This is a genomic window from Streptomyces sp. NPDC097107 (assembly GCF_044762405.1).
Taxonomy (GTDB): Bacteria; Actinomycetota; Actinomycetes; order Streptomycetales; family Streptomycetaceae; genus Streptomyces; species Streptomyces thinghirensis.
In genome coordinates, this window is the sequence record NZ_JBIWEF010000006.1 from 277,146 (window position 1) to 331,955 (window position 54,810).

The window sequence follows — 54,810 nt, forward strand, 5'->3', positions numbered from 1 at the left end:
TACGCCTGGGACAGCATGGTCAGGAAGTGGCCGGTGTAGTGACCGCGCAGGTTGCCGTTGGCCTCGCCGTCCAGCCCCTCCCAGCCGCCGGGAGCGACGGCGCCGAGGGTGGACAGGCCGGCGTTGGCGCGGAAGACCTGGAGCAGCCGGTTCACGTCGTAGCCGCGGGCGTGGTCCAGCATCAGCCGCCGCTTGTCGGCGAAGACGCCCCGGCCGAGCGTCACCTCCTCCAGCCCGAACGGTCGTACGGACCAGGTCGCCGGTACCCCGGGGCCCGCGAGTGCGGCTGGTGCCCGGGGCGCGGCGCCGGGCCGGCCGCTCGCCGCGTACGAGAGCGCGGGCGTGCCCGCGGCGATCGCCGTGGCCGGCAGAAGGGTCCGCCGGGAGAGGGGCGCTGCCATGTGCTCCTCGATTCTATTCGATATATCGAACGGCGTTCGGAAGATCGCCCAGAAGATAGGCAGCGGGTGGGGGAGCGTCAACGTTACCGGCGAGTATGGTCACGGGGCTCCGGCTGGGCGGGCCGCACCGCGCGCACGAGCCAGGTGTACGCGGCCCGCGCGGTGAACTCGCCCTGCCCGCCGCGCAGCAGCAGCCCGGCGGTGGCGAACTCCGGAGCGTCGGCCTGCGCCGCGACGTACGGGATCGCGATGCAGCGCATCCCCGCCGCGTGTGCCGCGGCGGCCCCGGGGGCGGCGTCCTCCAGCACCACGCAGTCGGCCGGGTCCGCACCGAGCCGGCGTGCCGCCTCCAGGAAGACGTCGGGTGCGGGCTTGCCCCGCGCGACCTCGTCGGCGGAGACGACCGTGCGCAGGTGCGCGTCCAGACCGGTGCGGGTCAGGATCGCCTCGATGGCCTCGGGGGAGGAACCCGACGCGACCGCCAGCGGCACGCCCTCGCCCGCCAGCAGTTCGACGAACTTCCGCATCTCCGGGTACGCGCGGGCGGAGGCGCGGGCCAGCTCCAGGTAATGGCGGTTCTTGACGGCGAGCAGTTCCTCCACCGGGGCGCGCAGCCCGTAGCGCCGCTTCCAGTCGGCGACCGTCTCCTGGGTGCTGATGCCCACGTACCCCTCGTGGTCCGTCCACGTGAAGTCCGGTACGCCGTACTCGGCGAGGGTCTGCCGTCCCGCCTCGTAGTAGTTCGGCTCGCTGTCCACGAGCGTGCCGTCGAGATCGAAGATGACCGAGATGCCGCCGAGAGTGCTCACGGACCCAGGATGCCAAGGACCAGGCGATCACTTCCGCGCCGTGCGCCCGATCGACTCCACCAGGGGCAGCAGCCGGTGCGGGACGCGCTCGCGCAGCGCCACCTCGCTGCGGGTGCGGACCACCCCCGGCAGGCTGATCAGCTTCTGGACCACGTCCTCCAGGTGTGCGTTGTCACGGGCCACGACCCGGGTCAGCAGGTCCCCGCCACCCGTGATGGAGAAGGCCTCGACGATCTCCGGAACGGCCGCCAGCGCCTCGCCCACCTCGTCCAGGTGGCCCTGGGTCACCTCGATGTGCACGAACGCGAGCACCGGGTGGCCCAGCGCGGCAGGGGAGAGGGACGGCGCTGTGCCGGTGATCACGCCGTCCCGCTCCAGCCGGTCGAGCCGGGCCTGGAGCGTGCCGCGGGCGACGCCGAGGAGACGGGCGTACTCGCGCACGCTGGTGCGCGGCTGCTCGAGCAGTAGCCGCAGGATGCGGGTGTCGAGTTCGTCGACGGCCATGGCGCGCTGCTCTCCTCGTCGGCCATTGGCTCTTCGGTGGCCGTGGAAATGCCGTGACCACTGTACCAATGGACCACTTCAGCACGAGCCTGTTGAGCCAGTGGTGGCAGAGATGCTCCTATAGGAGGGTCGATGGCGCTGCGGATCCCGCGGCGCCTTTTTCATGCCGGTGACATGGCCGGTGACGTGCCAGTGACTTCGGGGTCAGTGTGCGCCAGTGTGCGAGGGGGCGGTAGTCAGTGCTGAAGAAGGTGTTCGTGAGCCCGGACCCGGGTCGGTCCCGGCTGCGTTTCGCCGCGCGGGCCGTCCTCGGCATCGGGCTGGCCGTCGTCGTCTGCGGCCTCGCCGGTACCTCTCTGGTGGGCGCCGTCATCGGCGGGCTCGCCGCACTGCTCGCGCTGTTCACCGTCACCGACGCCACCGTGCGCGGGCAGGCGGTCACCACCGTGCTGCTGCCGGTCGCCGGACTGCCCGTGCTGACCGCCGCGGCCGCCCTGCACGACCTCCCGGTGGCCAGGGACCTCACCTTCCTCGCCGTCGTCGGCGCGGGCGTGTACGCCCGGCGCTGGGGCCCGCGCGGCCACAGCCTCGGCGTGTTCGCCTTCATGACCTTCTTCATCGCCCAGTTCCTGCACGCGACCACGGACCGGCTGCCCGAGATGTTCGCCGCCGTCCTGCTGTCCGTGGCCGCCGCAGCGGCGGTGCGCTTCGGCCTGTGGTGCTACGAGCGCCGCCTGCCCCCGCCCGCGGTCCCCGCACCGCCGGCCGGCACCGGACTCGCCCGGATCACCACCCGCCAGGCCGTCCAGGCCACCGTGGGTGCCGGCTTCGCCCTGGTCGTGGGCCAGCTGGTCTCCGACGAACGCTGGTACTGGGCCGTCGGCGCCACCTGGTGGGTGTTCGTCAACACCACCTCGCGCGGCGAGACCCTGGTCCGCGGCTTCCGCCGGGTCCTCGGCACCGTCGTCGGTATCGGCCTCGGCTTCCTGATCGCGGTCCCGCTGGCCGGATCCGCGGTGCCCACGGCCGTGCTCGTCGCCGCCTGCGTCTTCGGCATCTTCTACACCGCCGCGGTCTCCTACACCTGGATGATGCTCTGCGTGACCCTGCTCGCCGAGCTGCTCTACGGCCTCCTGGACTTCCTCAGCCCCGGCCTGCTCGCCCTGCGGCTCGTCGAGACCGGCGTGGGCGCGCTCGGCGCCGTACTCGCGGTGCTCCTCGTCCTGCCCGTCACCACGCACGCCGTCACCGACGCCTGGATCCAGCGCGCCCTGCGCTGCGTCCACGCCTGCACCGCCGAGGCCGCCGCCCGGCTCGCCGGCACCGAGGGCGCCGACCCGGCTCCGCGCGTGGCCGAACTGGAGCAGCTGCTCGGCCGGGTACGGATGTCGGTCGCCCCGCTCGTGCACCCGCTGAACCCGATGTACGGCCGCAAGCGGCGCGCCCGCCGCGTACTCGCCCTGCTCGACGACTGCGCCCGGGAGGTCCGCGGCCTGGTCGCCGTCGCCGCCGACCCCGAGGCCTCGCACGACGCCCGGCTGGCCGCCGCCTGCTGGCGTGTCGAGACCTCGGTCGAGGCACTCACCGGCGGGCGGGCCGTTCCCGTCCACGCGGACGGTCCGCGCGCCACCGAACCCGCGTTGGCCCATCTCCACGGCCTGGAACGCGCCCTGGCCGAACTCGCCGCACCTCTGCGTACCCCCTCCGGCTCGCCGCTCGTCGGCGCCTGAGCCGTCCGGCGCCGCGCCACCCGTTTGGTCTAGACCGCAGGTGATCGACTGCTACCGTCGCCCCGGGGCAGACGATCGGTCGGCACTCGCCGAGGCGCGGGACGACGCCGGACGACACGGGACGACGCGGGACGAGAGGGAGCAACGGTGGCGGACGTTGACAGGCGGCAGCGGCGGGCATACATCGGGTCGTTCACGGCGGCCGGCGGCCCCGGCATCCTGACCGCGGCCGTCACCCCCGACAGTGGCGCGCTCACGGTCCTGAGCGGCACGGCCCGCGTGCCCGACCCCTCCTACCTGGCCCTGGCACCCGACGGGGACACGCTCTACGCCGTCAGTGAGACGGCCGAGGGCGCGGTGGCCGCCTACCGCGTGGCCGGGGACAAGCCCGAGCCCGCCGGGCGGCCGGTACCGGTGGGAGGTGACGGACCCACCCACCTCAGCCTGTACGACGGACACGTCCTGACCGCCAACTACGGCTCCGGCAGCGTCACCGCCGTGCCGGTCCGCCCCGACGGCGCCCTCGCCCGGGCCGCGTCCGGCGTTCTCCAGCACACCGGTTCGGGACCGCACGCCCAGCGCCAGCAGGGACCGCACGCCCACCAGGTGCGGCCCGACCCGAGCGGGCGGTGGGCCGTCAGCGTGGACCTCGGCACCGACTCGGTGCGGGTCTGCACCCTGACGGACGGCGCCCTCGCCGTGCACCGGGAGATCGCGCTGCGCCCCGGCTCCGGCCCGCGCCACCTGGCCTTTCACCCGGACGGCACCCGCGCCTACGTGGTCAACGAACTGGCGCCCACCGTCACCGTCTGCCGCTGGGACGCCGCCGACGGCGTGCTGCAGCCCCTCACCGAGGTGCCGGTGCTGGCCGGGGCGCCGGCCGGCGACGCCTTCCCGTCCGGCATCGTGGTCTCGTCCGACGGCCGTTTCGTGTGGACCGCGACCCGCGGCGAGGATGTCCTGTCCGTGTTCGTCGTGGAGCCGGACGGGCTCCGGCTGTTCGGCACCGTGCCCTGCGGCGGGCACTGGCCGAGGGAGATCGCCGAGTCGGACGGCTTCCTGTACGCGGCCAACGAGCGCTCCGGAGACGTGACCTGGTTCGCCCTCGACGCGGAGACCGGCGTGCCGCGGCGCGCCGGCTCGCTAGCGGTACCGGCGGCGTCCTGCGTCGTCTTCGGCTGACCCGGCGTCTTCGGCTGACCCGGCGGCGGCCCACGCACGTGCGCCGCAGCCGGGACGACCACCGGACGAGCGTGCGGTCGAGCACCGGACGAAGCACCGGAGGGGCGCGCAGACGGGCGCAGGGCGAGGCGGACATGACGAAGGGCCCGCTCCTCCACCGGAGCGGGCCCTTTCAGTCGTACGTGCTCGCGCGGCCGCCGCGCACCCCGCGCCGTGCGTGTCAGCGGACCGGCGTGCCCTGCGGCTGCTGCGGCGAGATGCCCAGGGCCGTCGTGTACTTGGCCAGCGCCAGCTTGCCGATCGCGGGGTAGGGGCCGAGCGGCTCGGCGGTGGAGCAGCCCACCTCCGTGGCCGCCCCCTGCAGCAGGGACGCCTCGATCTCCGGGCCGATCAGGTACGGCGCGAGCGCCAGCTGCTGCGAACCCGAGGAACGCAGCTGCTCGGCCACGGAGGCGATCGATCCCTCCTCGTCCAGGGCAGCCGCCATCACCGGCACGGCGAGGCGCGCGGCGAGCAGCATCCCGGTGATCCCGGCCGCCTGGACGGCCTCGTCACCGCCCACGGAGGCCAGGATGATGCCGTCCGCGGCGGTGGCCACGGTGAACAGACGGGCACGGTCGGCGCGGGCCAGACCGGCCTCGGAGAGCCGCACGTGCAGCGCCTCGGCCAGCAGCGGGTGCGGGCCGAGTACGTCGGTCAGCTCGGCCGCGATCCGGCTGTCCATGACGGCCTGCCGGATCCGGCGCAGCAGCGCGTTGTCCGGGCCGGCGAGCAGCGGCACGACGACGGCGACGGGGCCGTCGGGCTCCTTCACCTCCATGCCGGCGGCGCGCGCCTGCTCATAGCGGGCGGTGCGTTCCTCGGCGGCACGCACGAGGACGGTCGACAGGGAGAGGAACTCCTCGTCGTCCCCGTCGAGGTGGCCGATCCGGGCGTCGAGGCCGGGCAGCTCGGAGCGGGCGATGCTGATGACCTCGTCGGCGAGGCCTCGGGTGGCGCTGCTGGGCGTCCCCGGCACCGCGAGGACGAGCGCCGGCGCGCCCTCGGGAGCCACCAGGGGTTCGGGACGGCGGTGCCGTCCGGGCTGGCGGGGGCGCGGCATTCGTACTGGCAGGCCGGACGCGGGCCCAGTGGGGGAGCTCATGGCGCCGCATGTTACTGGTTTCCTGGGTTTCCCTGTTCGGGGAGGGTGCAGGTGAGCGGTATCCGTCCGGTTTTGTCTGATGAGTGATGTACGGATCGGCCGACATCGGCACGATTCACCTCACCGGCGCACCGATTATCGGCCGTCCGGCATGGTCGTCACCCACAGCATCCCGCCGTCACTCGGGAGGGTGAGTGACCCGGTCGCCAGGGCGGCCGCGATCCGCGCCGAACCGTGCAGCGGATCACCCTCGGCAGCGGTCCGCCGCGCATGCGGCAGCCGCTTCGCCAGCTCCTCCTCCAGCGGTACGACGAGGGCGTCGCCCATCTTCAGCAGGCCACCGGTGACCGCGACGCGGGGCTCGCCCCCGGGCGGGCAGACCGCGGCGGCCGAGTCGGCCAGGTGCCGGGCGGCGGCCCGCAGGACGTCCGCGGCCACGGGGTCGTCGGCGGCGCAGGCGGCGACGTCGGGCGCGAAGGAGGCGAGGACGGCGGGGCGGTCCGTACGCGGGTACAGCTGACCGGGCAGCCCCGCCACCGGCCCGAACCGTTCCTCGGCCCGGGCCAGCAGCAGCGCGGAGCCGCCCTCGCGCCCGTCGTGGGCGCGCAGCGCGGCCTCCAGCCCTGCGCGTCCGATCCAGGCGCCGCCTCCGCAGTCGCCCAGCAGATGGCCCCAGCCGTCCGCCCGGCGCCAGCGGGTCAGGTCCGTGCCGGTGGCGATCAGGCCGGTGCCGGCGGCGACCACCGCTCCGGCCCGGGGGCCGATCGCGCCGACGTACGCGGTGACGGCGTCGGCGACCAGCGCGACCGTCCGCGCACCCAGCTCCCGGGCCAGCGCGCCCGGCAGTTCGGCGCGGAGGGCGTCGCCCAGGGTGGCCAGGCCGGCGGCCCCGACGACCACGGTGCCGAGCCCGGTCACACCGGTCTCGGCGGTCAGCGCCCTGGCCATGGGGACGAGTTGCGCCATCAGATGCCCGGGGTCGATGCCGCGCGCACCGGTGCGGACGGGCTCCCGCGACGCACGCCGCCCGAGCCCGTCCGGGCCGCCTCCGTCACCCCCCGCGCCGTTCCCGGCCGTGCCCACGACGACACGCAGACCCGAGCCGCCGGAGTCCACGGCCAGGAAGCCGCCGCTCACGGCAGGCGCCAGTCGACCGGCTGGCCTCCGAGTCGGACCAGCTGGTCGTTGGCCCGGCTGAACGGACGGGAGCCGAAGAAACCCCGGTCGGCGGACATCGGGGACGGGTGCGCGGACTCCACGGACGGCAGGTCGTCGAGCAGCGGTCGCAGATTGCGGGCGTCGCGGCCCCACAGGATGGACACCATCGGCTTGCCGCGCGCCGCCAGGGCGCGGATCGCCTGTTCGGTGACCTCCTCCCAGCCCTTGCCGCGGTGGGCGGCGGGCTTGCGCGGGGCCGTGGTGAGCGCCCTGTTGAGCAGCAGCACCCCCTGCCTGGTCCACGGGGTCAGGTCCCCGTTGGAGGGCTGCGGCAGACCGAGGTCGGTGTTCAGCTCCCGGAAGATGTTGACGAGGCTGCCGGGCAGCGGACGCACCTCGGGCGCGACCGAGAACGACAACCCCACCGCGTTCCCCGGCGTCGGATACGGGTCCTGTCCGACGATCAGGACCCGGACGTCGTCGAAGGGCTGCTGGAAGGCCCGTAGGACATTCGCTCCGGACGGGAGATAGGTGCGTCCGGCGGCGATCTCCGCGCGCAGGAACTCACCCATCGAGGTGATCCGCCCGGCGACGGGTTCCAGGGCCTGCGCCCAGCCCGCTTCGACGATTTCATGCAAGGGTCGTGGTGCCACGGGCGTCACCCTACTGCCGTACGGGTGACGCCGATCAACCGGTGGCCAAGGCCCGTCCCCCCGGTCGGGTTCATCCGACGACCGCGGCCCGCACGCAGAGCACGTCCGGCAGGTGCGAGGCCAACTGCCGCCAGTTGTCGCCGTCGTCGGCCGACGCGAACACCTCGCCGTTGCGGTTGCCGAAGTACACGCCCGCCTGTTCCTCGTCGTCGGTGCACAGCGCGTCGCGCAGCACCGTGCCGTAGTGGTCCTCCTGGGGCAGGCCGGCCGTGAGCGGTTCCCAGCTCTTGCCCGCGTCCGCCGTCCGGAAGACCCGGCAGCGGTGGTCCGCCGGTACCCGGTCCGCGTCGGCGTTGATCGGGAAGACGTACGCCGTGCCGCCGCGGTGCGGATGGGCCGCCACGGCGAAACCGAACGTGGAGGGCAGCCCCTCGCCGATGTCCGTCCAGTGCGCGCCGGCGTCGTCGCTGCGGTACACGCCCCAGTGGTTCTGCAGATACAGCCGGTCCGGGGCCGCCGCGTCCCGCGCGACCTTGTGCACGCACTGGCCGAACTCCGGGTTCGGGTCCGGCAGGAAGACCGCGGAGACACCGGAGTTGGACGGCGCCCAGCTCGCGCCGCCGTCCGCGGTGCGGAACACGCCGGCGGTCGAGACGGCCACTGTCACCGACTTCGGGTCCCGCTGGTCGGTGAGCACGGTGTGCAGCCCCTCGCCGCCGCCGCCCGGCACCCACTGGGACCGCGTGGGGTGCTCCCACAGGGGCCGGACCAGCTCGAAGCTCTCGCCGCGGTCCTCCGAACGGTACAGCGCGGCCGGTTCCGTGCCCGCGTAGACCACGTCCGGTTCCGCGGCGGCCGGGTGCAGCTGCCACACCCGCTCCAGCGAAGCGCCGGTCTCCTTGGGGAACTTGACGGCCGGCTGCGCCGGTTCCGTCCAGGTCCGGCCCAGGTCGTCGGAGTGGAACACCGACGGACCCCAGTGCGCGCTGTCCCCGCCGGCCAGCAGCCGCGGGGTGTCGCCGCGGGTGTCGAGGGCGACCGAGTAGACGGCCTGTGCGTTGAAGTAGGGGCTCTCGTCGAACTCCCAGGTGCCACCCCGCCGGCGCCCGATGAACAGGCCTTTGCGGGTGCCCACGGCGAGCAGTACCTCGGTCATGCCGATCACCTCCGCGGCGTCGTCGTCGACGCCTTTGTCTCGGACACGGGCCAGTCTGCACCCCGGCACTGACAGTCACCTCTGGAAAGGCTGTCGCCGCAGGTCAGAACGGTGGCGTCGGGTCCGGCGAGAGGCCCGCGCGCGAGCCGGTCAGCTCTCGCCGGGCAGCGCCCGCGCCAGGATGCCGCCCAGGTCGGCCCCGGCCGGCAGCGTGCCGAAGGCGTGCCCCCAGTCGCCGCCGAGCCGGCTCGCGCAGAACGCGTCCGCGACGGCGGGCGGGGCGTGCCGGACCAGGAGGGAGGCCTGGAGGGTGAGGGCCATCAGCTCCACCAGGCGACGGGCGCCGGTCTCGGACGCCTCCGTCAGCCCCGACTCCAGCCGGGCCACGGCGGTGTCCAGCCGGGCGTCCGCCCCGCGCGCGAGGGCGAGTTCGCCGAAGAGGGCGTGGCCGGCGGCGGGGGAGCGGCCGAGCGCCCGCAGCACGTCGAGGGCGTTGACGTTCCCCGAGCCCTCCCAGATCGACAGCAGCGGCGCCTCGCGGTAGTGCCGGGGCATGCCCGACTCCTCCACGTAGCCGTTGCCGCCCAGGCACTCCAGGGCCTCCGCGGTGAACGCCGGGCCCCGCTTGGTCACCCAGTACTTGCCGACGGCGGTGGCGATCCGCCGGAACGCGGCCTCCCCGGCGTCCCCGCGCACCGCCCGGTCCGCCGCACCCGCCAGCCGCAGGGTGAGCGTCGTCGCGGCCTCGGACTCCAGCGCCAGGTCGGCCAGGACGTTGCGCATCAGCGGCTGGTCGATCAGCCGGGCGCCGAACGCGCTGCGGTGCCGTACGTGATGCCCGGCCTCGACGAGCGTCTTGCGCATCAGCGTCGCCGAGCCCGTCACACAGTCCAGCCGCGTGCAGTTGACCATCTCGATGATCGTCTTGACGCCCTGCCCCTCGGGCCCGACCAGCCAGGCGACCGTGCCGTCGAACTCGGGCTCGGACGAGGCGTTGGACCGGTTGCCGAGCTTGTCCTTCAGCCGCTGGACGCGGAACGTGTTGCGGCTGCCGTCGGGCAGCACGCGCGGCACCAGGAAGCAGGACAGGCCCCCTGGAGCCTGCGCCAGCACCAGGAACACGTCGCACATCGGCGCCGACGTGAACCACTTGTGCCCGCGCAGCGTGTAGACGCCGGGCTCCGCGGTCGGGGTGGCCGCCGTGGTGTTCGTACGGACGTCGGAGCCGCCCTGCTTCTCGGTCATCCCCATGCCGGCCAGCAGGCCCCGCTTCTCCGTGGGCGTGCGCAGCCCCGGCTCGTACTCCCGGCCGGTCAGCAGCGGCTCGTAGACCTTCGCCAGCTCGGGCTGTGCGCGCAGCGCGGGGACGGCCGCGTAGGTCATCGAGGTCGGGCACCCGTGGCCGGCCTCGGTGTGCCCCCACACCAGCCCGCCGGCGGTCCGCGCGACATGGGCGCCCGGCCGGTCGTCGGCCCAGGGCGCACCCGCCAGCCCCTCGCCGACCGCCACGCGCATCAGGTGGTGCCAGCTCGGGTGGTACTCGACCTCGTCGACCCGGTTGCCGAACCGGTCGTGCGTGCGCAGCACCGGCTCGTGGCGGTTGGCCAGGTCGCCCCACTCCTGCGCCTCCGCGCTCCCCGCCCGCCCGCCGAGCCGCCGCAGGTCCTCCTCGGCCCACCCGGCGCCCTCCCGCCGCAACCCCTCCAGCAGGGCCGTGTCGTCGGAGGCGTCGTAAGGGGCCAGGGACGGGGGCTGATTGGTGACGTCGTGCGTGGCGTACCCCTCGTGAGGGCCCGCGGAATCGTCGTACGGCTCCTGCGCGAGTGTCGTCATGACAGGGATGTTGCACTACTTCTGCGACCGCAGCAATAGTGCAACACGCAAGGCGCACGTACAGTACGTGCTCATGCGGAAGGACGACACGTGCCCACGCGGATGAACGACTCCGTGCCCTCCGGCGAGCTCACGCTGCGTCCGCTGTCCGCGCGGTCGGTCGTCCTGAGTCTGCTGCTCGGCACCCATCGCCCCGAACTGCCGGTGCGGGAGCTGGTGCGGCTCGTCGAGGGGTTCGACGTCGGCGGTTCCACCGTGCGCGCGGCACTGAGCCGGATGGTCGCCGCCGGTGACCTGCGGCGCACGGACACCGGCTACCGCCTCAGCGAACGGCTGCTGGAGCGCCAGCGGCGCCAGGACGAGGCCGTCCGCCCGCACACGCGCGCGTGGGAGGGCGACTGGGAGATGGTCCTGATCACCGCGACGGGACGCGCTCCCGCCGAACGCGCCGACCTACGCGCCCGGCTGACCGCCCTGCGCCTCGCCGAACTCCGCGAGGGCGTCTGGCTGCGCCCCGCCAACCTGTGCCGCCCACTTCCCGCCGAACTCGACCTGGTGGCCGAGCGCTGGGCCTCGCGCCCCGGCCGTCCGGCATCCGAACTGGCCGCGGGCCTGTGGCCGCTGGACGGCTGGTCCGCCACGGCCCGGGCGCTGCTCGCCCAGGTCGACCGGGCCAGGCGGCCGGCCGACCGGCTCACCGCCTTCGCGGCCGTCGTGCGCCACCTGCTCGCCGACCCGGTCCTGCCCCCGGAGCTCCTCCCGGCGCACTGGCCCGGCACGGCCCTGCGCGACGCCTGCACGGACTACCAGCGGGAGCAGGCCGGACAGGTCCGGGTGCGGAACACCCGGACCTGAACCGGCGGGATCAATTCACCCTCGTTCGCCGCGTCACCTGTAGGTGATGTCGGACGACGAGTACTTGCAGTGCGTGCCGTCGGGGCCCGAGCCGTTCGAGTCCGGCTCGTCGCCTTCGTCGTTGCCGATGTACTTCTGGCACGGGACGATCTTCTTGCCGCTGTCCCCGACGATCGTGATGTTGCGCAGGGTCGCGCTGTCGCCGTAGTTGGTGTTGATGCCGGCGATCCGGCTGCCCTTCCAGCCCACCTCGATGGTGTTGAGGTTGATCGTCCGCTTGTACTGCGTCGAGCAGTTGCCGCAGGAGCGGACGAAGGTGCCGAAGTTCTTGACCGCGAAGTTCGACACGTTCAGCGAACCGGCGCCGTTGAACTGGAACACCTTGTCGCCGGCTTCTTTGGCACCGCCGCCCGAGACGGTGTAGACATTCGACGACGAGGAGCCCCGGAAGGTGGCCGCGTCCTCGCCGACGTCCTCCCACCAGACGTTCTGCAGGGTGCAACTGCCCTTGCAGTGGATGCCGTCCGCGGCGGGGGCGCCGATGATCACGTTCTTGAGGACGGCGCCGGGGGCCAGTTCCAGGATCGGACCCTGGTCCTCGTCCTGGCCGCCGGAACCGAGGTCGCCGGTGCCGTAGAGGCGCTTCATCCCGTAGTCCTTGGTGCCGGAGACCGGGATGGTCGACGAGACTCCCTCGCTGCCGTTGGGGGTCGGCCAGGTGGCGGCCTGCGCCGGAGAGGCTCCGGAGGTCATGAGCATGCCAACCGAGAGGCCGAATGCGGCCAGCGCGCCGGTCGCGGCGCGTCGCCGCCCGCGGGGGCGTGTCACAGCAGTCATGTTCTGGTCCCTTCTGTAAGGGGTGGGGGTGAATGAACATGTACGTGAACGATGTGCTTCAGGCTGAAGCCGCCGCGAACGCGGAGGGCGCACGGGTGGGATCTTGGCGACCCCGCACGTTCGCGGCGGTCATGCTGATGAACGGACGGTAAAGGGCAAGCGCTTTCTAGTCAACGCTTCGCGCGCGGATGGGCGCGTCACATGCCCCAGCCGTACTGGTCCGGCATGCGGACGCCCTGGCCCAGCTCGCGCGCCGCGTGCTGGGCCCAGGACGGGTCGCGCAGCAGCTCGCGTCCCAGCAGCACCGCGTCGGCCTCGCCGTTGGCCAGGATCTTCTCGGCCTGCTCGACGTCCGTGATCAGGCCCACCGCGGCGACCCGCAGCGGGGCGTCCGCCTTCAGGCGCGCGGCGAAGGGGACCTGGTAGCCGGGCCCGGTCGGGATCCGGACGCGCGGGACGTTGCCGCCGGTGGAGACGTCGAGGAGGTCGATGCCGTGCGCCCGGAGGTCGTGGGCGAAGCGGACGGTGTCGTCCGGCGTCCAGCCGCCCTCCTCCAGCCAGTCGGTCGCGGAGACGCGGAAGAACAGCGGCTTGTCGTCGGGCCACACCTCACGCACGGCGTCGACGACCTCCAGGGCGAACCGGGTGCGGTTCTCGTACGAGCCGCCGTAGGCGTCGGTGCGGTGGTTGGAGTGGGGTGACAGGAACTCGTGGATCAGGTAGCCGTGGGCGCCGTGGATCTCGACGATCTCGAAACCGGCCGCGAGGGCCCGGCGCGCGGCGTCCGCGAACTGACCGACGATCTCCTGGATCCGCGTGGTCGTCAGCTCGGTCGGCACCGGGTGCCGCTCGTCGAACGCGAGCGCGCTCGGGGCCACCGGCTGCCAGCCGTGCGTGTCCGGGCCCACCGGTGCCCCGCCCTTCCAGGGCTGCGCGGTCGACGCCTTGCGGCCCGCGTGGGCCAGCTGGATCGCCGGGACCGTGCCCTGGGACCGCAGGAAGTCCGTGATCCGGCGGAACGCCTCGACCTGGGTGTCGTTCCACAGGCCGAGGTCCTGCGGAGAGATGCGGCCCTCCGGTGACACGCCGGTGGCCTCGGTGACGATCAGACCGGTGCCGCCCACGGCGCGTGCGCCGTAGTGCGCCAAGTGCCAGTCGCCGGGGGCGCCCGCCAGCGGGCCCTCCGGTGCGGCGGAGTACTGGCACATCGGCGGCATCCAGACCCGGTTCGGGATGGTGGTGTCACGCAGCTGGAGGGGCTGGAAGAGGGCGCTCATGAGCGGGTACTCCCTTGGTCGCGGCAGGAGGGGCAGGCGGAAACGGCTCGTACGATAACCCTCGTAGTACGGCGAATGTCAAACTACGGTGGTCTTCGTACAATGAGGCTCCCTCCTGAACGGTGGGACCCTCCCGGACCAACTGGAGCCGCTGTGCCCCCCGCCACCACCGCCGCCGGCACCACCGCCGCCGGCACCCGCGACCTGCCGCACCCGGCGCGCGAGGAGATCCGGCTGGAGTCGGTGCTGCACGCGCTCTCCGACCCGGTGCGGCTGCGCATCGTGCGGGAACTCGCCGCCGCCAGTGACGAGCTCCTCTCCTGCTCGCACTTCGACCTGCCGGTCACCAAGTCCACCACCACGCATCACTTCCGGGTGCTGCGCGAGAGCGGGCTGGTCTGCCAGACCTACCGGGGGACGGCCAAGATGAACGGCCTGCGCAGGGACGACCTGGACGCCCTCTTCCCCGGGCTGTTCGACGCCCTCCTGGCCGCCGCGGCCCGCCAGGACGCCTGCCTCGGCACTGACTGACCGCGGCAGGGGCCCGCTACTGAGGCCGTCGCCGTCCGCGCTCCCGGGCCGCGGTCGTCCGTGCCGCGGTCAGCAGCGACTCCCAGTCGGGCAGCTTGACCACGTGCCGCCCCAGCGAGGCGCCGAGTTCCGCCTCGGCCCGCTCGATGGCCCGCCACCCGGCCCACTCGACCGGCTCGATCCCCTCGGCGCGCAGGAGTGCGAGAGGGTCCGCGGAAAGGTCCCGCTCCGCGAGCGTGGCGGCGTCCGCCAGCAGGGACGTCACCGTCTCCTTCGCGCACGGGCGGTTGGTGCCGATGACACCGGTGGGGCCCCGTTTGATCCAGCCGGCCACGTACTCCCCGGGGGCGACCGTGCCCTCCCGCAGGACACGCCCCGCCCGATGCGGCACCGTGCCGCTCGCCGCGTCGAACGGCAGCCCCTCCAGTGGCACTCCGCGATAGCCCACCGACCGCAGCACCAGCTGGGCCGCGATCTCCTCGTACCGCCCGGTGCCCGTCACGCCACCGCGCCCGTCCGGTGCCGTCCGCTCGAAGCGCACACCGCGGACGTGGCCGTCGCCGTCCGCCGTCAGTTCCACCGGGCGCAGGAAGAAGCGCGGACGGATCCTGCGTGCGGCGTCCGGCGCGGGCTGCCCGGCCCAGCCGCGCAGCACCTCAACGTTGCGGCGCTGCGGACCGGGCAGCCCGGAGGGATCCCGGTAAGCCGGGTCCAGCGCGAGCTCCGCCGGATCCACCAGGACGGCCGTGCCCGGGAGGGCGCCCAGCTCACGCAGCTCCTTGGTGGTGAAGCGGCCCTGCGAGGGGCCCCGCCGGCCCACCATGTGCACCTCGGCCACCCGCCCGGCGGCGAGCGTGTCGAGCGCCGCCTGCGGGATGTCGGTGCCGCTCAGCTCGGCGACGCCGCGTACCAGCATCCGCGTCACGTCGACGGCGACGTTGCCCACCCCGATCACGACCGCCGACCGCACGTCGCGCAGGAAGCCGTCGTCCACGGCGTCCGGATGGGCGCTGTACCAGGACACGAACTCGGTCGCCGACCAGCTGCCCGGCAGGTCCTCGCCGGGGACGCCGAGGCGCCGGTCGGTGGCGGCGCCCACGCAGTACACCACCGCGTGGTACAGCTCGCGCAGCCGCGCGGCCGGCACGCCCCCGGGGCCGACCGGGACGCCGCCGAGGAACCGCACCCGCTCGTGCTCCAGGACCGTGCGCAGGGTGTTCTGCAGCGACTTGATCTTCTCGTGGTCCGGCGCCACGCCGTACCGCACCAGTCCGTACGGGCACGGCAGACGGTCCAGGACGTCCACATGCACTTCGCGGCCGAGCTGGACGAGGCTCTGGGCGGTGTAGCACCCGCTCGGTCCCGAGCCGACGACGGCGACACGCAGCACGGCGGAACTCCTTGTCCGGGAGGCGGATGGTCCGGAAGTCGGAGGGGGTCGCTGGTGCTCCAAGCATCCCACCGCTTCCGCTCCGCTGACAGGGTGCCGCGCCCGGTGAACGGCGTATGTTCGCGCGTGTTCCGTTCGTATGGAATGTGATCATGCGGTTACGTTGCGTGTGTGCTTGAGGCATCCTTCGTTGATCGTTCTCTTCAGCTTTCCGACCGCTGTCCGGGTGACGGTGAGATGTCCGTGCGGCACACCTGGGTGGTGCGCGAGGGGGCCACCGCGACCTCGTGGTTCGACGTCCGGCTGACGTTTCCCGACGGCGCCCGGGTGGAGGCACTCGCCGTGTTGTCCGGTCAGGGCGTGCGGGTCGAGGACGTACGGGCCGAACCACCGCTGTCCCTCGACGACCTGGCCGTGCTCGCCGAGTGGCTGGAGAACCCGCTTTTCGAGGCCTGCGTGCCGGCCTCCGCCGGCGCCGCACCTGCCGCGCCCCGGCGGGCCCGGCCCGCGTGGCCGCGCGGCAGGGAGGGGTGCCGGCTCGCCGCACAGGAGTACCGGGCGGCCCGGGACCTGGGCGGCGACCCGGTCCTCGCGGTGATGCGCGCGACCGGGTACAGCCGGCGGAAGTCACTCAGGCTGATCGGCCAGGCGCGCGACGAGGGCTTTCTGGCCCCGCGCCGCGCACGGCGCTGAAGCGCCGCCGGCGGCCCGTCACAGCATCCCGCGCATCCGGGAGATCTCACTCGTCTGCTGGGCGACCACGTCGTCGGCCATCTCCTCGACCTGAACGTTGTTGCCCTGCGACTTCACGTCCGTGGCCATGGTGATCGCACCCTCGTGGTGAGTGATCATCAGCTTCAGGAAGAGCTGGTCGAACGCCTTGCCCTTCGCCGCGCGCAACTTCTCCAGCTGGGCCTCGGTCGCCATCCCCGGCATCGCGGCGTGGTCGTGCCCGCCTCCTGACTCCTTCTCGCCGTGGTTCTTCAGCCAGCCCTTCATCGCCGCGATCTCCGGTCCCTGCGCGGCGGAGATCCGTTCGGCGAGCTTCTCGACCTGGCCGGACTCGGCCTGCTCCGGCACGAGCTCGGTCATCTCCAGTGCCTGGGCGTGGTGCTGGATCATCATCCGCGCGTAGGAGACGTCCGCCGAGTTGGGGGAGTCGTCGTCGGCACGCTGCTTCTCGGCCTCTTCGGCGGACAGCGTGCGGTTGCCCTCACCCGGCTCGCCCGGAGCGATCACCGAAGGCCCGGCCGCGGCCGCCGACCCGGTGTCCGAACCGGAGTCGCAGGCCCCCAGCCCGAGCACGGCCAGTGAGGTCAGCGAGGCCGTGACGAGCGACGCTCGGGACAAGGCGGGACGAGAGGGCACGACAACCTCCTGTGGCAGGCGAGATGGGAGGCACCTGGGTGCGATGACCGTCCTAGCACGCTTCCGCGCGTCACTGATCAAAAAACTTCATTGCGAGTTCGTTGCCCCCTGTTGATATGTGCATGGTGAAGACGATACTGCGGGGGTGCGTGAACCGTTCCGAAGGGAACGGACGTAGGGAGGAAACAGTGACCCTGTTCAACGACCCGCGAACGCGGCGCAGACGCCTGGGAGTCGCGGCTGCCGCCGCCGGACTCCTTTCCGCGCTGCTCACCGCCGGCCCGGCCGTGGCGACCCCCGACCCCGGGGACAGCCCGGACGCGTCGAAGGAGGTGTCCAAGAGCGCGCGCGCCGAGGTGCGCGAGGCCATCGAGAGCGGCGAGATACCCGGCCAGGACGAGACAGTCCACTCGGACAACATCGAGCACCTGGCCAACATCCCCAAGGACGCGCTGTCCGGCACCAATTCGGACCTGGCCTTCCAGGGCCGGTACGCCTTCGCCGGCAATTACGACGGCTTCCGCATCTTCGACATCAAGAACCCGAAGAAGCCGAAGACCGTGGCCCAGGTGCTGTGTCCCGGCTCGCAGAACGACATCTCCGTCTCCGGCGACCTGCTGTTCCTGTCGACCGACTCCTCGCGCAGCGACAGCAGTTGCAACAGCACCACGCAGCCCGCGACCGAGAAGTCCTCCTGGGAGGGCATGAAGGTCTTCGACATCAGCGACAAACGGAACCCGAAGTACGTCGCCGCCGTCGAGACCGCCTGCGGCTCGCACACCCACACGCTGGTGCCCGAGCGCAAGAACGTCTACGTATACGTCTCCTCGTACTCGCCGAACGCCGCCTACCCCGACTGCCGGCCGCCGCACGACGGCATCTCCGTCATCAAGGTGCCGCGCAAGGCCCCCGAGCGGGCGGCCGTCGTGGACTTCCCGGTGCTGTTCCCCGGTGAGGGCCCCGACGGCGGCGGCAACCCGGGCGGGCCCACCAACCCGGGCGTCTCCAAGACCACCGGCTGCCACGACATCACCGTCCTGCCCTCGAAGGACCTCGCGGCGGGCGCCTGCATGGGCGACGGCATCCTGCTCTCCATCGAGGACCCCGAGCGCCCGAAGGTCATCGACCGGGTCCAGGACAACGTCAACTTCGCGTTCTGGCACTCGGCGACCTTCAACCAGAAGGCCGACAAGGTCGTGTTCACCGACGAACTGGGCGGTGGCGGAGCCGCCACCTGCAACGCGGAGATCGGCCCGAACCGCGGCGCCGACGGCATCTACGACATCGTCGGCCGGGGTGACCACCGCGAGCTGGTCTTCCGCAGCTACTTCAAGATCCCCCGCCACCAGGCGGACACCGAGAACTGCGTGGCCCACAACGGCTCACTGATCCCGGTCAAGGGCCGCGACATCATGGTCCAGGCCTGGTACCAGGGTGGCGTCTCCGTCTGGGAGTTCACCGACTCCAAGCGTCCGAAGGAGATCGCCTACTTCGAGCGTGGCCCGCTGACCACGGACGGCATCACCACCGGCGGTTCCTGGTCCGCGTACTACTACAACGGCTACATCTACTCGAACGACATCGCCAAGGGCTTCGACGTCCTCAAGCTCAGCGACCGGCGCACCGACCCGGCCAAGCGGGTCCACCTGCGCGAGCTCAACACGCAGACCCAGCCGGACTACTTCGACTGAGTCGGCCGGTCGGTCCGGTCGGTCCCGGCCGGCCGACCGGGCACTCCGGTCGAGAAGAACCGCGACAGATCCGTGTCGCACGTCGTCCCGTCGGGCGCTTCGGCGTCCGGCGGGACACCCATCTCCCACTCCAGCCGGTAGCGCTTGAACAACTCGGCGCGCAGCACCGGCACGGGCATCGGCACCCCCGGCACCAGGGCGGCGAAGACGCCGCCCATCAGCAGCGCGCGCAGCATGGGGTAGTCGCGGTCGATGTCCGGTGAGCCGTGCCGGGCCACGGTGTCCCGGAGCAGCTCCGCCAGCCGCCGCTGCTCCGGACAGGGCACGAAACCCACCTCGGCCTGGAGCAGGCCCGCCATGTGCTGGCGCATGAGCACCGGCCGGTCCCGGGCGAGGCCCAGGATCGCGTCGATGGCCCGCGCCATCCGCTCCGGTCCCTCGGCGGTGCGCGGCTCCCGCTCCAGCGCCTCCTCCAGGGTGCGGTGCATCAGCCGGTGCACGGCGGACTGCACCAGCTGGCGCTTGCCGGGGAAGTAGTACGAGACCAGACCGCGCGCCGAGCCCGCCCGGTCGGCGATGTCGCCCAGCGTGGTCGTGTCGTACCCGTGCTCGCCCACCAGCTCCACCGCGGCCTGCAGGAGCCGCTCCTTCGAACGCCTCCGCAACTCTTCATTGACCGAGGCGCTGCGCGGGGACATGCTGTACTCCTGCGTTGACTGGCTGGCAGCCAACTATACTCAGCGCAGACGGGCGGGCCCCAGTGGGCCAGGTCCGGTTACGTCTGCCTCGGACGACACGGGGGATCGTCCGAGGCGGGCGGACGCCCGGCTGGTTGCCCCGGGCTACGAGCCCGGCCGGAGCGGGCGTTCACCGCGCGGGCCCGGTCGGCGCACCAGATCGAGTACGGGCAGCAGCCCGGCCGGCCGCTCGGTCACCGGGAGATGGTCCACGAAGTGCACCCCGCACCCCAGGGCCACCGCACCGCCGTCCGCCGGCCGGCTGTCACCGACCATCAGGGTCTGCTCCGGTTCGGCCCCGAGCGCCGCGCAGGCGGTGGCGAACAGCCGGGGGTCGGGTTTGCGGATGCCGTGCTCGTACGACAGGACGTACGTGTCCACGTACCGGTCCAGGCCGTGCGCGCGGAAGACCGGACGCAGGTCCCAGCCGATGTTGCTGACCACGCCCACGGCGATCCCGTCCCCGCGCAGCGCGCTCAGCACCTCGGCGGCGTCGGGGTACGGGCGCCATGCCCCCGGCGCCATGTGCCGCTCGTACAGCGCGTCGTGCAGCCCCGGGTCCGGCAGCGGCACCTGCCGGGAGAGCCCGGTGTACGCGGCCCGGTGCTGCTCGGACCCCAGGTCCCGGGCCTCCCAGGCATCGGCGAGTCCCTCCGGCACCCGCAGCGGAGGCGCGCCGCCCGGCAGCGCACCCGACGCCTCCAGTGCTCGAGCCGTCTCGGTCAACTCCGGTGCGGAGAGTGTCACTCCGGTGCCGGCGAGTGACGCGCGCAGCCAGGCGTCGGTGGACTCGACGCGGAAAAGGGTCCCGGAGAAGTCGAACAGGACGGCAGCCATGGCCCGATCCTACGAGGCGATGTGGCCGAAGGTGATCCCGCCCGCGCCCGGCAACGTCCCGGCCGCCCGCGCGCGTCACGTGCTCGCCGCGGCGGCGAGCCGGTCGCGGCAGATCGTCGTGGCCGACGACGTAGGTGAACGGCTCAGCGGCCTCCGCGGGGTTCCGCCCCGTCACCCAGGAGTCGAGATCGGGGGGGCGAGCGGATCGCGCGTCAGTCGGTACCGGGCCGGACGGCCGCTCGCAGTGCGGGCGGTCCCACGTGGCGGTAGGCGTGCCCGGGGCGGTGCGCCGGCGGGGTCACGGGTGCCGGCGCCGGTGGATCAGTGCCGCGACGGCCACGACCAGGGCGCCCAGGAGCCAGCCGCCGAAGACGTCAGTGGGCCAGTGGACGCCGAGCCACACCCGCGTCACGCCGACTCCGGCCACGGAGACCACCGCCACGGCCAGGGCGGTCAGGCGCAGGGAGTGGGCGGCGCCGTAGTGGTGGAGGACCCAGACCAGCAGGCCGCACACGAACGTGGCGGTCATGGCGTGGCCCGAGGGGAAGGCGGCGTAGTGCGCGGAGTCCACGGGGTCGGGCCAGACCGGGCGGGAACGGTTCACCGCAGCCTTCAGAGCCTGCTGCAACAGGCTGCCCAGCAGGCACGTCATCCCCAGCCACACGGCCGTCCACCGGTCCCCGCGCCGGAACCACAGCCACAACACCACCACCGCGCACAGCAGTCGCATCGTCCACGTGTCCCACACCCAGTCGGTGAGGATCCGCATGGCGTGGGTGATGCCCGGTTCGTCGACCGCCCAGCGGTGCGTCGTGCCGGCGATGTCGTCGTCCAGGCCGGTCAACGGGCGCCATTCCACGGCCACCAGGGTGAGCAGCAGCGCGGAGCACACGGCCAGCACCCAGGTGACGCGGAGGGCTGCGCGGGGCTGCGGTGGACTGGACGGGGAGTCGACGGGCGGCGTCTGCATGCCGCGATACTCGCCGACGCGGGGGGTCCGGGGCCAATCTCCGGGGCGGGAGCGCGGCGAGTGACTACCCCAACGCCCGAAGTCCCGGCACGAACGCCACCAGTACCGGCACCACGGGTACCAGGGCGGCCGCCGCCGTCAGCCGCAGCCGCCGGGCCGCCGACAGCCGGTTCGGCGGCGTGAGCAACCGGTGCACGCGCTGCGGGACATGGGCCTCGGCGGTCGGGCACGGGCCGAACACGCCACGGTCCTCGTTGAGTTCGACCAGCGCCAGGGCGGTCGTCAGCCGGCCGAAGCGGCGCGAGGCCACGTCGTCGGCGGCCAGTTCGACCAGGCGGTGCATCTCGTCGCGGAACGCCGCGAACACCGGAACCTGCGGGAATCCGTCCGCCAACGCGGACGAGCAGTGCAGCAGCCAGTCGTGCCGCGCCTGCGCGTGCCCCTTCTCGTGGGCCAGGACCGCGTCGAGCTGCCGGCCCTTGAGTCGGCGCAGCGCGGCGGTGGTGACGACCAGCTGCGGGGGAGTGCCGGGCAGCCACCAGGCGTCGGGCCGCTCACCCTCCAGGACGACGAGCGGGTCCGAACCGGGCACCTCGCCGGGCAACGCCGGAGCGCGCAGCAGGAGTTCGTCCCGGCGCCGCCGGCGCCGGGTACGGGCCCGTACGACCTCCCGGGTCAGCATCGCGGCGCTCCACAGCCCGCCGCAGGCCAGCGCGACAGCGGTCGTGTCCGCCCAGAGGCCGGAGGTGCCGAGCGCGTAGGCCTCGACCACCGGGCCCGGCGCCGTCGCGAAGACCTGCCCGCCCACCGCGTGCCAGGCCGCGGCCGCGCTGAACGTCATCGACAGCGCGCAGCACACGAGTACCGCCGCCACCACGCACTGCCAGACCCAGAGCGCGACCACCGGTTCCCGGTCCGGCCAGTCGGCCCGGGCGAGCAGCCTGGGGGCGAGCACGGCGGTCAGGGTGCCGAGCAGCAACAGTGCCGCGGGGAGAGTCATGGAGGCAGCCTATGAGCGTCGCGCCGTCGGCGGTGTGGCCCGCCGCGCGAAGTGACGCAGGCAACGGTTGGGTACGAGGTATGCCGGGTATGCGATGCGCGGCGGCCGGGTGTCACATGGTCAGCAGCATGGCCACCATGGCGATCCCCATGGAGAGCCGACAGGCCCGCGCCAGCTCCGGCCGGTCGCCCCATCCGGCCGCCGGACCGCCCCCGGCCACGGCGACGACCGGCATCAGACGTACGCCGGTCAGCAGTACGTATCCGGTGAAGTAGAGCAGCAGCGCCCCGGTCAGCGCGGGTATCCCGGAGGTGCCGTGGGCGTGGGCGGGGGAGCCGGCCATCACCATCGCCATGTAGACCATGGCCGCGGCCCCGACCAGATGGTGCAGATGGTGACGCCCGGACCGGGCCGCCCACAGGGCGCGCAGCCCCGCGGCACCGAACACGACCGCGTAGCCGGGCCAGGCCCACTCCGGCGGGGTGAACACCGCCGCGGGCACGGCCATGGCGGCCATGCCGAACCCCATGAGGGCTTCGCCGCCCGCGGCGCGGCGCTGCTCCTCGACGCTGCTGCGCATCCGCAGCAGGCAGTAGGCGCCGGTCGCCGCGCAGAGCGCGACCAGCAGCCAGCCGGACGACGCCGGTCCGTGCACAGGTGCCTCCCCGCTCGACGCTCGACGGTCGTTGCCCGACAGTCGGTCAAGGACTGCCCGGACCGTGCGGCGCGCACGCGAGCGCAAGGGTGTACACGGGGGGTATTCGGGGGAGCGCGGCGCATCACCGCAGGTGATAGAGGGGATCGACGTCACACACGGGTCAATCATTTACGGGTAAAACACCTGTTAAGGTTGACTCCATGAGCAGTGCGACCCCCACCTCCGGTACCTCACTCGGCCGACGTCTGTCCCTGGCAGGTGTGCTGCGGCTGCGTCGGCCCTCCGAGATCTGGTTCAAGCCCGCCCTGAGTTCGGTCGCCGCCGTCGCCCCGCCCAACCTGGCCCTGCTGGCCCTCGGACGGCTCGACCTGGCGATGTACACCATGGCCGGGTCGCTGTGCGCGCTCTACGCCCACAACCGCCCCTACGCCGCCCGGGCCCGCACCCTGGCCTGGGTGGTGCTCGGCATGCTCGGCGGCGTCGCCGTCGCCCTGGTCACCGCCTCGCTCACGCGCGACGCCGTCGTCCTCGTCGCCGTCGGAGCCCTGCTGGCGGCCGTGCAGAAGGCCCTGTGCGACGTCACCCGAGTCGGCCCGCCGGGCAACGTGGTGCTGACCTTCATCAGCTCCGCCGCCCTGTTCGTCCCGCAGACCTTCGGCCAGGTCCCCGGTCATCTGGCGCTGGCCGCCGCCGCGGGCGCCTGGGCCTGGCTCGTCGGCATGGCACCCGCCCTGGTCCGCCCGCACGGCCCCGAGCGCCGGGCGACCGCCGCGGCCCTGAACGCCGCCGCCTCGTACGCCGACACCGGCGGCACCGGCGACGGCCACGTCACCGCCCGCGCCGCCGGGTACGCCGCCGTGCAGGCCGCCTGGCAGACGCTGCTGTCCCTCCCGGCGACGGGCACCCGCGCCACCACCCGGCACGCCCTGGAGCACCTCGTGGTCCGCGCCGAGGTCGCCCTCGCCGCGCCCGCCGACACGGACCCGGAGCGGCTGCGCGGCTGGGCCCGCGCCCTGCGCGGCACCGGCCGGGTCCCCCGCACCGGCGACTCCCCGGGCGCCACCGCCGAACTGCTCGGCGTGGACGCCGAACTCGCCACCCCTCCCACACCCCTGTGGCAGCGGCTCGGCCCCCTGACCCCGATCGCCGCCCGCACCGCCCTCGGCTGCGCCCTGGCCGGCTACGCCTCCCTCGCCCTCGGCATCGGCCGCCCCTACTGGGCCCTGGTAACCGCCGCCGCGCTCTACCAGGCCAACATGACCCTGACCTGGAGCCGCGCCGTGCAGCGCGTGGTCGGCAACATCGCCGGGGTGCTGCTGTTCGCGGCCATCGCACCGCTCGCCCACCTCGGGCAGGCCCTGCTCGTCGTCCTCTGCCTCGCCCTCAACTTCGGCGCCGAGGCCCTGATCACCCGCAACTACTGGCTCGGCAGTGTCTGCGTGACTCCCATGGCGCTGCTCATCACGGAGTTCGCCGGCTACCAGGCGCCCGGTGAGCTGATCACCGAGCGGGTGGTGGACACCCTCGTCGGTGCCCTGGCCGGCTCCCTGGCCGCCGTCGCCGTCACCAACCGGCGGGCCGGCAGCCGCGTCGCACAGGCGGTGACCGCCGCCGACCGCGCCCGCGAACGCGCCGCCCGCCTCCTGGCGGAGCCCGACCCGCACCCCGGCGCCCTGGAGGCCGCACGCCGCGGGCTGGCCGCAGCGCTGACGGACCTGCGGGCCGCCGTCGACGCCGCGTCCGGCGAATGGTGGGGGCGCGCCCTGCCTCAGGAGAGGGTCGTGCTCGCCGAGCAGTCCGGACACCGTACGCTCGCCGCAACGGTCCGACGCCAGTCAGCGCGTCCGAACCGTGAAACGGGCACGAGAACGGAGGACGTACGGCCATGACCGCAACCGACGGGGGCTCGGCGACCGGGGGCGACGAGAGAGGCGGACCGGGTGGCGACACGGTCGCCGCGGTCGTACGGCAGTGGCAGGCCGTCCACCCCGATCTCGACACCGGCCCGATGGAGATCATCGGCCGCATCAACCGCTGCGCCGCCCTCCTCCAGCAGGCCGAGGACGCTCCGCTGCGCCGGGCGGGCCTCAGCCGCGCCGAGTTCGACCTGCTCGGCGCGCTGCGCCGCACCGGGCACGAGCTGACCCCCGGCGACCTGGCCCGGGAGACCTTCTCCTCCGGCGCCGCCGTCACCAAGCGCCTCAAGCAGCTCACCGAGCGCGGCCTGGTGGAGCGGCGCGGTGACACCCGCGACCGCCGGGTCGCCCACGTCCGCCTCACGGACACCGGACGCGACCTCGTCGACGGCATCCTGCCCGAACAACTCGCCTACGAGTCCGCCGTCCTCTCCGGCGTCGACGGCCCGGACCAGGGCGAACTGGCGGCACTCCTCGGTGCTCTGCTGGGCCAGCTGGAGGGCCGCCTGGGCGCGCTGCGAGTCTGACGCATGGAGGGCCGCCTGGGCGCGCTGCGGGTCTGACGCCCTGCCGCACGGCGGCACCGCGGCCCAGGGACAGAAACCGTCTCAGCGCTCGTCGCCCGCCCGGTACACGCCGAACATCGCGCCCTGTGGGTCGCGCAGCACGGCGATGCGTGGTCCGTCGGGGGGCGAGGTGGGTTCCATGAGCACGGTGCCGCCGCTGTCGGTCGTGTCGACCGCGGCGGAGTTCACGTCCGCCACCGCGAAGTACGGCAGCCAGTGCGCCGGCACCTCGTGCGGGAACTTCTCGTCCATCGTCACCATGCCGCCGAAGTCCTCCCCGTCGATCCCCCACTGCGGGTAGCGGTCCGAGGTGGTGACGGTCCAGCCGAACACCGTGGTGTAGAAGTCGGCGGCCCGGCCGGGCTCCCGGGTCAGCAGCTCGACCCAGCCCAGCGAGCCGGGCGCGTTGAACAGCCCGGCCCCCGGGAAGGAGCGTGCCTCCCACAGCTGGAACACCGCCCCGGTCGGATCGGCGGCCACCACGAACCGCCCCGAGTCGAAGACGTCCGTGGGACCCTGCGGGACCGCCCCGCCGGCCGCCGTCACCTGCCGTACGGCGTCGTCCGCGTCGCGCACGGCGAACGACACGTTCCAGGCGACCGGCTGCGCCGGCTGGTACAGCGGGGTCAGGGCGGCGACCGCCGCGTCGCCGAGGCGCGCGATCGTGTAGCCGCCCGTCTGCTGCCGGGAGTCCGTCTCGGGGCGCCAGCCGAACAGCTTGGTGTAGAACCGCTTGGCCGCTGCCAGATCGCTGGTCCCCAGTTCGGCCCAGCAGGGCCCGCCGGTCACCGGTTCGTGGAGCTTCATCGCGTGGGGCGTCCTTCCGCAGAGCCGCAGACCGTCCGTCCCCCTCCAGCACGCTAAGGCCGGGCCCGGACCGCGGCCATCCGGCACGTACCGCCCGGTGGCTCAGATGCCGGGCCGGTAGCGCAGCGGATGGTCCGCGGGCACCTCCACCAGCACGATCCGTGTGCCGTCCGGATCCTCGATCCACATCTCCACCAGCCCCCACGGCTCCTGGACCGGCGGCCGGACGATCTCGACGCCCTTCGCGCGCAGCTCGTCGTGGGTCGCGGCGGCGTTCTCGACCTGGAGCCACAGCTTCAGCGCGGGTGAGAGGGGCGTCTCGGAACGGCCGGAGACCTCCAGGAAGCCGCCGCCGAGGAAGTAGACGGTGCCCCGCTCGGGTCCGGTGCCGAACTCCCGGTGGACGGCGAGGCCGAGCTGTTCGCCGTAGAAGGCGCGGGAGCGGTCGGGGTCGGTGGGGCGGAGCAGGATTCGGCTGCTGAGTACATGCACCATGCGTCCCGAGACTACTGGCGGCGTTACTCTCATCGGTGCCCCCGCCGCGCCCGAGAACGAATCTGCGCCCGAGAACGAACCCGCGCCCGAGAACGAACCCGCGCCCGCTGACGACCCGTCGAGAACGACCCGTCGAGAACGAACCGGAGAACGCTCCCCATGGACACCGCCGCCAGTCCACTGACCTACCGCGACGCCACCGCCGCCGACGTGGACGACATCGTCGCGCTCATAGAGTCCGCGTACCGCGGAGATTCCAGCCGCGCCGGATGGACCACCGAGGCGGACATCCTCCAGGGGCAGCGCACGGATCCGGAGGGCGTGCTGCAGGTCGTCAAGTCGCCGGACAGCCGCCTGCTGGCGGTCGAGCGGGACGGCCGGATCGTGGCCTGCTGCCAGCTGGAGCACCGCGGAGCGCATGCCTACTTCGGGATGTTCGCGGTCGGCCCGGCGCTCCAGGGCGAGGGCCTGGGCAAGACGATCATCGCGGCGGCGGAGCGGTGGGCCCGCGAGGTGTGGGGTGTGACGGAGATGCACATGACCGTGATCTCCGTGCGCGAGGATCTCATCGCCTGGTACGAGCGCCGTGGCTACCGCCGTACGGGAGAGATGACTCCCTTCCCGTACGGCGACGAGCGCTTCGGCATTCCGCAGCGCGACGACCTCGAGTTCGAGCTGCTGGTCAAGCCGCTGGCGTGACCCGGGTGACCGCGTGCGCCGTGACGCTCACGCGGTGAAGCGGCCGGTGCGTTTGATCTCCGGGTAGTCGGTCGTCGCGCCGTCCAGGCCGAGGGCGCGCACCAGCCGCAGGTGGTCCTGGGTGTTCACCGTCCAGCAGAAGACCCGCAGGCCCGCCTTGCGGGCCCGCTCCACGATCTCCAGCGTGATCCGGTTGATGTCCAGGCACAGCGTGCCGGCACCGGCCTCGACGGCGCGGTCCACGACCTCGGGGCCGTAGTACTGCGCGACCAGAGCGGTCCGCACCCCGGGCACCAGCCGGGCGATCTCCACGATGGCCTCGTCGTGGAACGAGATCACCTCCACCCGGTCCACCAGGTCCCGCCGGTGCATCACCTCCGCGAGTGTGCGCGCCGCCGCCGCGTCCTTGATCTCGGCCTGCAACGGCACCGACACGGCGTCCAGCACCTCCTCGAAGACCGGGACCCGCTCCCCGCGGCCCGCGTCCAGCGCCCGCAGCTCCTCGAGGGTCTGCTCGGCGATCGCGCCCGTGCCGTCGGTGGTGCGGTCCACGTCCGCGTCGTGCATGACGACGAGCGCGCCGTCCTTGCTCAGGTGCAGGTCCAGTTCGACGACGTCGAGGCCGGCCTGCTCGGCGGCGACGAAGGAACGCAGGGTGTTCTCGGGTTCGACACCCATCACTCCACGGTGACCGATGGTGAGGAAGTTCAAGGCTCGACTCGCTTCCGTCGACGTCGGCGATGGCAGGGCGGCAGCCTAACGGCCCTGCGGGACCGTTTCCCCTCTGCCGCGCCTGGTATCCGGACTCAGGCACCCCGCAGGAAAAAATGCGGTGAAGGGCAGGGTCGGGCAGGATAATTTACGGAGGCCCCCCTTGCTGGGAGAAACCTCGTATGCATACGGTGTCCTGACGTGAGCTTCTCCCGTGGAGGATGGGACATGACGGAAATTCTTGTGCAGGTGGGTGTGGAGGAGAACATTCCTCCGGCGAGCAGGGTGGTGGAGCACCCGGCGTGGCCCGTGCTCAAGGATGCCGTGGAGCAGATCCGGCCATGGCAGTCCAAGGACGGGTCGATCGACTTCGACGCCGAGGGCGCGCCCGACACGGCCGCCGCCGAGGACGCCGTACGCCGTGTCGTCGGCGCCGTCGAGGAGCTGTCCCCGCTCCTGCCGCACGATCACGCCTACCACGAGGCCCTGGTGACGGACCTCGGCCGTTGGGCCGACGGCGGATTCCAGGTGCCCGACTTCCTCGACTCACTGCTGGCCTTCCAGCCCGCCGCGAGCCGCGCGCACGGCCTCCAGCACCTGGTCGTCTTCCCGATGTACACGCAGAACGGCAACCCGGACCGCAACCTCGAAGCGGTCGTGCTGCGCATGGTCTGGCCCGACTGGCTGGCCGAACTGGAGCGCACCCGCTACGACAACCCGCTCTTCTGCGGCATCACCTTCGAGGACTTCACGGCCGGCTACGACACCAACTCCGCCGTCCTCTTCCCGGAGACCATCGCCGTGCGCGAGGCGCCCGAGCGCTTCTCCTGGGGTGGCATCTTCTGCGACCGCGAGGCCGCCCGCTTCCGCCGCGTCACCGAGGCCGCCGTCGGCATCCTGGGCCTGGAGCTGCCCGAGGACGTCGCCGCGATGGTGCACGACCAGAAGCGCTGCGAGGAGGCCTTCGTTCTGTGGGACATGGTCCACGACCGCACCCACAGCCACGGCGACCTGCCCTTCGACCCCTTCATGATCAAGCAGCGCCAGCCGTTCTGGATGTACGGCCTGGAGGAGCTGCGCTGCGACCTCACCGCCTTCAGGGAGGCCGTGAAACTCGCGGACGAGGGTGTCCCGCAGGCCCGTGACGTGCAGTACGCCGTGCTCTTCGACCGCATGTTCCGCTTCCCGGTCACCGGCGAGCGCCAGCGCAACTACGACGGTCTGGGCGGCCAGCTCCTCTTCGCCTACCTCCACAAGCACGACGTCGTGCGCTGGACCGACAACAAGCTCTTCATCGACTGGCAGCGCGCCCCGCAGGTCACCAACGAGCTGTGCGCCGAGATCGAGAAGCTCTACCGCGACGGCATCGACCGCCCCAAGATCGTGCACTGGTTCGCCGGCTACGAGCTGGTCTCCACCTACCTCGCCCCGCACCCGGGCTCGAAGTGGGCCAAGGGCCCCGACGCCCTGGACCTGACGCTGCCGCCGCGCAAGCTCGTCGATGACGTGCTTGCGGACGAGTTTCCGCTGAGCATGTTCTACGAGGCACTGTCCAAGAAGCTCAAGAACGTGGTCGCCTCGACCCGGGGCATCACGGCGACGGCGGACGGCGCCGAGCGGGCCGCCGCGTGAGCGACGGCACGGACAGGCAGACACAGCAGGCCCGGGAGGCGAGGACCATGGGGAACGGGACGCTCGACGGCGCGGTGATCGCGGTGGCCGGAGCGGGCGGACCCGCCGGACGGGCCGCGCTGCTGCGGCTGGCCGAGGCGGGTGCGACGGTCGTCGGCTCCGACAACGACCCGGAGCGGCTGGCGGAGGCGGTGGACGCGGCGCGCTACGCGCACGGCGGCGCCACCGTCACCGGCGAGACGGTCGACCTGCTCGACCTGGGTTCCACCCGGGCCTGGGCGGACCGCATCGAGGAGGAGTTCGGCCGGGTCGACGGCGTGGTCCACCTCGTCGGCGGCTGGCGCGGCAGCCAGACCTTCACCAAGACCGACCTCGGCGACTGGGACCTCCTGGAGAAGCTGCTGATCCGCACCGTCCAGCACACCTCCCTCGCCTTCCACGAGGCACTCCAGCACAGCGACCGCGGCCGCTACGTCCTGATCAGCGCCGCGGGCGCGAGCAACCCCACCGCGGGCAACGCCGCCTACTCGGCCGCGAAGGCCGCCGCCGAGGCGTGGACGCTGGCCATGGCGGACTTCTTCCGCAAGGCGGGGGGCGAGCAGGGCCCGACGTCGGCGGCTGCGATCCTGGTGGTCAAGGCGTTGGTGCACGACGCGATGCGCGCCGAGCGCCCCAACGCGAAGTTTGCGGGCTTCACGGACGTGCGTGACCTCGCCGAGGCCGTCGCCGGAGTCTGGGAGAAGCCCGCCGCGGAAGTGAACGGAAACCGTCTGTGGCTGACCGAGAAGCCGTGAACCCCCCGAAGACCGACGCGCGTCGCCACCACGACCCCGAGGTCCGCGGTTTCGCCAGTGACAACTACGCCGGCGCGCACCCCGAGGTGCTCGCCGCCCTGGCGCTGGCCAACGGCGGGCACCAGATCGCGTACGGCGAGGACGAGTACACCGAGAACCTCCAGCGCGTGATCCGTGGCCATTTCGGCTCCGGCGCCGAGGCGTTCCCGGTCTTCAACGGCACCGGCGCCAACGTCGTCGCGCTCCAGGCGGTCACCGACCGCTGGGGCGCGGTGATCTGCGCCGAGAGCGCGCACATCAACGTCGACGAGGGCGGTGCCCCCGAGCGCATGGGCGGCCTGAAGCTGCTCACCGTCCCCACCCCCGACGGCAAGCTCACGCCCGACCTGATCGACCGGCAGGCGTACGGCTGGGACGACGAGCACCGCGCGATGCCGCAGGTCGTCTCGATCACCCAGAGCACCGAGCTGGGCACGCTCTACACGCCTGACGAGATCCGCGCCATCTGCGAGCACGCCCACGCACACGGCATGAAGGTGCACCTGGACGGCTCCCGGATAGCCAACGCCGCCGCCTCCCTGGACGTGCCCATGCGGACGTTCACCAACGCGGTCGGCGTCGACCTCCTCTCCCTCGGCGGCACCAAGAACGGCGCGCTGTTCGGCGAGGCGGTCGTGGTCCTCAACCGGGACGCCGTTCGCCACATGAAGCACCTGCGCAAGCTGTCCATGCAGCTCGCCTCCAAGATGCGCTTCGTGTCGGTGCAGCTGGAGGCGCTGCTCGCCAAGGACCTGTGGCTGCGCAACGCCCGGCACGGCAACGAGATGGCCCAGCGCCTGGCCGAGGGTGTGCGCGCCGTACACGGCGTGGAGATCCTCTACCCGGTGCAGGCCAACGCGGTCTTCGCCCGCCTGCCGCACGAGGTGAGCGAGCGCCTGCAGAAGAGGTTCCGCTTCTACTTCTGGGACGAGGCCGCCGGCGACGTGCGCTGGATGTGCGCCTTCGACACCACCGAGGACGACGTCGACGCGTTCGTCGCCGCCCTCAAGGAGGAGATGGCGCGCTGACGGGCCCCTTCGGGTCGTGCGCAGGTATGTGATCGCCTGAAAAGTCATTGACTGACAGGTGATCGCTTTTCTCTGCTCGGCGGGCATGGAGCTGATCCAGAAGACCTCTGACCTGTCCGCCTTCTGGCTGCCGACGAGGTTATCGACCACAACCATCCGGGCGTGCGGAAGCGGCCCGGCGGCTCGCCAAGGAGGCGGACGACTCGTATGCCTATGCGCGGCTGGCCTTCGAGTTCGTGCGCGACACCATCCCGCACTCACAGGACTCCGACGACCTCCGCGTCACCTGGCGCGCCTCCGACGTCCTGGAGCAGCGCACCGGCGTCTGCTACGCCAAGGCCCACGCGCGCTGACCGCGCTGCTGCGGGCCGAGGACGTCCCGGCCGCCCTGTGCTACCAGCGGTTCGACGTGGTGCACGGGCTGGTCGCCGTGCGGTTCAACGGCGCCTGGCACCGGCAGGACCCGCGCGGCAACAAACCCGGCGTGAACGCGCAGCTCTCCCTGGGGCGGGAACAGCTGGCCTTCACGCCGGACACCGCGGCCGGCGAGGCCGACTACCCGGACCTGTACGCCGCTCCGCATCCGGCCGTGGTGGACGTGCTGAAGGCGGCCACCGACCGGCCCCACCTGTGGGCGACGCTGCCGCCCGCGCTGTGACGCGCTCGGCTCAGCGCGCCTGGGCCGTGCGCAGCTGCTCCTGCGTGGGGGCGGTGCCGCCGAGATGGGCCGGCATCCACCAGGTGTCGTCCGCCCCCTTGGGGCGCACCGGGTAGGCGCGCTGCGCGGCCTCCAGCAGCTCCTGGACCCGCTCGCGCAGCCGGCGGGTGATGGCGCCCGCGTACTGCTCGCGGGAGGCCTCCATGGCCTCGCCGACCCGGATCGTGATCGGGGTGTGGCTGCGCTTGAAGTTGCGCGGGTGTCCCTTGGTCCACAGCCGCTGCGTGCCCCACAGGGCCATCGGGATCAGCGGGACGCCCGCCTCCTGCGCCAGGCGGGCGGCGCCCGACTTGAAGCTCTTCAGGGTGAACGACTCGGAGATCGTGGCCTCCGGGAAGACTCCGACGATCTCGCCGGACCGCAGCGAGTCCAGGGCGTGCGCGTACGCGGCCTCCCCCTGCTTGCGGTCCACCGGGATGTGCTTCATGTTGCGCATCAGCGGACCGGAGACCCGGTGCCGGAAGACCGACTCCTTCGCCATGAAGCGCACCAGCCGCTTCTGGGGCAGCGCCGCCAGGCCGTCGAAGATGAAGTCCAGGTAGCTGATGTGGTTGCTCACCAGCACGGCGCCGCCCGAGCGCGGGATGTTCTCCGAACCCTGGCAGTCGATCTTGAGGTCCCACACCTTGAACAGGGTGCGGGCGAGACCGATGGCCGGGCGGTAGGCGAGTTCTGCCATGGGCGGGTCGGACCCTTCCTTGTCAGCCTGGGATGGGGGCTCCCAGTCGGAAGTTACGCAGCCGTAGGTTTACGGCTTGTCGCAGATCGTGCCCCAAGAACGGCCGGTGTACCAGCCTTGGTGCCCGCCCGTGGCGAGATCCTCATCACTTCGTTGGCCGTTTCGTGGCCGAAACGCGACGGTGAGCCGGGAATCTCGGGCGTCCCGCGAACGCTGCACCTGGGGACGACCGGACTGGTGGCGCGCGGGACACGCGCGCCCGGGAGCGCCGCGACGGCGGCGGAACAGGAGTGAACGGGTGCGCGAGCAGGGCGACGCCGGGCGACTCGACACCTCCGGTCCGCGGCCCGGTATCTCCGGTCCGCGGCTCGACACCTCCGGTTCGCGGCTCGACACCTCGGGTCCGCGGCTCGACGCGGCCGACCTGGGCGCGGAGCTCGGCGCGCGCGCCACGCTCGTGCAGTTCTCCAGTGCCTTCTGCGCCCCGTGCCGGGCCACCCGGCGGGTCCTCGGGGACGTGGCCGGCCTGGTCCCCGGCGTCGCCCACGTCGAGATCGACGCCGAGGCCCGTCTGGAGCTCGTCCGCGCTCTCGACGTACTCAAGACCCCGACCGTGCTGGTCCTCGATGCCGGCGGCCGCGTCGTGCGGCGCGCCGTCGGGCAGCCACGCAAGGCGGACGTGATCGCCGCACTGGGCGAGGCGGTGTGACCACCGCCACGTCACCGGTGAGGCGTTGTCCACAGCCCCCACACCCCGGGACGTATTTGACTGTGTGTGCCACCCGTCGCCAGCCTGCCGGCAGGCCCTCGCTCCCCGCTCCCCGGGCCGAGGCGCAACGCAGAAGGACACCCCGTATGACGGTCACATCCGACGTCACCGCGCCGCGGCGCGCCGCCGCCGACCTGTTGCGGTCCGCCTTCCGGCGGCACGCGGCGGGAGTCGCCGTGATCACCGCCCGCGGTGACGCCGGTCCGGTCGGTTTCACGGCCACCTCCCTCACCTCCGTGTCCGCCGAGCCGCCGCTGCTGTCGTTCGGCATAGGTACCGGCTCGTCCAGCTGGCCCGCCGTGTCCGAGGCCGAGTACGTCGGCGTCCACCTGCTCGGCGACCACCAGGAGGACCTGGCGGCCACCTTCGCCCGCAGTGGCGCCGACCGTTTCGCGGCACCGACCGCCTGGCGCGAGGGTCCCGAGGGCGTGCCCGTGCTGGCCGGAGTCCTCTCCTGGCTCGTGTGTCGCGTCGCAGGCCGCGTACCCGCGGGGGACCATCGCATCGTGCTTGCGGAGGTTCTGCTCGGCGACCCCACGGGTGCCGGCCGTCCACTGCTGTACCACCGGGGGCGTTACAACGGCCTGCGCGACTGACCGGTCACCGGGGTCGCCGGGGGGCGCTTCCGTGAAGCCGTCGGGTTCCGGTTACGCTGCGTTGCGAAGGTCACAGTTCAAAGCGCTTGCTTAGCGGGCAGGAACTGGATGTACTGACGAGTAATATTCCGGGCGGAGCGCGGGTCGTTCCGACCGGGATCGGCCGCTTGGGGCGCCTATGCTGCCTGCAAGAGGCAGCACTGAAATGTCGACGCAGTAGGAGAGCCGGCGTGAGCTTGAGGATCGTTGTCACTGTGAAGTACGTGCCCGACGCCACCGGCGACCGGCACTTCGCCGATGACCTGACCGTCGACCGGGACGACGTGGACGGTCTGCTCTCCGAGCTGGACGAGTACGCGGTCGAGCAGGCGCTGCAGATCTCGGAGAACTCCGACGACGACGTGGAGATCACCGTCCTGACGGTGGGTCCGGAGGACGCGAAGGACGCGCTGCGCAAGGCGCTGTCCATGGGCGCGGACAAGGCGATCCACGTCGAGGACGACGACCTGCACGGCACCGACGCCATCGGCACCTCCCTGGTGCTGGCCAAGGCCGTCGAGAAGGCCGGCTACGACCTGGTCGTCTCCGGCATGGCCTCCACCGACGGCACCATGGGCGTCGTACCGGCGCTGCTCGCGGAGCGCCTGGGCGTGCCGCAGGTGACGCTGCTGTCCGAGGTCTCCGTCGAGGGCGGCACCGTGAAGGGCCGCCGTGACGGCGACTCCGCCACGGAGCAGCTGGAGGCGTCGCTGCCGGCCGTCGTGTCGGTCACCGACCAGTCGGGCGAGGCGCGTTACCCCTCCTTCAAGGGCATCATGGCGGCCAAGAAGAAGCCGGTGGAGTCCTGGGACCTGTCCGACCTCGACATCGACGAGGACGAGGTCGGTCTCGAGAACGCCTACACCAAGGTCGACTCCGCGGCCGAGCGCCCGGCGCGCACCGCGGGCACGATCGTCAAGGACGAGGGCGAGGGCGGCAAGCAGCTCGCTGCCTTCCTCGCGGAGCGAAAGTTCGTGTGATGCAGCCTCGCGGCCAGAAGTTCATCTGAGCCCCGGATTCGCCGACCGCCCCTCACATCTCGCAAGCAGGAGAGAAGAAGTCCCATGGCTGAAGTTCTCGTCTACGTCGATCACGTGGACGGTGCCGTCCGCAAGCCCACCCTGGAGCTGCTGACCCTCGCCCGCCGCGTCGGCGAGCCGGTCGCCGTCGCCCTCGGCAACGGCGCCGCCGACACCGCCGCCACCCTCGCCGAGCACGGCGCGGTCAAGGTCCTCACCCACGAGGCCGCCGAGTACGCCGACTACCTGGTCGTGCCGAAGGTCGACGCCCTCCAGGCCGCCCACGAGGCCGTCTCCCCGGCCGCCGTGCTGGTCCCGTCCTCCGCGGAGGGCAAGGAGATCGCCGCCCGTCTGGCGCTGCGCCTGGGCTCCGGCATCATCACCGACGCCGTCGACCTGGAGGCCGGCGACGAGGGTCCGGTGGCCACCCAGTCGGTGTTCGCCGCCGCCTTCACCACCAAGTCCCGCGTCTCCAAGGGCACCCCGGTCATCACGGTCAAGCCGAACAGCGCCGCCGTCGAGCCTGCCCCGGCCGCCGGCGCGGTCGAGGCCCTGTCGGTGTCCTTCTCCGCCCAGGCGACCGGCACCAAGGTCACCGGGCGCACGCCGCGTGAGGCCACCGGGCGTCCGGAGCTGACCGAGGCCGCGATCGTCGTCTCCGGCGGCCGCGGCGTCAACGGCGCGGAGAACTTCGCGATCATCGAAGCGCTCGCCGACTCGCTCGGCGCGGCCGTCGGCGCCTCGCGTGCCGCGGTGGACGCGGGCTGGTACCCGCACACCAACCAGGTCGGCCAGACCGGCAAGTCCGTCTCCCCGCAGCTGTACATCGCCTCCGGCATCTCGGGCGCGATCCAGCACCGTGCCGGCATGCAGACCTCGAAGACGATCGTGGCGGTCAACAAGGACGCCGAGGCCCCGATCTTCGACCTGGTCGACTACGGCGTGGTCGGCGACCTGTTCGACGTCGTCCCGCAGCTGACCGAGGAAGTCAAGACCCGCAAGGGCTGACATCCACTCGCAGCGCCTGCCGAGGCCCCCGCGACCGTCCTTCCTGGTCGCGGGGGCCTCGGCGTCTGCGCAGGATGGTGTTGACCGGCGAGAGACCGGCAGATAACTTCGCTCTACGGATTATTGATTCCGTTCAGCGGAAAACAGGAGGGTGTGGGATGGGTCAGCAGGAGAAGGTGGCGACGAGTCTCGCGGGTGGCGTGGGCGAGGAGATCAGTGCCTCCCTTGCGCCGGTCGACGCGGAGCTGGAGCGCCTCTACCCCGGAGACCCGGGCACCCGGCAGCCCGTCCACACCGTCTACGTCCCCGGTGACGTCTTCGCCGCCGACACGATTCGCTCCTGGGGCGACCGGGCGCTCGCCGCCCTCGACGAACACGCCCCCGACGCCGCCTCCTTCGCCGCCGCGCTCGGCCTCACCGACGACCTCGCCGAGCCCGTGTACACCCGGGTGCGCGCCAAGCTGGAGCGCGAGCCGATCGAGGACCTCCGCGTCGACTTCGAGGACGGCTACGGCAACCGCACGGACGCCGAGGAGGACGAGTCCGCCGCCCGCGCGGCCCGGCTGATCGCCGAGGCGTACCAGCAGGGCACGGCGGCCCCGTACATGGGCATCCGCATGAAGTGCATGGAGGCCCCGGTGCGCGCCCGTGGCATCCGCACGCTCGACGTCTTCCTCAGCGGCCTGATGGAAGCGGGCGGCCTCCCGGACGGGCTGGTCCTCACCCTGCCGAAGGTGACCTACCCCGAGCAGGTCACCGCCATGGTGCGGCTTCTGGAGGCCTTCGAGAAGGCGCGCGGCCTGGAGCCCGGCCGGATCGGCTTCGAGATCCAGATCGAGACCAGCCAGTCCATCCTGGCTGCCGACGGCACCGCCGCCGTCGCCCGCATGATCCAGGCCGCCGAGGGCCGCGCCACCGGTCTGCACTACGGCACCTTCGACTACAGCGCCTGCCTCGGCGTCTCCGCCGCGTACCAGGCCAGCGACCACCCGGCCGCTGACCACGCCAAAGCGATCATGCAGGTCGCCGCCGCCGGCACCGGCGTACGCGTCTCGGACGGCTCCACCAACGTCCTGCCGGTCGGCCCCACCGCCAAGGTCCACGACGCCTGGCGCCTGCACTTCGGCCTCACCCGCCGCGCCCTCGCCCGCGCCTACTACCAGGGCTGGGACATGCACCCCGGCCACATCCCCACCCGGTACGCGGCGGTCTTCGCCTTCTACCGCGAGGGCTTCGAGCAGGCCGCCGCCCGCCTCGCCCGCTACGCCAACCACACCGGCGGCGACGTCATGGACGAGCCCGCCACCGCGAAGGCCCTCAGCGGCTACCTGCTGCGCGGCCTGGACTGCGGTGCCCTCGACATCGGCGAGGTCGCCCGGCTGAGCGGCCTGACCCGCGCCGACCTGGAGGGCTTCTCGTCCCCGCGGCGCGGCGACCTCACGGCGTCGGCGCAGTAGGCGGCTGAGTGCGGGGGAGGGGCTCGCCGGTCCGGCCGGGGCGCGCGTACCGCTCCAGGCCGGACGCGGTCACCCACTTCTCCTCGGCGAACAGCCGCGTCCCCCGCGCACAAAGCCGCCGGTCGGCCCGCGCCCGCGCGCAGAACTCCTCGGGCGTCGCCCCGCACAGCTCCCGCAGCCGGGCCGACCCCTGGAGCAGCTCCGTGATCAGGACGCGTTGGTCGCCCGGGTGCCGGCGTGGTGCCCCGGTGCCGTCGTGCAGGACGCCGTGGCGGTCGACGTAGGCGTACGCGCCGCGCAGCACCGTGCCGTCCCGGTCCGCCGGCTCGACACGCACGTCGGGTGCCGGGTGCCGGGAGCCAGACGCGGTCGAAGTTGCCGGACGCCATCGGCACGCCCTCGCTCGCGTCGATCACTGCCAGCTGCTCGGCGTCGAGCAAGAGAACGAACAGCTCCCGTACGACGCCCGGGGCGCCCACCGGCGAGGCGGACACGTAGCCCATGCGGCTCACATGGGCGGACACTCCGATGGCGACGCCGGCGACCCGCGTCCTGACCATCGGGATCGGCGAGTCGATCCCGGACTCGGCCATCCTGTGCCGCAGCTGGCCCGGGCCGGCGTCGGAGCCGATCGCGAGCACGGGAACCCGGCCGTCCCCCTCCTCGTGGACCGGCCCGTCCAGCGGCAGCAGCCGGTCCCCGTGCAGCAGTCCCGACTCCCGGGGCCACGCGCCCGGGTACAGCAGCGGCTCCTCCCGCGGCACCCCCGCCAGTCCGAGCGCCCGCAACGTCCGGTCCTCGCCGGCCGGGCGTGCGGGCGCGCGACCGCACCCCCGGAGAGCGGGCGTGCGGGCGAGCGACCGCTCTCCGGGGGCCGGGGCGGCCGGGCGGGGCCCCCGCTCAGTGGCTTCGACACGGCCCCTCAGTCCGCCGGTGGCAGCTCGCCCGAGCCCCGGGTGACCAGCCTGGTCGGCAGTTCGATGCGGTCGGGCGCGATCAGGGAGCCGTCCAGCTGGTTGAAGAGCCGCTCGGCGGCGGTGCGGCCGAGGGCCGCCGCGTCCTGGGCGACCACGGTGACGCCCGGCTGGAGCAGGTCGGCCAGCTCGATGTCGTCGAAGCCGACCAGGGCGACGCCGCGCGCGTGCTCGGCGAGGACCCGGATCACGGTGACCGTCACCCGGTTGTTGCCCGTGAAGATCGCGGTGACCGGGTGCGGGTCGGTGAGCATCTCCTCGGCCGCCCGGCGTACCCGCACGGGGTCGGTGACGCCCAGGGACATCCAGGAGTCCTTCACCGGTATGCCGGCGTCCTCCATGGCGGCCCGGTAGCCGCGCAGCCGCTCGGCGGCGGTGTGGATGCGGGGCATGTCGCCGATGAAGCCGATCCTGCGGTGTCCGTGCGCGATGAGGTGCGCCACGCCGTCGCGGGCGCCGCCGAAGTTGTCGGACACCACCACGTCCGCGTCGATCTGCCCCGCCGGACGGTCCACGAACACCGTGGCGACGCCCGCCTTGAGCTCCGGCTCCAGATACCGGTGGTCGTCCCCGGCGGGAATCACCACCAGCCCGTCCACGCGCCGCGCGCACAGCGCCAGGACCAGCTCCTGCTCGCGGTCCGGGTCCTCAGCGCTGGACCCGTTGATCAGCAGGGCGCCGTGGGCGCGGGCCACCTCCTCCACGGCACGGCTGAGCGGCCCGTAGAAGGGGTCGGCGAGGTCCTCCAGGACCAGGCCGATGCTGGCGGTGCGGCCCTTGCGGAGCACCCGCGCGCTGTCGTTGCGGCGGAAACCGAGCGCGTCGATGGCCTCCTGGACGCGGCGCTCGGTCTCCGGGGTGACGCCCTGCTCCCCGTTGACCACCCGGGAAACGGTCTTGAGACCGACCCCGGCCCGGGCGGCGACGTCCTTCATGGTCGGGCGATTGCCGTAACGGTTCCCGGGGAGGCGGTCTGCGCGGCGGGGCGTGTCGGGCACGATGCGGTGTCCTGTCCTGTCGTCCACGGGAGTGCGTCGGCTCCTGTCGTCCACGGGGGGATGTGTCGGTCATGCGTTTGTATGAGGATGTGGCGTCGAGCATAGAGCCTGGACAACGTTGTCAGATGCGGGAGACACTGTCCATCGCACTCACCGGCCCTCGTCCCCACCGCGGGACCGGTCCGCTGCGCGCTCCTGATGTTCGTCATTTCTTGCCTTTTTCGGTCCGACGGGGAGATCCGACTCTGATGCACACCGACCTCGTGGCAGCGCTGGACATCGGCGGCACCAAGATCGCCGGGGCGCTGGTGGACGGCCACGGCCGCATCCAGGCGCGCGTGCAGCGTGCCACGCCCGCCCGGGAGCACGGCGACACCGTGATGCGGGCCGTCGAGGCGGTGCTCGGGGAGCTGGCCGCGTCGCCGCTGTGGGAGCGGGTGGTGGCCGTCGGCATCGGCAGCGCCGGGCCGGTGGACGCCTCCGCCGGCACGGTCAGTCCGGTGAACGTGCCCGGCTGGCGCGACTATCCGCTCGTCCGGCGGGTCCGTGCCGCCGCCGGTGATCTGCCCGTCGAGCTGATCGGCGACGGTGTGGCCATCACGGCGGCCGAACACTGGCAGGGCGCCGCCCGCGGCCACGACAACGCGCTGTGCATGGTGGTCTCGACCGGTGTCGGCGGCGGTCTGGTCCTGGGCGGCCGGCTGCACCCCGGACCGACCGGCAACGCGGGCCACATCGGCCACATCAGCGTGGACCTGGACGGCGATCCGTGCCCGTGCGGTGCGCGCGGCTGCGTGGAGCGCATAGCGAGCGGCCCCAACATCGAGCGGCGCGCCCTCGACGCCGGCTGGCGCCCCGGCCCGGACGGCGACACCTCCGCCGCCGCGGTCGCCGCCGCCGCCCGCCTGGGCGACCCCGTCGCCGTGGCGTCCTTCGAACGGGCCGCGCAGGCACTGGCCGCCGGCATCGCCGCCACCGCGACCCTCGTCGAGATCGACATCGCCGTGGTGGGCGGGGGCGTCGGCAAGGCCGGCGACGTGCTCTTCACCCCCCTGCGCAAGGCCCTGACCGACTACGCGACCCTGTCCTTCGTGCAGCGTCTGGCCGTCGTGCCCGCCCAGATGGGCACGGACGCAGGGCTGGTGGGGGCGGCCGCGGCTGCACTCACGAGGACGGCGGGGGCCACGCCGGCGCGGGTCTGAGCCGCGGGCGGCTGCGCGCCGGGTGCGCGCGGGGTGCGTCGATACGTGGCCCCCGGGCCGAGCGCGGGAGTACGGACACGCAAGCACGAGGGCGCGAGCAGGAGCACGGGACCCCTGGCCCGGCAGCGGGAAGTGGGGAAGCAGGAAGTCGGGCAGGCGTGAGTCGGGCAGCCGGAAGTGGGGCAGCTGGAAGTCGGGCAGCCGGAAGTCCGGCAGGCGTGAGCCGGGCGGGCCCGGGACGCCGGGCGGGGAGCCCGGGGCGATTCCGCCGCTCCCGGCCCGCACCCGTGACCCCGACGCCGTCGCGCAGTTGAAGCAGGCATGAAGAAGCGCAGCATGCTCGCCATCGCGACCCTTGCCACCGGTTTCGTCGTCGCGGCCGTCAGCCCCTCCCACGCCGCCCCGGGCGACCTCCCGCTCAACCTCGACGTGGAGGACACCGTCAGCACCGTCCAGGACACCGTCGCCGTCGACAGCCTGGACGTGGACGACGACGCCCTCGGGCGGCTGGGCTGACGCACACCGCCCGTCACGCACCACCCGGCCCACACGGCGCCGGCGTCCCTCCCGCGGGGACGCCGGCGCCGCTGTCGTGCGCCCTCAACTGGGCCTGGTTTCCGGGACAGGGTGGAGCGGGCAAGCCACAGGGGGCCAACAGAAGAGGGGGACCTGTGACCGTCGTCTGGATCAACGGCGCGTTCGGTGCGGGGAAGACCACCACCGCCCGGGAACTGATCGAACTGATCCCGAACAGCACACTCTTCGACCCCGAGGTCATCGGCGGCGCACTCGCACACCTGCTGCCGCCCAAACGCCTCGCCGAGGTCGGCGACTTCCAGGATCTGCCGATCTGGCGCCGTCTGGTGACCGACACGGCGGCCGCGATGCTCGCCGAGCTCGGTGGGACCCTCGTGGTCCCCATGACACTGCTGCGGCAGGAGTACCGCGACGAGATCTTCGGCGGCCTCGCCGCCCGCCGGATCGCGGTCCGGCACGTCCTGCTCGCTCCGGCGGAAACGATCCTGCGTGAGCGCATAGCCGGCCGCCGCGAGACGGCGGAGGACCTGCCCGACGGCGAGATACGCGCACGGCAGTGGTCCTACGACCACATCGAGCCGTACCGCGCCGCCCTCGCCTCCTGGCTGACCGCCGACGCCCACCCGATCGACACCGGCGCGCTCTCCCCGTACGAGGCCGCCGCCCGGATCGCCGAGGCCGTCGGCACCGGCGCCGTACCGGCCTGCGACATCGTGCAGACGCCCGAGCCCACCGCCGAGACCCTCGCCGCCGGCGTCCTGCTCTTCGACGAGCAGGACCGGGTGCTGCTCGTCGACCCCACCTACAAGCCCGGCTGGGAGTTCCCCGGCGGCGTCGTCGAACCCGGTGAGGCCCCCGCCCGTGCCGGGATGCGCGAGGTCGCCGAGGAGACCGGGATCCGCCTCGCGGACGTACCCGCCCTGCTGGTCGTCGACTGGGAATCGCCCGTGCCGCCCGGCTACGGCGGACTGCGGCTGCTCTTCGACGGCGGCCGGCTCGACTGCGCGGACGCCGCCCGCGTGCTGCTGCCCGGCCCCGAACTGCGCGACTGGCGCTTCGTCAGCGAGGACGAGGCGGCCGGCCTGCTGCCCCCGGTCCGCTACGAGCGGCTGCGCTGGGCCCTGCGGGCCAGGGAACGCGGCGCGGCACTGTACCTGGAGGCGGGCACCCCCGTCGGCTGACGTCAGCCGGCCGCCCCGTAGGTCCGCGCCGATGCCCGGAGCGCCTCCGCGGCCCCGTCGGTCACCGGATCGCCGTGACCGAAGCAGGCCACGTCCGTGTCGAGGTCGGCCAACCGCCCGAAGGAGCCGACGGCCCGGTCCCGGTCGACGTTGAACACACCGAGCATGACGCTGCCGTCGACCGGCGACGCGGCGACGGCGTCCCCCGTGAACAGCACGCCGTGCCGCGGGAGATGGAGCCCGATGCTGCCGTCCGTGTGGCCCGGGGCGTGGACGACGCGTGCCCCGCCGCCGAAGTCCAGGACATCGCCGTCGGACACCTCGGTCACCCGCGCCGGCCGGTCGTATCCGCCTTGCGGAAGCCGCCGTACGGCGTCCGCGTGCAGTGGGCGCTCCCAGTCCTCGAACGCGGGCGGCGGGCCCGGCACCTCACCCCGCACGACCGGCGCTTCGAGGGCGTGAGCCACCACCTCGGCCCCGGTGAGGGCGGCGACCTCCTGGGCCCCGCCCGCGTGATCCTCGTGGAAGTGGGTGAGGACGACACGCCGTACGCGTCCGAGAGCCCCGGCCGAGGCGGCGATGCGCTCGCCCGACCCGGCCGGCCCGGCGTCGATCAGCGTCAGGTCGTCGCCGTCGCGCCAGAGGTAGGCCTGCCCGACCGGGAAGCGCAGCAGGCGCAGGCGGGGGAGGAGCTCGATGACGTCCATGGAACGACCGTAGGCAGGGCCCCGCCGGGTGGCGAGACCCCTCTGCCGACGGCAGAACCGGAGCGCGTCGGGGTCAGCTCGCCGCGTAGTTGCGCAGGAACAGCGCCTCCGTGACCGACAGCCGCTCGAGCTCCTCGGGGGACACGCTCTCGTTCACGGCGTGGATCTGCGCCTCCGGCTCGCTCAGGCCGATCAGCAGGATCTCCGCCTGCGGGTACAGCGCGGCCAGGGTGTTGCACAGCGGGATGGAGCCGCCCTGACCGGCGTACTGCATCTCCTCGCCGGGATACGCCACCGCCATCGCGTCCGCCATGGCCTGGTACGCCGGACTGGTGGTGTCGGCACGGAACGCCTGGCCCTGACCGATCTGCTCCACGCCGACCCGGGCACCCCACGGCGTACGCGCCTCCAGGTGGGCCTGGAGCAGCTTGGTGGCCTCGGCGGCGTCCACGCCCGGCGGCACCCGCAGACTGACCAGCGCACGGGCGCCCGCCTGCACCGACGGGGTCGCGCCGACGACCGGCGGGCAGTCGATGCCGAGCACCGTGACGGCCGGGCGCGCCCAGATCCGGTCGGCGACCGAGCCGGAACCGATGAGCTCCACGCCGTCCAGTACCCGGGCGTCCCGGCGGAACTGCTCCTCGTCGTACGCCAGGCCCTCCCATCGGCTGTCCGCCGCCAGCCCGTCGACGGTCGTCGAACCGTCTTCGGCGCGCAGCGAGTCGAGTACGCGGATCAGGGCGGCCAGCGCGTCGGGGGCCGCGCCGCCGAACTGACCCGAGTGCAGGTTGCCCTCGAGCGTGTCGACCCGGACGCGGACGAGGGTCATGCCGCGCAGCGTCGCGGTGACCGTCGGCAGCCCGGCCCGGAAGTTGCCCGCGTCGCCGATGACGACGGTGTCTGCGGCGAGCAGGCCGGGGTGCTGCTCGGCGTACCGCTCCAGGCCGCCGGTGCCCTGCTCCTCCGAACCCTCGGCGATCACCTTGACGTGCACCGGGACGCCACCGTTCGCCTTCAGCGCGCGCAGCGCGAGCAGGTGCATGAGCACGCCGCCCTTGCAGTCGGCCGCACCGCGCCCGTACCAGCGGCCGTCGCGCTCGGTGAGCTCGAACGGCGGGGTGACCCAGCCCGCCTCGTCCAGCGGCGGCTGCACGTCGTAGTGGGCGTAGAGGAGCACTGTCTTGGCGCCCTCGGGCCCGGGCAGGTACCCGTACACCGACTGGGTGCCGTCCGGTGTGTCGAGCAGGTCCACGTCCTGGAAGCCCTCGGCGCGCAGTGCGGCGGCTATCCAGTTGGCCGCGCCCACGCTCTCGCTGCGCGGGAACTGGTCGAAGTCCGCCACCGATTTGAAGGCCACCAGCGCGGTGAGTTCCTCCTTGGCCCTGGGCATCAGGGAGGAGACGGTCTCGGCGACCGGATTCGACGACATGGGCACGCTCCTTGTGGGTGCGACGTTGTACCGAGGAGTACAGGAGTACGACGAGTACAGGAGTACGACGCGTACTGGGATTGGTAGGCCCGATCCTCCCACAGTGGCCTGCGGCGATGCCCGCCGTAGGATGCGGGGGTCAGGTGCGGCATGCGGTTTGTTGGGAGCAGTAGACCATCGTGAGCAGCGAGAACTCTTCGGCGGACGACGCGCGTCAGGTCTGGGACGTGGTCGTGGTGGGCGCGGGACCCGCGGGGGCCTCGGCCGCCTATGCGGCGGCGGTCGCGGGGCGGCGCGTGCTGTTGCTGGAGAAGGCGGACCTGCCCCGCTACAAAACGTGCGGCGGCGGCATCATCGGCCCCTCGCGCGACACCCTCCCGCCCGGCTTCGAACTGCCCTTCCGGGACCGTGTGCACGCGGTGACGTTCTCGAACAACGGGCGGTTCACCCGGACCAGGCGCTCCCGGCAGATGCTGTTCGGACTGATCAACCGGCCCGAGTTCGACCAGCAACTCGTCGAGCACGCTCAGAAGGCGGGCGCCGAACTGCGCACCGGAGCGACGGTGGCGCGGGTGGAGCAGCACGGGTCCGCGGTGCCGGACCGGCGCACGGTCGCCGTCGTCCTCCAGGGCGGCGAGGCGGTACTCGCGCGGGCCGTCGTCGGCGCGGACGGCAGCGCCAGCCGGATAGGGGCGCACGTCGGGGTCAAGCTCGACCAGGTCGACCTCGGCCTGGAGGCGGAGATCCCGGTGCCGGAGACGGTGGCCGAGGACTGGAAGGGGCGGGTCCTCATCGACTGGGGGCCGATGCCCGGCAGTTACGGCTGGGTCTTCCCCAAGGGTGACACGCTGACCGTGGGGGTGATCTCGGCGCGTGGCGAGGGCGCGGCGACCAAGCGGTACCTGGAGGACTTCGTCGGCAGGCTCGGCCTCGCCGGCTTCGAACCGAGCATCTCCTCCGGCCATCTGACGCGCTGCCGTGCCGACGACTCACCGCTGTCGCGCGGCCGGGTCCTGGTCTGCGGGGACGCGGCGGGGCTTCTGGAGCCGTGGACGCGTGAGGGGATCTCCTTCGCGCTGCGCTCGGGCAGGCTCGCGGGGGAGTGGGCGGTGCGGATCTCCGAGGCGCACGACGCCGTGGACGCACGCAAGCAGGCCCTGAACTACGCCTTCGCCATCAAGGCCGGGCTCGGCGTCGAGATGAGCGTCGGCAAGCGGATGCTCGCCGTGTTCGAGCGCCGGCCGGGGCTCTTCCACGCGGCGCTGACCGGATTCCGTCCGGCCTGGAAGGCGTTCAAGGACATCACGCAGGGCTCGACCTCGCTGGGTGAGCTGGTCCGCGGCCATCCGCTGGCGCAGCGGGCACTCGCGGCGATCGACCGCCGGCCCGCGGGCGCGGAGGGCTCGGCGGGAGCGCCGGGCGCCGAGGGCACCGCGGACCCCGCCGGTGACGAGGTCACTTCCTGATCTCGATCCGGAACACCGGGTGGTCGGGGGCGATGCGGCGCAGCTCCGTCTCTGAGGAGTCGGGGCCGACGCCGTTGAAGAAGACCCCTACCTCCGCCTTCCAGCGCTTGAGGTAGGCGCGCAGGAGCGGCGGCTTGTCGTCGTCGCCGACCTCGGTGGCGGTGAACGCTTCCACGTGCTTGCCGAGGTGCAGTTCGCCGCCGCCGGCCGCGCGCATGTTGTGGGTCCACTGGACGTGGCCGCGCGGGGCCACCAGGTACTGCCGCCCGTCGACGGTCATCAGGTTCACGGGGGTGGTGCGCCACTGGCCGCTCTTGCGGCCGCGCACCGCGAGGACGCGTGAACCCCAGACGCTGAGGCCGCGGCGGGTCAGCCAGGCCACGGTGCGGTTGAGGACGTTGACGGTGAGCCAGCCGGGCTTCTGGACGTGCGTGGACATGGGGCCCCCAGGGTTGCTCGAAGGATGAGGGAGAGCACCGCTCGCTTTTGTGAGCAGTGATCTCGCTTGGTGGTGAGTCTGCATGAGAGTGGCGCTTCGAAGCAAGAGCAGTGCTCTGATTTGCGAGCGCCGCTCTTAAGGTGGATCGGCGCTCACGTCCTAGGGCGACGATCGCGACTGCGTGCACTGCTCTCAATTGCGTGCACCGCTCTCCTTTTGGCACACTGCTCGCATGAGCACCGCACAAGGCACCAAGGGAGCCCGCGCCCGCGCCCGCATCGAGGTCACCGCCGCCATCAAGGACGAGGCGCGCGAGCAGCTCGCGGCAGAAGGTGCCGCCAAGCTCTCGCTGCGGGCCGTGGCCCGCGAGCTGGGCATGGCGTCCTCCGCCCTCTACCGCTACTTCCCCAGCCGCGACGACCTCCTGACCGCTCTCATCATCGACGCCTACAACTCGCTCGGCGAGGCCGCCGAGGCGGCGCGCGACACGGCGGCCGACGCCGGGCACGTCCGCCGCTGGACCGTGGTGTGCGAGGCGGTGCGCGCGTGGGCGCTGGCACATCCCCACGAGTACGCGCTGATCTACGGTTCGCCGGTGCCCGGCTACACCGCGCCCGACGACACCATCCCGGCCGCCGCCCGGGTGGCCTACGTGTTCACGGACATCGTGCGCGACGCACACCAGGGTCCGGGCCTCGCCAAGCCGCCGTTGCCCGCCGAACTGCGACCCGAGGCCCATCGGATGGCGGCGGACTTCGCCCCCGACCTGCCACCGGAGACGGTGGCGGCGTTCGTGGCCGCCTGGGCCGAGTTGTTCGGGCTGGTCGGGTTCGAGCTGTTCGGGCAGTTCAACCGGGTCGTGGAGGACCGGGAGGCATTCTTCCGCCACGCGGCGGAGCGGCTCGCCCACGGGGTGGGCCTGGTCTTCCCCTAGCGGGGAGGGGCGGGCGCGAGGCGGGGGCCCCGGAGTCCCGGGATTCAGCAGACTTCGGCGTTCCTCAATCGACCGCAACCGCGAGCGCGCTCTCGACCGCAACCCCCGTCGAATGCCCGGGCGCCGACGCCCGGTCCTGCCGCAAGACACGCACGTGCAGGGACCGTAGTCCGGGCCCCGGGTCGGCGCCCATAGCCTCGGCGAGCCGTTGCCGTATCGCCTCGTACGCGGTGAGTGCGTCGGCCGGACGGCCCGCGCGGTACTGGGCGAGCATGAGCAGTTCGCTGAGGCGCTCCCGCAAGGGGTGCGCGGCCACGAGCCGGACAACTTCGTGGACGGGCTCGAAGGAGTGCCCGAGGCCGATCCGGCCGGCCGGCCGGGCCTCCAGGACGGTGAGCCGTTTCTCGGCCCAGCGCAGCCTTTCCGCCGCGAGGTAGGGCGCATGGAGGCCCTCGGTGAACTCGCCGCGCCACAACTCCTCCGCCCGCCCGGCCAGTTCGGTGGCCGGTGCGGATCACCGGCGTCGCGGGCGGTCAGTGCCTCTGCCATCAGTTCCCGACGCTGGCGCAGGTCGTCGGCCCGGACCCCGGCGAGACGGTAGCCGCTCCCGGTCCACGCCAGCACCGCACCGCCGCCGAGCGCGCGGCGCAGCCCGGAGACGTACTTCTGCACGAGATTGCGCATGTGTACCGGTGGTGGCCCGCCCCACAGGGCTTCGAGCAGACCGTCGTACGAGATCGGCGGGCCCTCCTGCAGGAGCAGGACCGCGAGAACCGCACGCTGCTTCGGCGGGCCGAGGGGATGTCCACGCCGTCGCGCATCGCGCGCAGCGGGCCGAGCAGTTCGCAGCGCAGGGCGCTGCTCAGTCTGTCCGTGATGCTCACCACCATCAAGGCCAAGACCCACGTCAGCCGCACGATGGTGAAGCTGGGTGCCCGCGACCGCGCCCAACTCGTCGTGCCGGCCTACGAGCCGGGGTTGGTGCGGCCGGGCTGGCCGGGCTGATCACCGCGCGCGAACCGGACCAGCACGCTCACCACACGGACGGAGAACACCACCACGGCCAGCGCCGCACCCGAACCGACGAGCACGCCCCGCACGCCGGACGGTGGGCCGAAGAGGTACGCCGGCCCGGCCACGGCCCCGAACAGCACGGCCGCCGCGAACGCCGCGCTGCACAGCGCGTACCCGATCTCGACCGTGATCGCGTCCCGCTCGCCCTGCGTACGCCGTCCCCCGTTGGTGTCCATGCGGGCAAGTCTCCCAGACGCGCCGAACCGGCACCGCGACGCCGACCACAACCGCCGCACCCGCACCCGGTGCCAACTCCCGGCCGTTGCCCGCGCCGGACGCCGGACGCCGGACGCCGGACGCCGGACGCCGGACGCCGGACGCCGGACGGCGTCGCCGCGCGCGGTCGGGCTCAGTTCCAGGTGACGCCCGACTTCTCACACCACAGCGCGGCCAGGGAGGCGTCGCCGGTCACCTCCGGGAACGGGAGGCGGTTCCACAGCGCCGGATACAGCCGGACGGCGGGTCCGGCCAGCTCGCAGTCGGGGTCCCCGGCGCCGCCGTCGGGGACGGGACCGGCGTGCCCCTCGGCGACGATCTCCGCAGCCCAGCGGTGCACCATCCCCGTGTGCCGCAGCAGGTCCCGCACCTGCCAGCCGGGGCAGGTCGGTACCTTGGCGTCGACGCCCGCCGCCTCGGCGGCCGAGGCGAGCAACACACCCTCGCGGTCCAGGATTTCGACGAACGTGGCAGTCTCCATGGCAGGGAGTGTGCCGGATGGAGTGGACTCGAGGGCAGGCGACCGGAAGCAGCTCCGGCGCGGTGCGCGGACTCCGGTCAGGGCCGGCGGCTCGCCAGGACGCAGAACTCGTTCCCCTCCGGGTCGGCGAGTGTGACCCAGCTCTCGTCGCCCGTCTGGCCGACGTCGACGTGCCGAGCGCCCAGGCCGAGCAGGCGACGGACCTCTTCGTCCTGCTCCCCGTCGGTGGGATTGACGTCGATGTGCAGCCTGTTCTTGACGGTCTTGCCCTCGGGCACGCGCGCGAAAGTCAACGTCGGTGGCACCGGGCCGAGGCGGTCCTTGCCTTCGGGCACCATGGGGGAGCCGATGGAGACGACTCCGTCCTCCTCGTCTTCGTCCTGCACCTCGTAGCCGAGGACCGAGCACCAGAACCGGGCGAGACCGCCGGGATCGGCACAGTCGATCGCAAGCTCAGTGAACTTACTGGTCACGTCGGGTCCTCCGAGCCGGGTAGCGGGGTCCGCCAGGCCACACGCCACCGCAGAGTACCGACTCCGGCTACCGCGGATGTGCCGCCTGCGGCTACCGCGGATGTGCCGACTCCGGCTTCCGCGGCACCTGCCGCGACGGGCGGCCCCGTGGCCCCGGCGAGAGGACCCGGCATGCGACGCGGCTCAGCCCGCAGCCGCCGCGCGCCGGGTCGCGATCGTGACGAGCACCGCCACCGCCGCCAGCACCGCCACGCTGGTGAGCGCGGCGGGCAGGGAGAACCAGTCGGCCATGAAGCCGATGGCGGGCGGCCCGAGCAGCATGCCGCCGTACCCCAGCGTGGACGCGGTCGCGACGCCGCTGGGGCCGCCCAGCGCGCCGGCCCGTTCGACCGCGACCGGGAAGATGTTGGCGAGCCCGAGGCCGGTGATCGCGAAGCCGAACAGCGCCGCCCACACGGAGGGGGCGAGCGAGCCGAGCAGCATGCCGGCCACGGCGGTCGTGCCGCCGGCCACCACCGTGGCCGTCCGGCCGAGGCGCTCCAGCAGCGTCGTGCCGGTGAGCCGGCCGACGGTCATGGCGAGCGCGAAGCAGGAGTAGCCCGCCGCCGCCATGCCCGGCGACGCGTCGAGGTCCTGCTCCAGGTGCAGGGCACCCCAGTCGGCCATGGCGCCCTCGCCGTACGCCGTGCACAGGGCGATCAGGCCGAAGGTGATCACGAGGCGGCGCGTGCGGCGGTCGAGCCGGCGCGGGGCGCGCTCGGCCTGGTCGGTGCGGTCGGGCGGCACGGCGGGTTCACAGCGCAGCAGGGCGCGGCCCGCGACCAGGGTGGCGAGCAGGCCGAGCACGGTGAGACCGAGCAGGTGCCGCACCGGCGACAGGGACCCGGCGACGAGCCCGCCGAGCCCGGCGCCGACCATGCCGCCCAGACTGAACGCCGCGTGGAAACTGGGCATGATCGGGCGCCGCAGCACGGCCACCAGGTCGACGGCGGCGCTGTTGAAGGCGACGTTGATCCCGCCGTACGCGCTGCCGAACAACAGCAGTACGGCGCCGAGCGCGAGCGCGGAGTGGGTGAGCGGGGGCAGGGCGATGCTGAGGCAGAGCAGGACCGCGCAGGCGACGGTGACGGGGTGGCTGCCGTAGCGGCGGACCAGCCGTCCGGTGAGCGTCATGGTGACGACGGCACCCGCCGAGACACCGAGCAGCGCCATCCCCAGGGCGCTGGCGGAGGCGCCGGTCTGTTCCTTGATGGCGGGGATCCGCACGACCCAGCCGGCGAATATGAAGCCGTCGAGCGCGAAGAAGGCGGTCAGGGCGATGCGGAGGCGGATGAGGTTGTCGCTGGGGCCCGGCACGGCGTTGTGCGATCGGGTTTTGTTTATCTGCGGCACAAAGTGAGGCTAGGGGTGGAGCGAGGGTGGGGCAAGGGTGTACCGGCCCGGGCGCCGGGGCGCGGGGCGGCGCCCCCGGCGTCGCATACGCTCGACACCACCATGAAGAACAACCTCACCCCCCTGGGGCCGAAGGCCGACAAGGCCACGGTCAGACGGCACAACCTCAGCCTGGTCCTGAGAGCCGTGCACGACGCGGGGGAGTCGACCCGGGCCGGTATCGCCACGCACGTCGGACTGACGCGCGCGGCGGTGTCGTCCCTGGTCGAGCAGTTGTTGGAGTACGGTTTCGTCTCCGAGTGGGGCAAGACCAGCAGCGGTCAGGCGGGGCGGCCAGGCACCGTCCTGAAGGTGTCCCGGTCGGGCCCGGCGGGCATCGGTGTCGAGATCAACATCGACTACGTCACCGTGTGCGTCGTCGACCTCGCCGGCACCGACCGGGTCCGGCTCGTGGAGCACTTCGACAACCGCGGGGTCCAGCCCTCCGAGGTGCTGGCCCGCGCGGCCCGGCTGGCGGCCCGCGCCATCGGTTCGGCGGCCGAACAGGACCTCGCACCGGCCGGCGTGCACGTCGCGCTGCCGGGCCTGGTGGCCGGCGGCACCGTGCGCCAGGCCCCCAACCTGGGATGGCAACGTGTCGCGGTCGAGGGGCTGTTCGCCCAGGCGCTCCTCGCCCTGCGCCCCGCCCACCGCCCTCTGCCGGTCAGCTCCGACAACGAGGCCAACACCGCCGCCCTCGCCGAGCTGTGGTACGGCGCGGGCACCGAGGGCGTGCGCAGCTTCCTGTACCTGACCGGTGAGATCGGCATCGGCGGCGCCCTGGTGCTGGGGGGCGAGCTGCTGCGCGGCGCGCACGGTTTCGCCGGGGAGATCGGGCACATGGTCGTCGACCCGGACGGACCGCTGTGCCGGTGCGGGGCGCACGGCTGCCTGGAGCGGTACGCCGGTCAGGCCGCGCTGCTGGGGGCCGCGGGCATCGACGCGGACGCGGGCGCGCAGGGCGTCGCCGAGCTCGAACGCCGTGCCCGGCGGGGCGACCCGGCCGCCCTGTCGGCGATCGGGCGTGCCGGGCGGCAGCTGGGCGTCGTGGTATCGGGCGCGGTGAACCTCTTCGACCCCGACGCGGTGATGCTCGGCGGTGTCTACCGCGAACTGATGGACTGGCTGGCCCCCGCCGTCGACCGCGAGCTCGCGCTCCGCGTCGTTTCGGGGCTGTGGAGCGAGGACGGGAAGCGGCTGCGCGCCTCGTCCTCCCTCGGCGACGCGGCCCGGGGTGCGGCCGGCGTGATCGTCCGCGAAGTGCTGGCCGACCCGGCGGCGTACGCCGAGCGCGAGCGGAGCTGACGCGGGGGGCCGCCGGGCCGAGGCCCCCCGCCGCCCACGTCAGGCGCGGTTCGCGGCGATCATCTCCCGGTACCAGCGATAGCTGTCCTTCGGTGTGCGCTCCTGCGTGTCGTAGTCGACCCGGACGATGCCGAACCGCTTGTCGTAGCCGTACGCCCACTCGAAGTTGTCCAGCAGCGACCACACGTAGTACCCGCGTACGTCCACGCCCGCGTCCATCGCCGCCCGCAGCGCGCCGAGGTGGTCGCGCAGGTAGGCGACGCGGTCGGCGTCGTGCACCGTGCCGCCGGCGGCGGGCGCGTCGTCCTCCGCCGAGCCGTTCTCCGTGATGTGGATCGGCGGCAGTGCGTCACCGTACTGCTGCTTCAGCCGGACCAGCAGGTCGGTGAAGGAGTCCGGGACGACCGGCCAGTCCATCGCGGTGTGCCGGACGCCGGGGAGCCGGACCTCCTCGTAGCGGTTGTCGGTCGCCACGCGTCGCGCCGGGTCGCTCTCGCGGTGCGGGGCGTCGGCGACCACGATCGGCCGGTAGTAGTTGACGCCGAGGAAGTCCAGCGGCCGGGAGATCAGTTCCAGGTCGCCGTCCCGCCGGAAGTCCTCCCCGGTGATCAGCTCGCCCCAGGTCTCCTCCTCGGTGGCCGGGTAGCGGCCCGCGAGGATCGGCTCGGTCCACACCAGGTTGTGCTGGGTGTCGGCGCGGACCACGGCCGCCAGGTCGGCGGGGGAGTCGGTGGCCGGCAGGTTGCGGTCCAGGTTGAGCGTGATGCCCGCCTCGCGCACCCCGGCCGCCCGCAGCGCCGACATCGCCAGACCGTGGCCGACCAGCAGATGGTGGGCGGCGGCCAGGGCGCCCCGGCCCTCCTTGGCGCCGGGCGCGTGCCGGCCGATGGAGTAGCCGAGGAAGGAACTGCACCACGGCTCGTTGAGCGTGATCCAGCGCGGCACCCGGTCGCCCAGGTGCTCCGCGACCACGGCCGTGTACTCGGCGAACCGCTCCGCCGTCTCCCGCACCCGCCAGCCGCCCCGGGCCTCCAGGGCCTGCGGGAGGTCCCAGTGGTAGAGGGTGGCGGCGGGCTCGATGCCCGCCGCGAGCAGTTCGTCGACCAGGCGGGAGTAGAAGTCCAGCCCCTTCGGGTTCACCGCGCCCGAACCCTCCGGCACGATGCGCGGCCAGGCGATCGAGAAGCGGTACGAGTCCACGCCCAGGTCGCGCAGGAGCGCCACGTCCTCCGGGTAGCGGTGGTAGTGGTCGCAGGCCACGTCACCGGTGTCGCCGTTCACCACCATGCCGGGGGTGTGGCTGTACGTGTCCCAGATCGACGGACCGCGGCCGTCCTCCCGTGCCGCGCCCTCGATCTGGTACGAGGCGGTCGCGGCGCCCAGGACGAAACCGGGCGGGAAGCTGGGGTAGTCGCTCATGCTGTGCGGCTCATCTCCATGTATACGCGGGTCACTTGACGGATCCGCCGGTGATGCCGGCGGCGATGTACTTCTGGGCGAGGACGAGCAGGATCGCCGCCGGCACCGCGGAGAGCACGGAGGCGGCCATCACCGAGCCCCAGTCGCCGACGTGCGCGCCGATGTACTGGTAGATACCCAGGGTGATGGGCTTGACGTCGTCGGTCGTGTTCAGGGTCAGCGCGAACATGAAGTCGCTCCACGAGAACAGGAACGCGAACAGCCCTGATGTGATCAGGGAGTTGCGGCTCATCGGCAGCACCACCCGCACGAAGGTCCGCACCGGTCCGGCACCGTCGATCTGCGCCGCCTCGATCACCTCGCCCGGGATCGACACCATGAAGGACCGCATCAGCACGATGGAGAACGGGATGCCCAGCGAGGCGTCGGCCAGCATCAGGCCGAAGTAGGAGTTGACCAGGCCCAGGTCGACGTACGAGTTGTAGAGCGCGTTGGCGATGACGATGCCCGGCACCATCTGGGTGATCAGCGTGCCGAACACGATGGTGCGCGAGCCGCGCAGCCGGAACCGTGCCAGCCCGTACGCCGCCGGTGCCGAGATCGCCAGGCAGATGGCGACCGCGCCGAGCGAGACGGCGAGCGAGGTCAGCAGGTGCCCGCCCTGGTCGCTGATGGCCTTGGAGAAGCCGGACAGATCCAGGCTGCCCGGCAGCGGGTCGACCTGGAGCAGCCCCGACTCGGGCTGGAGCGCGGTGTTGAGCATCCAGTACAGCGGGAACAGCATCACGGCGAGGACGAGCACACCGGCGACGGTGGAGCCCCAGCGGCGCCGGGACGCGGTGGGCGTGTGG

55 protein-coding genes and 3 pseudogenes (2 of these 58 running past the window's edge) are annotated in these 54,810 nt (G+C 72.8%); 25 read left to right on the plus strand and 33 right to left on the minus strand.

The window, feature by feature from the left end; genetic code table 11:
• The 3 genes from ACIQ1J_RS16735 to ACIQ1J_RS16745 all read right to left on the minus strand — a co-directional run.
• Positions 1–401: the beginning of a beta-L-arabinofuranosidase domain-containing protein gene (locus tag ACIQ1J_RS16735; RefSeq protein ID WP_403557418.1), read on the minus strand. It extends 2,428 nt beyond the left edge of the window; the window shows 401 of its 2,829 coding nt (coding positions 1–401); the start codon lies at positions 399–401; its stop codon lies beyond the left edge, outside the window.
• 83 nt (positions 402–484) lie between these two features.
• Positions 485–1,210 (minus strand): HAD family hydrolase, encoded by a 726-nt coding sequence (locus tag ACIQ1J_RS16740; protein WP_403557419.1) that lies wholly within the window; start codon positions 1,208–1,210, stop codon positions 485–487.
• Positions 1,211–1,237: 27 nt separating this feature from the next.
• Positions 1,238–1,714 (minus strand): Lrp/AsnC family transcriptional regulator, encoded by a 477-nt coding sequence (locus ACIQ1J_RS16745; protein WP_055420586.1) that lies wholly within the window; start codon positions 1,712–1,714, stop codon positions 1,238–1,240.
• A gap of 239 nt (positions 1,715–1,953) precedes the next feature.
• Between ACIQ1J_RS16745 and ACIQ1J_RS16750 the strand changes: the two genes are divergently transcribed.
• Both ACIQ1J_RS16750 and ACIQ1J_RS16755 read left to right on the plus strand, forming a co-directional pair.
• Positions 1,954–3,444: an FUSC family protein gene (locus ACIQ1J_RS16750; RefSeq protein WP_403557420.1), complete on the plus strand. Its 1,491-nt coding sequence runs from the start codon at positions 1,954–1,956 to the stop codon at positions 3,442–3,444.
• Between the two features lie 147 nt (positions 3,445–3,591).
• The gene (locus tag ACIQ1J_RS16755; protein ID WP_403557421.1) at positions 3,592–4,626 is read left to right on the plus strand and encodes a lactonase family protein; all 1,035 of its coding nucleotides are present in this window, start codon (positions 3,592–3,594) and stop codon (positions 4,624–4,626) included.
• Positions 4,627–4,846: 220 nt separating this feature from the next.
• Here ACIQ1J_RS16755 and ACIQ1J_RS16760 read toward each other — a convergent pair whose 3' ends face one another.
• The 5 genes from ACIQ1J_RS16760 to ACIQ1J_RS16780 form a co-directional block, all read right to left on the minus strand.
• A complete protein-coding gene (locus tag ACIQ1J_RS16760; RefSeq protein ID WP_210959480.1) occupies positions 4,847–5,770 on the minus strand; it encodes a sirohydrochlorin chelatase in 924 nt (307 codons plus the stop codon).
• A gap of 135 nt (positions 5,771–5,905) precedes the next feature.
• Positions 5,906–6,907 (minus strand): N-acetylglucosamine kinase, encoded by a 1,002-nt coding sequence (locus tag ACIQ1J_RS16765; RefSeq protein ID WP_403557422.1) that lies wholly within the window; start codon positions 6,905–6,907, stop codon positions 5,906–5,908.
• Positions 6,904–7,581: a uracil-DNA glycosylase gene (locus ACIQ1J_RS16770; RefSeq protein ID WP_403557423.1), complete on the minus strand. Its 678-nt coding sequence runs from the start codon at positions 7,579–7,581 to the stop codon at positions 6,904–6,906. The genes ACIQ1J_RS16765 and ACIQ1J_RS16770 overlap by 4 nt, the downstream gene beginning before the upstream one ends.
• 70 nt (positions 7,582–7,651) lie before the next feature.
• Positions 7,652–8,806 (minus strand): sialidase family protein, encoded by a 1,155-nt coding sequence (locus ACIQ1J_RS16775; RefSeq protein ID WP_210959474.1) that lies wholly within the window; start codon positions 8,804–8,806, stop codon positions 7,652–7,654.
• Positions 8,807–8,887: 81 nt separating this feature from the next.
• Complete coding sequence (locus ACIQ1J_RS16780; protein WP_403557424.1) at positions 8,888–10,570, minus strand: DNA alkylation response protein; 1,683 nt, start codon at positions 10,568–10,570, stop codon at positions 8,888–8,890.
• 102 nt (positions 10,571–10,672) lie between these two features.
• Here ACIQ1J_RS16780 and ACIQ1J_RS16785 point away from each other — a divergent pair, with 102 nt between their 5' ends.
• The gene (locus tag ACIQ1J_RS16785) at positions 10,673–11,425 is read left to right on the plus strand and encodes a PaaX family transcriptional regulator C-terminal domain-containing protein (protein ID WP_403557612.1); all 753 of its coding nucleotides are present in this window, start codon (positions 10,673–10,675) and stop codon (positions 11,423–11,425) included.
• A gap of 33 nt (positions 11,426–11,458) precedes the next feature.
• Here ACIQ1J_RS16785 and ACIQ1J_RS16790 read toward each other — a convergent pair whose 3' ends face one another.
• Positions 11,459–12,262, minus strand: coding sequence for a pectate lyase (locus ACIQ1J_RS16790; RefSeq protein ID WP_403557425.1), 804 nt, complete (start codon positions 12,260–12,262; stop codon positions 11,459–11,461).
• A 197-nt stretch (positions 12,263–12,459) separates the two neighbouring features.
• Positions 12,460–13,539 carry an NADH:flavin oxidoreductase/NADH oxidase gene (locus tag ACIQ1J_RS16795; protein ID WP_403557426.1) on the minus strand — a complete coding sequence of 360 codons (1,080 nt, stop codon included), beginning with the start codon at positions 13,537–13,539 and terminating at the stop codon, positions 12,460–12,462.
• Positions 13,540–13,692: 153 nt separating this feature from the next.
• Here ACIQ1J_RS16795 and ACIQ1J_RS16800 point away from each other — a divergent pair, with 153 nt between their 5' ends.
• Positions 13,693–14,070, plus strand: coding sequence for an ArsR/SmtB family transcription factor (locus tag ACIQ1J_RS16800; RefSeq protein ID WP_403557427.1), 378 nt, complete (start codon positions 13,693–13,695; stop codon positions 14,068–14,070).
• Positions 14,071–14,086: 16 nt separating this feature from the next.
• On the opposite strand, the gene ACIQ1J_RS16805 is transcribed toward ACIQ1J_RS16800, so the two are convergent.
• Positions 14,087–15,460, minus strand: coding sequence for an FAD-dependent oxidoreductase (locus tag ACIQ1J_RS16805; RefSeq protein ID WP_403557428.1), 1,374 nt, complete (start codon positions 15,458–15,460; stop codon positions 14,087–14,089).
• Between the two features lie 237 nt (positions 15,461–15,697).
• Between ACIQ1J_RS16805 and ACIQ1J_RS16810 the strand changes: the two genes are divergently transcribed.
• Positions 15,698–16,153, plus strand: coding sequence for a DUF6214 family protein (locus ACIQ1J_RS16810; RefSeq protein ID WP_210959464.1), 456 nt, complete (start codon positions 15,698–15,700; stop codon positions 16,151–16,153).
• A gap of 18 nt (positions 16,154–16,171) precedes the next feature.
• Here ACIQ1J_RS16810 and ACIQ1J_RS16815 read toward each other — a convergent pair whose 3' ends face one another.
• Positions 16,172–16,828, minus strand: coding sequence for a DUF305 domain-containing protein (locus ACIQ1J_RS16815; protein ID WP_403557429.1), 657 nt, complete (start codon positions 16,826–16,828; stop codon positions 16,172–16,174).
• Positions 16,829–17,016: 188 nt separating this feature from the next.
• Between ACIQ1J_RS16815 and ACIQ1J_RS16820 the strand changes: the two genes are divergently transcribed.
• Positions 17,017–18,519, plus strand: coding sequence for an LVIVD repeat-containing protein (locus ACIQ1J_RS16820; protein WP_403557430.1), 1,503 nt, complete (start codon positions 17,017–17,019; stop codon positions 18,517–18,519).
• Here ACIQ1J_RS16820 and ACIQ1J_RS16825 read toward each other — a convergent pair.
• The 5 genes from ACIQ1J_RS16825 to ACIQ1J_RS16845 form a co-directional block, all read right to left on the minus strand.
• The gene (locus ACIQ1J_RS16825; RefSeq protein ID WP_403557431.1) at positions 18,507–19,217 is read right to left on the minus strand and encodes a TetR/AcrR family transcriptional regulator; all 711 of its coding nucleotides are present in this window, start codon (positions 19,215–19,217) and stop codon (positions 18,507–18,509) included. The genes ACIQ1J_RS16820 and ACIQ1J_RS16825 overlap by 13 nt on opposite strands.
• Before the next feature lie 144 nt (positions 19,218–19,361).
• A complete protein-coding gene (locus ACIQ1J_RS16830; RefSeq protein WP_403557432.1) occupies positions 19,362–20,093 on the minus strand; it encodes an HAD family hydrolase in 732 nt (243 codons plus the stop codon).
• Positions 20,094–20,391: 298 nt separating this feature from the next.
• Positions 20,392–21,063, minus strand: coding sequence for a phosphatase PAP2 family protein (locus ACIQ1J_RS16835; RefSeq protein WP_403557433.1), 672 nt, complete (start codon positions 21,061–21,063; stop codon positions 20,392–20,394).
• Between the two features lie 64 nt (positions 21,064–21,127).
• The gene (locus ACIQ1J_RS16840) at positions 21,128–22,063 is read right to left on the minus strand and encodes a M56 family metallopeptidase (RefSeq protein WP_403557434.1); all 936 of its coding nucleotides are present in this window, start codon (positions 22,061–22,063) and stop codon (positions 21,128–21,130) included.
• A gap of 112 nt (positions 22,064–22,175) precedes the next feature.
• Positions 22,176–22,718, minus strand: coding sequence for a DUF5134 domain-containing protein (locus ACIQ1J_RS16845; protein ID WP_403557435.1), 543 nt, complete (start codon positions 22,716–22,718; stop codon positions 22,176–22,178).
• A 203-nt stretch (positions 22,719–22,921) separates the two neighbouring features.
• On the opposite strand from ACIQ1J_RS16845, the gene ACIQ1J_RS16850 reads away from it, so the two are divergent.
• Positions 22,922–24,610, plus strand: coding sequence for an FUSC family protein (locus ACIQ1J_RS16850; protein WP_403557436.1), 1,689 nt, complete (start codon positions 22,922–22,924; stop codon positions 24,608–24,610).
• Positions 24,607–25,164: a MarR family winged helix-turn-helix transcriptional regulator gene (locus ACIQ1J_RS16855; protein WP_403557437.1), complete on the plus strand. Its 558-nt coding sequence runs from the start codon at positions 24,607–24,609 to the stop codon at positions 25,162–25,164. Before ACIQ1J_RS16850 ends, ACIQ1J_RS16855 begins: the two co-directional genes overlap by 4 nt.
• A gap of 81 nt (positions 25,165–25,245) precedes the next feature.
• On the opposite strand, the gene ACIQ1J_RS16860 is transcribed toward ACIQ1J_RS16855, so the two are convergent.
• Together ACIQ1J_RS16860 and ACIQ1J_RS16865 are read right to left on the minus strand one after the other, a co-directional pair.
• Positions 25,246–26,010 carry a VOC family protein gene (locus ACIQ1J_RS16860; protein WP_403557438.1) on the minus strand — a complete coding sequence of 255 codons (765 nt, stop codon included), beginning with the start codon at positions 26,008–26,010 and terminating at the stop codon, positions 25,246–25,248.
• Positions 26,011–26,112: 102 nt separating this feature from the next.
• Entirely contained in the window at positions 26,113–26,505 is a 393-nt protein-coding gene (locus tag ACIQ1J_RS16865) for a VOC family protein (RefSeq protein ID WP_386512081.1), read from the minus strand.
• A gap of 159 nt (positions 26,506–26,664) precedes the next feature.
• Here ACIQ1J_RS16865 and ACIQ1J_RS16870 point away from each other — a divergent pair, with 159 nt between their 5' ends.
• Positions 26,665–27,204: a GNAT family N-acetyltransferase gene (locus tag ACIQ1J_RS16870; protein WP_403557439.1), complete on the plus strand. Its 540-nt coding sequence runs from the start codon at positions 26,665–26,667 to the stop codon at positions 27,202–27,204.
• 27 nt (positions 27,205–27,231) lie between these two features.
• Here ACIQ1J_RS16870 and ACIQ1J_RS16875 read toward each other — a convergent pair whose 3' ends face one another.
• The gene (locus ACIQ1J_RS16875) at positions 27,232–27,915 is read right to left on the minus strand and encodes a glycerophosphodiester phosphodiesterase family protein (protein WP_121750468.1); all 684 of its coding nucleotides are present in this window, start codon (positions 27,913–27,915) and stop codon (positions 27,232–27,234) included.
• A gap of 228 nt (positions 27,916–28,143) precedes the next feature.
• Here ACIQ1J_RS16875 and ACIQ1J_RS16880 point away from each other — a divergent pair, with 228 nt between their 5' ends.
• The 4 genes and pseudogenes from ACIQ1J_RS16880 to ACIQ1J_RS16895 all read left to right on the plus strand — a co-directional run bounded on the left by ACIQ1J_RS16880 (position 28,144) and on the right by ACIQ1J_RS16895 (position 32,066).
• On the plus strand, positions 28,144–29,547 hold the full coding sequence (locus ACIQ1J_RS16880) for a DUF6421 family protein (RefSeq protein ID WP_403557440.1): 1,404 nt from the start codon (positions 28,144–28,146) through the stop codon (positions 29,545–29,547).
• A gap of 47 nt (positions 29,548–29,594) precedes the next feature.
• A complete protein-coding gene (locus ACIQ1J_RS16885) occupies positions 29,595–30,341 on the plus strand; it encodes an SDR family NAD(P)-dependent oxidoreductase (protein WP_403557441.1) in 747 nt (248 codons plus the stop codon).
• The gene (locus ACIQ1J_RS16890) at positions 30,338–31,408 is read left to right on the plus strand and encodes a threonine aldolase family protein (RefSeq protein WP_403557442.1); all 1,071 of its coding nucleotides are present in this window, start codon (positions 30,338–30,340) and stop codon (positions 31,406–31,408) included. Before ACIQ1J_RS16885 ends, ACIQ1J_RS16890 begins: the two co-directional genes overlap by 4 nt.
• Positions 31,409–31,493: 85 nt before the next feature.
• Positions 31,494–32,066, plus strand: a pseudogene (locus tag ACIQ1J_RS16895) (transglutaminase family protein).
• Between the two features lie 10 nt (positions 32,067–32,076).
• Here the strand turns inward: ACIQ1J_RS16895 and ACIQ1J_RS16900 are convergent.
• On the minus strand, positions 32,077–32,805 hold the full coding sequence (locus ACIQ1J_RS16900; protein WP_403557443.1) for a lysophospholipid acyltransferase family protein: 729 nt from the start codon (positions 32,803–32,805) through the stop codon (positions 32,077–32,079).
• A 352-nt stretch (positions 32,806–33,157) separates the two neighbouring features.
• Here ACIQ1J_RS16900 and ACIQ1J_RS16905 point away from each other — a divergent pair, with 352 nt between their 5' ends.
• The 5 genes from ACIQ1J_RS16905 (at position 33,158) to ACIQ1J_RS16925 (ending at position 37,693) form a co-directional block, all read left to right on the plus strand.
• Positions 33,158–33,514: a thioredoxin family protein gene (locus ACIQ1J_RS16905; protein ID WP_403557614.1), complete on the plus strand. Its 357-nt coding sequence runs from the start codon at positions 33,158–33,160 to the stop codon at positions 33,512–33,514.
• Between the two features lie 146 nt (positions 33,515–33,660).
• On the plus strand, positions 33,661–34,170 hold the full coding sequence (locus ACIQ1J_RS16910; RefSeq protein ID WP_403557444.1) for a flavin reductase family protein: 510 nt from the start codon (positions 33,661–33,663) through the stop codon (positions 34,168–34,170).
• Positions 34,171–34,400: 230 nt separating this feature from the next.
• Positions 34,401–35,189, plus strand: a complete 789-nt coding sequence (locus tag ACIQ1J_RS16915) for an electron transfer flavoprotein subunit beta/FixA family protein (RefSeq protein ID WP_210959425.1) — start codon at positions 34,401–34,403, stop codon at positions 35,187–35,189.
• 84 nt (positions 35,190–35,273) lie between these two features.
• Positions 35,274–36,236 carry an electron transfer flavoprotein subunit alpha/FixB family protein gene (locus tag ACIQ1J_RS16920; RefSeq protein WP_210959423.1) on the plus strand — a complete coding sequence of 321 codons (963 nt, stop codon included), beginning with the start codon at positions 35,274–35,276 and terminating at the stop codon, positions 36,234–36,236.
• A gap of 158 nt (positions 36,237–36,394) precedes the next feature.
• Positions 36,395–37,693, plus strand: coding sequence for a DUF6986 family protein (locus ACIQ1J_RS16925; RefSeq protein WP_210959422.1), 1,299 nt, complete (start codon positions 36,395–36,397; stop codon positions 37,691–37,693).
• On the opposite strand, the pseudogene ACIQ1J_RS16930 reads toward ACIQ1J_RS16925, so the two are convergent.
• Positions 37,674–38,481: pseudogene (locus tag ACIQ1J_RS16930) on the minus strand (hypothetical protein). The gene ACIQ1J_RS16925 and the pseudogene ACIQ1J_RS16930 sit on opposite strands and share 20 nt — an antisense overlap.
• Positions 38,482–38,615: 134 nt before the next feature.
• A complete protein-coding gene (locus ACIQ1J_RS16935) occupies positions 38,616–39,692 on the minus strand; it encodes a LacI family DNA-binding transcriptional regulator (protein WP_403557445.1) in 1,077 nt (358 codons plus the stop codon).
• Between the two features lie 221 nt (positions 39,693–39,913).
• Here ACIQ1J_RS16935 and ACIQ1J_RS16940 point away from each other — a divergent pair, with 221 nt between their 5' ends.
• The 3 genes from ACIQ1J_RS16940 to ACIQ1J_RS16950 all read left to right on the plus strand — a co-directional run bounded on the left by ACIQ1J_RS16940 (position 39,914) and on the right by ACIQ1J_RS16950 (position 42,585).
• The gene (locus ACIQ1J_RS16940; RefSeq protein WP_403557446.1) at positions 39,914–40,867 is read left to right on the plus strand and encodes an ROK family protein; all 954 of its coding nucleotides are present in this window, start codon (positions 39,914–39,916) and stop codon (positions 40,865–40,867) included.
• A gap of 321 nt (positions 40,868–41,188) precedes the next feature.
• Entirely contained in the window at positions 41,189–41,383 is a 195-nt protein-coding gene (locus tag ACIQ1J_RS16945) for a hypothetical protein (protein ID WP_210959416.1), read from the plus strand.
• Positions 41,384–41,538: 155 nt separating this feature from the next.
• Positions 41,539–42,585: an NUDIX domain-containing protein gene (locus tag ACIQ1J_RS16950; RefSeq protein WP_403557447.1), complete on the plus strand. Its 1,047-nt coding sequence runs from the start codon at positions 41,539–41,541 to the stop codon at positions 42,583–42,585.
• Between the two features lie 2 nt (positions 42,586–42,587).
• On the opposite strand, the gene ACIQ1J_RS16955 is transcribed toward ACIQ1J_RS16950, so the two are convergent.
• Both ACIQ1J_RS16955 and ACIQ1J_RS16960 read right to left on the minus strand, forming a co-directional pair.
• On the minus strand, positions 42,588–43,292 hold the full coding sequence (locus ACIQ1J_RS16955; RefSeq protein ID WP_403557448.1) for an MBL fold metallo-hydrolase: 705 nt from the start codon (positions 43,290–43,292) through the stop codon (positions 42,588–42,590).
• A gap of 73 nt (positions 43,293–43,365) precedes the next feature.
• Complete coding sequence (locus ACIQ1J_RS16960) at positions 43,366–44,721, minus strand: dipeptidase (protein WP_403557449.1); 1,356 nt, start codon at positions 44,719–44,721, stop codon at positions 43,366–43,368.
• Between the two features lie 179 nt (positions 44,722–44,900).
• Between ACIQ1J_RS16960 and ACIQ1J_RS16965 the strand changes: the two genes are divergently transcribed.
• The gene (locus ACIQ1J_RS16965; protein WP_403557450.1) at positions 44,901–46,187 is read left to right on the plus strand and encodes a geranylgeranyl reductase family protein; all 1,287 of its coding nucleotides are present in this window, start codon (positions 44,901–44,903) and stop codon (positions 46,185–46,187) included.
• Here the strand turns inward: ACIQ1J_RS16965 and ACIQ1J_RS16970 are convergent.
• The gene (locus ACIQ1J_RS16970; protein WP_403557451.1) at positions 46,177–46,626 is read right to left on the minus strand and encodes a nitroreductase family deazaflavin-dependent oxidoreductase; all 450 of its coding nucleotides are present in this window, start codon (positions 46,624–46,626) and stop codon (positions 46,177–46,179) included. The genes ACIQ1J_RS16965 and ACIQ1J_RS16970 overlap by 11 nt on opposite strands.
• A 232-nt stretch (positions 46,627–46,858) precedes the next feature.
• Between ACIQ1J_RS16970 and ACIQ1J_RS16975 the strand changes: the two genes are divergently transcribed.
• Positions 46,859–47,560, plus strand: coding sequence for a TetR/AcrR family transcriptional regulator (locus ACIQ1J_RS16975; protein WP_403557452.1), 702 nt, complete (start codon positions 46,859–46,861; stop codon positions 47,558–47,560).
• Between the two features lie 64 nt (positions 47,561–47,624).
• Here the strand turns inward: ACIQ1J_RS16975 and ACIQ1J_RS16980 are convergent, their stop codons facing one another.
• Positions 47,625–48,035 (minus strand): BTAD domain-containing putative transcriptional regulator, encoded by a 411-nt coding sequence (locus ACIQ1J_RS16980; RefSeq protein ID WP_403557453.1) that lies wholly within the window; start codon positions 48,033–48,035, stop codon positions 47,625–47,627.
• Between the two features lie 416 nt (positions 48,036–48,451).
• Between ACIQ1J_RS16980 and ACIQ1J_RS16985 the strand changes: the two are divergent.
• A pseudogene (locus ACIQ1J_RS16985) lies at positions 48,452–48,565 on the plus strand (DNA-binding response regulator); the annotation flags it as partial.
• Here ACIQ1J_RS16985 and ACIQ1J_RS16990 read toward each other — a convergent pair.
• From ACIQ1J_RS16990 to ACIQ1J_RS17005, 4 genes are all read right to left on the minus strand, one after another.
• The gene (locus tag ACIQ1J_RS16990; protein ID WP_403557454.1) at positions 48,526–48,810 is read right to left on the minus strand and encodes a DUF6332 family protein; all 285 of its coding nucleotides are present in this window, start codon (positions 48,808–48,810) and stop codon (positions 48,526–48,528) included. The pseudogene ACIQ1J_RS16985 and the gene ACIQ1J_RS16990 sit on opposite strands and share 40 nt — an antisense overlap.
• 173 nt (positions 48,811–48,983) lie before the next feature.
• The gene (locus ACIQ1J_RS16995) at positions 48,984–49,331 is read right to left on the minus strand and encodes a maleylpyruvate isomerase N-terminal domain-containing protein (RefSeq protein WP_403557455.1); all 348 of its coding nucleotides are present in this window, start codon (positions 49,329–49,331) and stop codon (positions 48,984–48,986) included.
• 77 nt (positions 49,332–49,408) lie between these two features.
• Positions 49,409–49,804, minus strand: coding sequence for a VOC family protein (locus ACIQ1J_RS17000; RefSeq protein ID WP_403557456.1), 396 nt, complete (start codon positions 49,802–49,804; stop codon positions 49,409–49,411).
• A gap of 183 nt (positions 49,805–49,987) precedes the next feature.
• The gene (locus ACIQ1J_RS17005) at positions 49,988–51,160 is read right to left on the minus strand and encodes an MFS transporter (protein WP_403557616.1); all 1,173 of its coding nucleotides are present in this window, start codon (positions 51,158–51,160) and stop codon (positions 49,988–49,990) included.
• Positions 51,161–51,298: 138 nt separating this feature from the next.
• Between ACIQ1J_RS17005 and ACIQ1J_RS17010 the strand changes: the two genes are divergently transcribed.
• Entirely contained in the window at positions 51,299–52,540 is a 1,242-nt protein-coding gene (locus ACIQ1J_RS17010; RefSeq protein ID WP_403557457.1) for an ROK family protein, read from the plus strand.
• Positions 52,541–52,579: 39 nt separating this feature from the next.
• Here the strand turns inward: ACIQ1J_RS17010 and ACIQ1J_RS17015 are convergent, their stop codons facing one another.
• Both ACIQ1J_RS17015 and ACIQ1J_RS17020 read right to left on the minus strand, forming a co-directional pair.
• Entirely contained in the window at positions 52,580–53,959 is a 1,380-nt protein-coding gene (locus ACIQ1J_RS17015; RefSeq protein WP_403557458.1) for a GH1 family beta-glucosidase, read from the minus strand.
• A gap of 31 nt (positions 53,960–53,990) precedes the next feature.
• Positions 53,991–54,810, minus strand: the 3' portion of a protein-coding gene (locus ACIQ1J_RS17020; protein WP_403557459.1) for a carbohydrate ABC transporter permease. It continues 8 nt past the right edge of the window; 820 of the gene's 828 nt are visible here — the last part of the coding sequence; its start codon lies off the right edge, out of view; the stop codon is at positions 53,991–53,993.

Coding starts and splice junctions, on each gene's coding strand:
- ACIQ1J_RS17010 (WP_403557457.1), top strand. CDS start 51,299: ATGAAGAACAACCTCACCCCCCTGGGGCCGAAGGCCGACAAGGCCACG.
- ACIQ1J_RS16990 (WP_403557454.1), bottom strand. CDS start 48,810: ATGGACACCAACGGGGGACGGCGTACGCAGGGCGAGCGGGACGCGATC.
- ACIQ1J_RS16955 (WP_403557448.1), bottom strand. CDS start 43,292: ATGGACGTCATCGAGCTCCTCCCCCGCCTGCGCCTGCTGCGCTTCCCG.
- ACIQ1J_RS16945 (WP_210959416.1), top strand. CDS start 41,189: ATGAAGAAGCGCAGCATGCTCGCCATCGCGACCCTTGCCACCGGTTTC.
- ACIQ1J_RS16855 (WP_403557437.1), top strand. CDS start 24,607: ATGACCGCAACCGACGGGGGCTCGGCGACCGGGGGCGACGAGAGAGGC.
- ACIQ1J_RS16900 (WP_403557443.1), bottom strand. CDS start 32,805: ATGGCAGAACTCGCCTACCGCCCGGCCATCGGTCTCGCCCGCACCCTG.
- ACIQ1J_RS16780 (WP_403557424.1), bottom strand. CDS start 10,570: ATGACGACACTCGCGCAGGAGCCGTACGACGATTCCGCGGGCCCTCAC.
- ACIQ1J_RS16970 (WP_403557451.1), bottom strand. CDS start 46,626: ATGTCCACGCACGTCCAGAAGCCCGGCTGGCTCACCGTCAACGTCCTC.
- ACIQ1J_RS16975 (WP_403557452.1), top strand. CDS start 46,859: ATGAGCACCGCACAAGGCACCAAGGGAGCCCGCGCCCGCGCCCGCATC.
- ACIQ1J_RS16810 (WP_210959464.1), top strand. CDS start 15,698: ATGTCCGTGCGGCACACCTGGGTGGTGCGCGAGGGGGCCACCGCGACC.
- ACIQ1J_RS16795 (WP_403557426.1), bottom strand. CDS start 13,539: ATGAGCGCCCTCTTCCAGCCCCTCCAGCTGCGTGACACCACCATCCCG.
- ACIQ1J_RS16860 (WP_403557438.1), bottom strand. CDS start 26,010: ATGAAGCTCCACGAACCGGTGACCGGCGGGCCCTGCTGGGCCGAACTG.
- ACIQ1J_RS16760 (WP_210959480.1), bottom strand. CDS start 5,770: ATGAGCTCCCCCACTGGGCCCGCGTCCGGCCTGCCAGTACGAATGCCG.
- ACIQ1J_RS16925 (WP_210959422.1), top strand. CDS start 36,395: ATGGGTCAGCAGGAGAAGGTGGCGACGAGTCTCGCGGGTGGCGTGGGC.
- ACIQ1J_RS16865 (WP_386512081.1), bottom strand. CDS start 26,505: ATGGTGCATGTACTCAGCAGCCGAATCCTGCTCCGCCCCACCGACCCC.
- ACIQ1J_RS16830 (WP_403557432.1), bottom strand. CDS start 20,093: ATGGCTGCCGTCCTGTTCGACTTCTCCGGGACCCTTTTCCGCGTCGAG.
- ACIQ1J_RS16835 (WP_403557433.1), bottom strand. CDS start 21,063: ATGCAGACGCCGCCCGTCGACTCCCCGTCCAGTCCACCGCAGCCCCGC.
- ACIQ1J_RS17015 (WP_403557458.1), bottom strand. CDS start 53,959: ATGAGCGACTACCCCAGCTTCCCGCCCGGTTTCGTCCTGGGCGCCGCG.
- ACIQ1J_RS16870 (WP_403557439.1), top strand. CDS start 26,665: ATGGACACCGCCGCCAGTCCACTGACCTACCGCGACGCCACCGCCGCC.
- ACIQ1J_RS16745 (WP_055420586.1), bottom strand. CDS start 1,714: ATGGCCGTCGACGAACTCGACACCCGCATCCTGCGGCTACTGCTCGAG.
- ACIQ1J_RS16840 (WP_403557434.1), bottom strand. CDS start 22,063: ATGACTCTCCCCGCGGCACTGTTGCTGCTCGGCACCCTGACCGCCGTG.
- ACIQ1J_RS16960 (WP_403557449.1), bottom strand. CDS start 44,721: ATGTCGTCGAATCCGGTCGCCGAGACCGTCTCCTCCCTGATGCCCAGG.
- ACIQ1J_RS16910 (WP_403557444.1), top strand. CDS start 33,661: ATGACGGTCACATCCGACGTCACCGCGCCGCGGCGCGCCGCCGCCGAC.
- ACIQ1J_RS16920 (WP_210959423.1), top strand. CDS start 35,274: ATGGCTGAAGTTCTCGTCTACGTCGATCACGTGGACGGTGCCGTCCGC.
- ACIQ1J_RS16785 (WP_403557612.1), top strand. CDS start 10,673: ATGAACGACTCCGTGCCCTCCGGCGAGCTCACGCTGCGTCCGCTGTCC.
- ACIQ1J_RS16790 (WP_403557425.1), bottom strand. CDS start 12,262: ATGACTGCTGTGACACGCCCCCGCGGGCGGCGACGCGCCGCGACCGGC.
- ACIQ1J_RS16880 (WP_403557440.1), top strand. CDS start 28,144: ATGACGGAAATTCTTGTGCAGGTGGGTGTGGAGGAGAACATTCCTCCG.
- ACIQ1J_RS16885 (WP_403557441.1), top strand. CDS start 29,595: ATGGGGAACGGGACGCTCGACGGCGCGGTGATCGCGGTGGCCGGAGCG.
- ACIQ1J_RS16825 (WP_403557431.1), bottom strand. CDS start 19,217: ATGTCCCCGCGCAGCGCCTCGGTCAATGAAGAGTTGCGGAGGCGTTCG.
- ACIQ1J_RS16850 (WP_403557436.1), top strand. CDS start 22,922: ATGAGCAGTGCGACCCCCACCTCCGGTACCTCACTCGGCCGACGTCTG.
- ACIQ1J_RS16995 (WP_403557455.1), bottom strand. CDS start 49,331: ATGGAGACTGCCACGTTCGTCGAAATCCTGGACCGCGAGGGTGTGTTG.
- ACIQ1J_RS16940 (WP_403557446.1), top strand. CDS start 39,914: ATGCACACCGACCTCGTGGCAGCGCTGGACATCGGCGGCACCAAGATC.